Consider the following 57,671-nt stretch of genomic DNA (forward strand, 5'->3'; position numbering starts at 1 on the left):
GTGTCACTTTCGCTTTGGCAGCATTGTCTTGCCCGATTGCAGGATGAGTTACCTGCCACTGAATTTAGTATGTGGATACGTCCCTTGCAGGCAGAACTAAGCGATAATACGCTGGCGCTGTATGCACCTAATCGTTTTGTCTTAGATTGGGTGAGAGAAAAATACATTAATAATATCAACGCATTATTAGTGGATTTTTGTGGCTCAGAAGTCCCTTCTTTACGTTTTGAAGTGGGTAACAAACCCGCATCAGCACGTACTACGGAAAGTATTCCTAAAACCGTTGTACATCCAACAGTGAATACAGCACCAACACATAGTCAGCCCGTTCGCCCTAGTTGGGATAATCAACCGGCATCTCAACTGCCTGAACTTAATTATCGTTCTAATGTTAATCCTAAACATAAGTTTGATAACTTCGTTGAAGGTAAATCAAACCAGTTAGCAAGAGCGGCGGCAAGACAAGTTGCTGATAACCCTGGTGGAGCTTATAACCCACTCTTTTTATATGGTGGAACAGGGCTAGGTAAAACGCACTTGTTACACGCAGTGGGTAACAGCATTATGGAACGTAAAGCAAATGCAAAAGTCGTTTATATGCATTCTGAACGTTTCGTACAAGATATGGTAAAAGCATTACAAAATAACGCGATAGAAGACTTTAAACGCTATTACCGTTCTGTGGATGCGCTATTAATTGATGATATTCAATTTTTCGCTAATAAAGAGCGTTCACAAGAAGAATTTTTTCATACCTTCAACGCATTGTTAGAGGGTAATCAGCAAATTATTTTAACCTCAGACCGTTATCCTAAAGAGATTAATGGTGTTGAAGATAGATTAAAATCACGCTTTGGTTGGGGATTAACGGTTGCTATTGAGCCACCTGAACTTGAAACCCGAGTGGCGATTTTGATGAAAAAAGCGGATGAAAACCAAATTCAGTTACCTGACGAAGTGGCCTTTTTTATTGCTAAAAGACTTCGTTCTAACGTCCGCGAACTTGAAGGTGCATTAAACCGAGTAATTGCTAACGCAAACTTTACAGGTCGTGCGATTACTATCGACTTTGTCCGTGAAGCATTACGTGATTTGCTCGCCTTGCAGGAAAAATTAGTCACTATCGATAATATTCAAAAAACGGTTGCTGAATATTATAAAATTAAAGTCGCTGATTTACTGTCAAAGCGGAGATCGCGATCGGTTGCCCGTCCGAGGCAAATGGCAATGGCGCTGGCGAAGGAATTAACAAACCACAGCTTGCCTGAAATCGGGGATGCCTTTGGGGGTCGTGATCATACAACTGTACTTCATGCATGTCGAAAGATAGAGCAATTGCGTGAAGAAAGTCATGACATCAAAGAAGATTTTTCTAACTTAATCAGAACATTATCATCCTAGCGCTATGAAATTTATCATTGAACGTGAACAGCTTCTTAAGCCGCTACAACAAGTAAGTGGCCCTTTAGGTGGTCGTCCAACCTTACCTATTTTAGGTAACCTATTGCTTAAGGTAACGGAAAATACCTTATCACTCACTGGAACAGACCTTGAAATGGAGATGGTGGCAAGAGTTAATCTTAGCCAAGCTCATGAAATTGGCGCCACAACTGTTCCTGCGCGTAAGTTTTTTGATATTTGGCGTGGGCTACCAGAAGGTGCTGAAATTAGTGTTGAGCTCGACGGTGATCGTCTATTAGTGCGCTCAGGTCGTAGCCGTTTCTCCCTATCAACATTACCGGCATCTGATTTTCCTAATTTAGATGACTGGCAAAGTGAGGTTGAATTTACTTTGCCTCAAGCAACATTAAAACGTCTCATTGAGTCCACTCAATTTTCAATGGCGCATCAAGATGTACGTTATTACCTCAACGGTATGTTGTTTGAAACTGAAAATACAGAGTTACGCACAGTTGCAACAGATGGACACCGTTTAGCCGTGTGTTCAATGGACATTGGACAATCTTTACCAGGGCATTCTGTTATTGTTCCTCGTAAAGGTGTCATTGAGTTAATGCGTCTACTTGATGGTGCGGGTGAAAGTTCACTGCAACTGCAAATCGGTAGTAACAATATACGTGCACATGTGGGTGATTTTATTTTCACTTCAAAGTTGGTTGATGGTCGTTTCCCTGACTATCGTCGTGTATTACCGAAAAATCCAACCAAAACAGTGATTGCGGGTTGTGATATTCTTAAACAGGCATTTTCTCGTGCTGCCATTTTATCGAATGAAAAATTCCGTGGTGTGCGTATAAACCTGACCAACGGGCAATTGAAGATTACAGCAAACAACCCTGAGCAAGAAGAAGCAGAAGAGATTGTTGATGTTCAATATCAAGGTGAAGAAATGGAAATTGGCTTTAATGTCAGTTACCTCCTTGATGTACTTAATACATTGAAATGTGAAGAAGTTAAGCTTCTGCTAACAGATGCGGTTTCAAGTGTTCAAGTGGAGAATATGGCAAGTTCTGCTGCTGCTTATGTTGTTATGCCAATGCGTTTATAATAGTCATTAATATGATTTTATCCCGTTTATTGATCCGTCATTTTAGAAACATTGAACAAGCGGATCTGCCATTAGCGGATGGCTTTAATTTCCTTGTTGGACCTAACGGGAGTGGTAAAACAAGTATACTTGAAGCGATTTACACCTTGGGTCATGGGCGTGCATTTCGTAGTTCTCAAGCTAATCGCGTGATCCAGCATGATGAAAATGAATTTATTCTTCATGGGCGCTTAAGTGGGCTAAATGAAGAGAGTCGTGGCTATGCGATAGGATTAAGTAAAGATCGCGAAGGCAATAGTACTGTACGTATTGATGGCAGCGATGGTCATAAAATTGCAGAGTTAGCAAAGTTGTTACCCATGCAATTAATAACACCTGAAGGTTTTACACTACTGAATGGTGGCCCTAAATATCGTCGCGCTTTTATTGATTGGGGTTGTTTTCATAATGAACCTCGATTTTTTGCTGCATGGTCAGATTTAAAACGTGTATTAAAACAACGTAATGCAGCACTGAGGCAAGCTACGTCTTATCGACAACTGATGCCTTGGGATAAAGAACTTATCTTATTAACAGAACAGATAAGTGAATGGCGATCTCAATATACCGAAGATATCGCTAAAGATATTGAAGAAACGTGTCGCCTGTTTTTGCCTGAGTTTTCGTTGAAAGTGAGTTTCCAACGAGGGTGGGATAAAGAAACAGATTACGGCGAGTTGTTAGCACGTCAATTTGAACGTGATAAAATGTTAACATATACCTCACTTGGTGCTCATAAAGCAGATTTACGTATTAGAGCAAACGGCACACCAGTAGAAGATATGTTGTCACGAGGCCAGCTCAAGTTGTTGATGTGTGCTTTGAGACTGGCACAAGGTGAATATTTCACTCGTAAGAATGGGCAAAGATGCCTGTATCTGCTCGATGATTTTGCTTCTGAATTAGATGCAAGTCGGCGTCAGTTGTTAGCCGAGCGTCTAAAGTCTACGCAAGCTCAAGTGTTTGTCAGTGCGATAACACAAGGGCAAGTGAAAGATATGCTAGATGTAAATAGCAGGCTATTTAGCGTAGAACGTGGCAAAATAGAGGTTAAACCATAGGAATAAAGCGAGAAACGTTGATGTCGAATACATATGACTCCTCAAGTATCAAAGTATTAAAAGGGCTGGATGCGGTGCGTAAGCGCCCGGGGATGTATATCGGGGATACAGATGATGGAACCGGTCTGCATCACATGGTCTTCGAGGTGGTCGACAACGCAATCGACGAAGCCCTCGCGGGTTTCTGTGATGAGATAATTGTCACTATCCATTCAGATAACTCCGTCTCTGTTCGAGATGATGGTCGTGGAATTCCAACCGGCATTCACCCAGAAGAGGGTGTCTCAGCGGCAGAGGTTATTATGACCGTTCTGCATGCGGGGGGTAAATTCGATGATAACTCCTATAAAGTCTCTGGTGGACTTCATGGTGTAGGGGTTTCTGTTGTTAATGCGTTGTCTGAAAAACTTGAACTGACAATCCATCGTGATGGAAATATCCATCAACAAATTTATCGTCATGGTGTGCCTGATGATCGTTTAAAAGTGATTGGCGATACTGAAAAATCAGGGACATTTGTACGCTTCTGGCCAAGCCTTGAAACCTTTAAAGGCGAGACGGAATTCCAATATGACATTTTAGCGAAACGCCTTCGTGAATTGTCTTTCTTAAACTCAGGTGTTTCTATCCGTTTAATTGATAAACGTGATAACCGTGAAGATCATTTCCACTATGAAGGCGGTATTAAAGCATTCGTTGAATACTTAAGCCGTAATAAAACGCCAATTCACCAAAATGTATTCTATTTCTCAACTGAAAAAGATGGCATTGGTGTGGAAGTGGGCATGTTGTGGAATGATGGTTTCCAAGAGAATGTTTACTGCTTTACTAACAATATTCCACAACGTGATGGTGGTACACACTTAGTTGGTTTCCGTACTGCAATGACACGTACGTTAAACAACTATATGGATAAAGAAGGGTTTAATAAGAAATCGAAAATCAGTGCGACGGGTGATGATGCTCGTGAAGGTCTGATTGCGGTTATCTCTGTTAAAGTGCCTGATCCTAAATTCTCATCACAAACAAAAGATAAACTGGTTTCTTCAGAAGTGAAAACAGCAGTAGAGACGCTGATGAATGAGAAGCTGGTGGAATATCTGTTAGAAAATCCAAACGATGCGAAAATTGTTGTCGGTAAAATCATTGATGCGGCACGTGCTCGTGAAGCAGCGCGTAAAGCACGTGAGATGACACGTCGTAAAGGTGCATTAGATTTAGGTGGCTTACCGGGTAAGCTAGCGGACTGTTCTGAACGCGATCCTGCTTTCTCTGAACTGTATTTAGTGGAAGGGGACTCTGCGGGTGGCTCTGCAAAACAAGGGCGTAACCGTAAAACACAGGCTATTCTTCCGTTAAAAGGTAAAATCCTCAACGTTGAGAAAGCGCGTTTTGATAAAATGTTGGCTTCTCAAGAAGTCGCAACGTTAATCACTGCATTAGGTTGTGGCATCGGTCGTGATGAATATAACCCAGATAAACTGCGTTATCATAGCATTATCATCATGACGGATGCGGACGTCGATGGTTCTCACATTCGTACTCTGTTACTGACATTCTTCTATCGTCAAATGCCAGAAATCATCGAACGTGGCCATATCTTTATTGCTCAGCCGCCACTTTACAAAGTGAAGAAAGGTAAACAAGAGCAATACATTAAAGATGACGACGCAATGGACGAGTATCTGATGTCGATCGCGCTTGATGGTGCCGCCCTTTATGTGAGTGAACACGCACCTGCAATGCACGGTCAACAGCTTGAAAAACTGGTTGTTGATTACCATGCAGCGCACAAGATCATTCGTCGTATGGAGCGTATCTATCCACTTAGCATGTTAAACAGCTTGGTGTATCACTCAACGCTGACAGAAGATGCGTTATCTGATAAAGCTCAAGTTGAAGAGTGGATGAGTGGTTTGGTTAACCGCTTAAATGAAGCGGAAGATCAAGGCAGTACTTATAGCTACACCATTGCTCAAAACGATGAAAATCGTCTGTTTGAACCTGTGCTACGTATTCGTACCTATGGTGTGGATACAGACTACAAACTGGATTATGACTTTATCCACAGTAGCGAATATCAGCGCATTACGCATTTAGGTGACATTATTGGTAACCTAATTGAAGAGGGTGCGTTTATTGAGCGTGGAGAGCGTCGTCAGCCAATTTCAAGCTTTGAAGAAGCGCTTGAGTGGTTAAACAAAGAATCACGTCGTGGTCTTGCAGTACAGCGTTATAAAGGTCTTGGTGAAATGAACCCTGAGCAGTTATGGGAAACGACCATGAACCCAGATACACGTCGTATGATGCAAGTCACAGTAAAAGATGCAATTGCAACCGATGAATTATTTACCACCTTAATGGGTGATGCGGTTGAACCTCGTCGTGCCTTTATCGAAGAAAATGCGCTGAAAGCGGCAAATATTGATATCTAATTTAAATTAGATGAGATAAAAAAAGCGGCACTGTGAAAACGGCGCCGCTTTTTTGTTGGTATAACAATCACGCTTATCCGCGTTGTCCGATCAAACGGCACAGCATTTCTGTTACTAAATAACTTTTCTCAAATGAGCTAACAGGTAAGAACTCAAAGCGAGAATGGAAATTTAATGCGCCTGTAAAGTAGTTAGGTGTGAGCAAGCCTCGCGCTGAAAGTGCAGAGCCATCTGTACCTCCTCGCATTGGGATCACATTAGGTTGAATATCTAATCGTTTTAATGCTTCAAATATAAGTTCGATAGCGGTGCGATCTTCCCCAATTGAATCACTGATATTGCTATATACATCGATAATTTCATAATCGATTTGTGCACGAGGATGACGAGCGCGTATTAACTCAACAGATTGTGCAATGTATTGCTTACGGGCTTCATAACTTTTTTTATCAAAATCACGGATAGCCATTTTAATCACCGCATTATCAGGGTTGGCGATTAAATCAGTGACATAGAAATAACCTTCACGGTGTTCGGTGTGCTCGGGTGTATCAAAGCGGTCAAAGCAGCCAATAAAATCATGTGCGACACGAATTGGGTTTAATAATACGTTTTTCGCGGACATTGGGTGTGCAGTAACACCTTTTACAGACACATTAATGGATGCCGCATTAAAGGTTTCATACACGACTTCCCCTAATGCACAGCAATCAATGGTGTAAGCAAAATCAACGTTGAAGCGAGATAAATCCATCAGTTTAGAACCGCGCAATCCAATTTCTTCATCAGGTACAAACGCAACATAGATATCACCACAATCAAAATCAGCATGTTGAAGTTTATCCATTAACTCCATAACAACGGTGATCGCTGCTTTATTATCAGCACCTAATACGCTTGTACCATCACTGAAGATAATTTCTTCACCAATATAAGGCTCGGCTTCAGGGTGTTCTTGAGCTTTAAACCAGATATTCTTTTCTTTATTTAAGCAGAGATCTTTCCCTTCATAACGCAGTGTCTGAGGGTGAATATCAGGTGAAATACCGACATCAACCGTATCAAGGTGAGCAACAAACCCAACTTTAGGGGCATTGGGTTTAGTTCCTGGTCTCATTGCATATAAAATGGCATGTGAATCGATATAGATATCTTTTAATCCATAAGTTTCTAGCTCTTTAGCCAGTAACTTTGCTAATTCAAGTTGCCCTTGTGTGCTTGGCACCACAGAAGCAGATGCATCACTTTGGCTTTCAATTGCCAGATAACGGAAGAAACGCTGTTCTAACTTTTTACCTAGGGTGTTCATTATCATTTTGTTCCTAATACAGTTATTTTTATAAGCATAAGTTATGATGCGGGTTGCCATGTATATCCACTGTCAAAACCGAGAGGAATATCGAGTCCCCAGAAAATAAACAGTGTCGTCGTTAATACAATAAGCAAGCCAATAGTGAAAGGGATCATCATTGAGCACAGTGTACCGATACCCGCCCCTTTATAGTATTTTTGGCAATACATCAATATGAGTGGGTAGAATGGGAACATAGGTGTACTCACATTCATTGCAGAATCACTGACACGGAAGGCAGCTTGCGTTAATTCAGGTGAAATTCCGACAGCCATTAACATTGGCACTAATACGGGAGCAATAACCGCCCATTTTGATGTTGCTGAGGTGATCATGATATTTAAAATCGCAGTCAGCAAAATGACACCTAATACCGTCATGCCAGAAGGCATATTAAGCGTGCGCAGTAACTCTGCCCCAGATAATGCTAATAAAGTTCCTAAATTTGAGTGTTGAAAAGAGTAAAGGAACTGAGCCGCAAAAAAGGCAAAAACGATAAATGGGATCAGCGATTTAGTGATATTTTCCATTGCTTTGACAATATCTTTTGTGGAAGCAAAAGATTTGGTCATATAGCCATAGATTAAGCCGGGTACAGAGAAGAAGATAAACAGTAAAGGCACCACAATTTGCATAATAGGGGCTTTAGGGCTGGTTAAACTGCCTTCTGGTGAACGTAATGGTGACGTTTCTGGTAATAACAGTGCAAATAAACCAATTCCCATCAGCACAACTGCCCAACCTGCAAAACGGAATGCGCGTTTTTCTATTGGTGTGATTTCACCTAACTCCGCATCTTTGGTATCAATACCTGAAGAGACGGGGCAGTTTTTATTTAACCAAGGCTCTACAATTTTTTCAGTGATATACCAACAAGTTAAAATAACGCCAAACGTTCCGCCTACGCTAAAAAAGTAGTTACATAAAACGTTAACGCTATATCCTGGAGCCATAATTTGCGCTGCTTCTTGGGTAAAGCTTTGCATTATTGGGTCAATAATCGAAGGTGTATAACTTGCTGTAAATCCACCCGCTAAACCTGCAAATGAAGCGGCAATACCTGCTAAAGGATGACGACCACTTGCATAGAACATCATCGCTGAGACTGGCATAAGGATCACGTAAGCGGAGTCGGAAGCTAAGTGCGCAACAATACCAACAAAAACCACCGTTGGTGTTAGCATTTTAGGAGAAATAAGTGACAGCATTTTTTTTAAAGCCGTTTTAATAAAACCGCTGCTTTCGGCAATACCAATTCCTAATGTTGCAACAATCGTTATTCCAAGTGGAGGAAAGCTAATGAAATTTTTTACTGCACTTGTCACAAATAATATGATTTCTTCATATTGAAACATATTAATAACGGTGATTTTCTCTTTAGTTACTGGGTGGAAATAATCAAAATGTACAAAAGAGAGAAAAAAAGAAAATATCCAGCAGATCACTAAGGCGTAAACGAACAACATAGTAACATCAGGCATGATATTACCAATGCGCTCGACTCGGTTTAAAAAACCTTTTTTATTGGGTTGTGTTTGTGTTGTCATATTTATAATGCATCTTTTTATAAAAGTAATAAAAATCACCTTAAATAAATGGCAATGCAAAGTAAATTTATTTTTAAATAATAAGGCGTTACTGCGATCCTTATAAAAGAAAGAGAGAAGGAATAATATATTAGGAATTATTATATTTAGGTTTTTATCGTCATTACTTTTTAGTTATTAAAAAAGGCTTTATTTATTTTTACACTCTATTTTGAATAAAAATAGGTGAATTATGCTGAGTAATCGAACTGAATTCTTTAGCATTATTTTTGAAAATATTGTGGGAAATGTATTTTATACAGAGCGATAAAATTAAAAAATAAATAAAATATGAAAAATTAAAAAATAGTTTTATAAGAAAAGGAAAGGCGAATAAATAAGAAATAAAACTAATGAGTCTTGAGTATAAGAATATCAACCATTTCCATTTTTAAAAATGGTCGATATTCTAAATAATGAAGATTAACGCAGAATATTCAACATACGACGTAAAGGCTCGGCAGCACCCCATAACAGTTGGTCACCCACGGTAAAGGCTGAAATAAATTCCGGCCCCATATTCAGTTTACGAATACGACCTACTGGTGTGCTTAATGTACCTGTGACTGCCGCTGGTGTTAATTCACGCATAGTGAGCTCACGATCATTAGGAATGACTTTTACCCAATCATTATGGCTTGCAAGCAACTGTTCAATCTCAGCAACAGGTAAGTCTTTCTTCAGTTTTAAGGTGAATGCTTGGCTATGGCAACGTAACGCACCAATACGAACGCAAAGGCCATCAACAGGAATGATATTTGAGCCTGTATTGAGGATTTTGTTAGTTTCTGCTTGCCCTTTCCACTCTTCACGGCTTTGACCGTTTTCTAATTGTTTATCAATCCAAGGGATCAAGCTACCTGCTAGAGGAACACCAAATTGTTCGGTAGGCATCGTACCGCTGCGTGTAAAGTGAGTGACTTTACGTTCAATATCTAAGATTGCAGATGCTGGATTTTCTAGCTCTTTAACCACTTGATTATGTAAAGAGCCCATCTGTGACAGTAGCTCTCTCATATGGCGAGCACCCGCCCCAGAAGCCGCTTGATAAGTAGAGACGCTTGCCCATTCCACTAAATTGTTAGCAAACAGACCCCCTAAGGACATCAGCATTAAGCTCACGGTGCAGTTACCGCCGACAAAGGCTTTAATGCCTTTATTTAGACTGTCTTGAATATGCTGTCCATTAACAGGATCGAGAATAATAATGGCGTCATCATTCATACGCAGTGCTGATGCGGCATCAATCCAGTAACCTTGCCAGCCTGCTTGGCGCAGTTTTGGATAGATTTCATTGGTGTAGTCACCCCCTTGGCAACTAATGATAATATCGAGCGATGCTAAGGTATCAATGTCATAAGCATCTTGCAGAGTACTACGGTGATTACCGTAAGCGGGTGCTGCTTCACCTAATTGAGAGGTGGTGAAGAAAACAGGGTTTATCCCATCAAAATCACGTTCTTCAACCATTCTTTGCATTAAAACGGAGCCGACCATACCACGCCAGCCCACAAAACCAACATTTTTCATTGTAATTACCCTGTCTTTATCTGTAGGAATAGTGAGAGACCTCACACTAACCTGACAAAATATAGAGATAGGTGCAAGTGAATTTATTGATTAATTACCAAAGAATTAGAAGTGTTTCTTATAGTCTTCGTAGAGTTAACAAAAGAAAGCCACAGAACGAACAAATATCAATGAGTTGTTAAAAAAGAAAATACACTGAACATAAAAGTGTAAGAATATTCTGCTATATCTTATTTTCTTTTTTAGGATAAATAAAAATATATTCTTGTTTAAGAAAATAGAGTAAAAATAGAAAAATGTAAAATAGTGTAATATATAAGAAAAACGTATTTACTTAGAGATGACTTCACGCTTTATACTGAAAGTCACTATTCACTAGATGATGTATTTTCATAAATAAAAATAATGATGAATGTTCTTCATTTAATCTGAATTTTACTTTAATTAAAAGACACTGGGAGGCGAAGATGGATATATCTACATTCATTCCATTATCTACATACTACTCATATTTAAAACGGTTTGTGATCTCGCCAACCACGATGGGTACTATCGCGCCTTCATCTCGTTGGTTATGTTATGAAATGTTAGATAAACTCAATTGGCAGCAGGATCTTCAAGTTGCCGAGTTAGGGGCTGGCACAGGGGTGATTACTCAACAGATCTTAAAAAGAATGTCGGTAAATTCATCATTAGATGTTTTTGAAATAGAGCCCAGCTTTGCAACAGAGTTAGATAAAATTAATGATGATCGATTACAGGTTTATACTGCATCAGCAGAGAAATTAAATAGTCATTATAATATGATTATTTCAGGGTTACCTTTTTTATCTATTCCTAAAAAAACAGGTTTAAGAGTTTTAAAACGGGTACATAATGAGTTATTAAAAACGCAAGGTTGTTTTGTATTATTCCAATATACAACTCGATATGAAAAAACGTTATCTCGTTATTTTCATTTAGAAAAAAAATTAGTTATTCGGAATGTTCCCCCTGCTTGGGTTTATTATTGCACGCCAAAAAATAAAATAGGGTAAATGTAAATCTTACTCGACGTTTATATTGTAAATGACAACTAATAATAGATGTTATTTATTTAGATAATGTTTGAGCAAGCAAAATAATATTCTTTTCAATTTCAATAGGATCATGAGCAGCATATCCTAATAATACACCTTGTTTTGGATAAGTTTGAATGCAATAACGTGATAAAGGCTGTATGGCTAATCCAATTTCTCGTGATTTTTTCACAATATATTCTTCTGTATAGCCAGCTTGTAACCAGCAGACAATATGGATACCAGAATCTGTCGGTTCAACACTGAAAATATGAGATAGATGTGTTTTTATGGCATGAGTGAGTACTTGATAACGTTCATAGCAGGCTTTTCGTATTCGTCTAACATGGCGTGCATAATGCCCTTGAGAAATAAACAACGCTAATGTTGCTTGTTCTAAAAAACCAGAATGTGAATCGGTGTAATATTTGGCCGCTTTAAATGTATCAACTAAAGGTAAAGGAACCACTAAAAAGCCTAAACGAAATCCAGGATACATCATTTTTGAGAATGTACCGGCATAAATAACGCGCTGGTATTTATCTAAACCTTGTAGAGATTGAATAGGTTTAGAGTGATAGCGAAACTCGCTATTGTAGTCATCTTCGAAGATCCACACATTATTAGATGATGCCCACTCTAATAATGCAATACGGCGTGAAAGTGAGAGTGTATTCCCTAAAGGAAATTGGTGTGAAGGGGTGGTAAAAACAAGTTTTGTTTCAGGGCATTGCGCTATTCCTTGAGAAATATCCATTCCATCACTATCTGAATTTATTGGATGTGATTTTATCCCATAAGACGTAAAGATCCCTCGTGCACTATCATAACCAGGATCATCTAACCAAACGGTATCTCCTTCTTTTAATAATACTCTGGTAGTGAGGTTAATTGCTTGTTGTGTTCCATTTACAATAATGATTTGTTCAGGTTGGCAATATAGACCACGCGTTGATTGCATATAGTGGCATATCATCTCTTTTAATGGTGTATAGCCTGTTGGTGAATTAAATGTTGCGAGTGCTTTTTTGGATTGTCGCCAAACTCGCCCTAATAATCTTCCCCAAAGTTCATGTGGAAAAAGATCTACACACCCAACACCAACATGAAATATTGGATGACTATTGATATTAGGTTGTGATTGTTGCCAAAACGCTTGTGCTTTTTGCATATTGGGGTTTAGCGTTTTTCGTGGGCTTTCAATTGATGGTGAAGAAGGTGAATAGGGGGTTTTGAGCCATTTATCCGAAATAATAGCATCAGGAATTGTGCTTGCAACAAAAGTACCAGCACCACGTCGAGTAAATAAATAACCTTCATCGATTAAACGTTCAAATCCGGCAATAACAGAATTACGGGAGATCGACATCATTTCGGCTAAGGTACGGCTGGAGGGGAGACGACTGCCTGATGTTAAGCGCCCATCTAAAATCGCTTTTCTAATTGCGTGATACACCTGAGAACCAATAGGTCCTTCTTCTAAAACAAGGTTAGGAAAATAAGCTGTTTTTTTCTGTTTCATAAAGTGGATCCTATAAAAACACAAAAAGTGTACCTTATTGAGAACCAAAATTAAACGTACCATGACTACGGTTAAGGCCAGGTAATGCCTTTTTAGAGGAAATATAAAAGTAGAAGGAAGTGAAGAGATGAGCACAACACCAATCACTGTTTCAATTCAGTTTGTTGAACAAGCGCATTATGCTCAATGGTTGCCACATTGGTTAAGTTATCAAGCATTTTATCAAGTTGAATTATCAGAAGAAATTACATTAAAAACGTGGGCACGCTTTTTTGATGAAAAAGAGCCTATTTATTGTGCCGTCGCGATGGAGGGCGAAAAGGTATTGGGTTTTGTTCATTATCTTTTTCATCGCTCAACATGGGCTGAAAGTGATTTTTGTTATTTAGAGGATTTGTTCGTTTCACCTGATACTCGTGGCCGTCATGTAGGTAAACAATTAATAGAGTTTGTGAATCAACAAGCTAAACAGCATGATTGTGCTCGTTTATATTGGCATACGCAGGAAACCAATTTACGTGGTCAGCGCTTATATAACTGGGTGGCAGAAAAACCAGGTGTGATTGAATACCGTATGGCGCTATAAAAGAACGTTGAACAGATAGGGTATAAAAGAGAGGGCAAGATTTACTCTCTCTTTTTTGAGTTAGGGTTATTTATTCGATGTAATTTGGGTTAATTAAACGCTTGTTGGCAATAAAACTCATTGCCAACTTTTTTTGCTTCTTCACAAGCTTGTTTCATTAATTCGTCCGCTTTTTGTTTATTGGGTTCAATAATATGATATTGACCAGAGAACATGAAAGAAGCCATTGCTTGAGCAAATCCTTCAAAAGTCATTTCGTTCGCTTTTGCAAACCACATATTGGCTTTTTCAGTATCTACGGGGATATTTCCCACTCCGCTATAAAGAACACCTAACCAAATTGGCGCGTAAACAAGTTCGGGTTGATGAGTCGCTGCGGCTTCTTCTAATAATGCAATTGCTTTTTTATGATCTGTTTCACCAGATAAAGGTGCTATCAGCGCTGTTGCTAAACTTATTTTTCCTCTTGCGCTTCCTTTATTTTCTGCGATTGTTGCTAATTTTCTCGCTTCAACATAATGATTTTTAAAATAAGGATCCGTAGTGACTGCTCCCCGCCGTAAACGGCGAGGCTTCCCACTTCTCAGACCGCAACCCTCTGTACGACGGATTTACGCGGGTCTCCATGGGCTGAAACGACGCGTCCCGCCGCGTGTAATTCCAATATGCCCTTGTGTCGGATATTGATTGCCGCATTGATATCTCGGTCATGTTCAACTCCACATTTAGGGCATTGCCAGATACGCTTATGTAGTGGCATTTCTGACATTTTATGACCGCAGCAATGACAGGTTTTCGAACTGGCAAACCATTGATCCAGTTTTACCAGATGGACGCCTTTTTCTGCGGCTTTATATTCCAGCTTTGTGATAAAACCATGCCAGCCTGCATCACCGATAGCGCGAGCCAGACAGTGGTTTTTCATCATATTCGCCGATTTCAGTGTCTCTACAATTACCGCTTGGTTTTCGTCAACAATTGCACGAGAGAGTTTGTGTTGAAAATCAGCACGGGCATTGGCTACCCGTTCGTGTACACCTGCAAGCTGTATTCGGGCTTTACGGCGATTAGCACTCCCCAGTGTGATACTTTTCAGCGCCCCCGTCATTTCACGATGTAAACGCGCTTCAATCGGTGCGATTTTCGGGATTTTTATCGCGCCATCAATGACTTTGATCCCGACACAATGATAGCTAGATTGTCTGCCATGCTTACTTTTAAACGTGGGAAAACGGGCTTTTAGTTTCGGATTAAAAAAGTTGGAGAAAGCCACGTCAAGGTTAATCACCGCCTGCTGCAATGCAATAGAATCATATTCTTTAAGCCACCCATATCTGCGGGATTTTTTCGCCACGGCAAGCAGCGGTTTAAGGTCTTTACGCCGTGCCGCTGGTAAGCGTCTTTCTTGATGTGCAGCGCTTTGTTGTACGCAAAACGAACCGCACCGAACTGAGCGTTGAGATATTCAGCCTGTTCTGGTGTTGGGTAGATGCGTACTTTTGTTGCTCTTAACATCATCAGCGCTCATTGATATAATGTTTTTATTTTAACATGTTATGGCAATATATCAATTGAGTAATCATAATGATTTACTGGCGGAATTCCTCAGAAAGCGGCACAGTGTCAGTAAACTGGTCGTGCATCTGATCTTTACGACAAAGTATCGACGTAAGCTATTTGACGGACAGATGATCGCTCAACTGCGTGATGCATTTGACTCCGCTGCGGCAAAACTTGAATGCGAAATTATTGAGATGGACGGAGAGCCTGACCATGTGCATCTGCTGGTTGCTTACCCGCCAAAACTGGCGGTCAGTGTGATGGTCAACAATCTGAAATCAGTATCGTCGCGCCTGCTGCGCCAGCAAAACACACATTTACGGACACAAAGTAAAACGGGACTTTTGTGGTCAAGGTCGTACTTTGTCTGTAGCTCCGGAGGGGCAACGATTGAAACACTCAGAGCCTACGTTCAGAGCCAGTCAACGCCTGATTGATCTTTAAAGCCCTGCGGGCTTTTCGCCTTATATCCCCACCCGCACTGGGCGAGGGTTTACGACGTTTTTCGCTAATAAAGGTCGAAATATATTTAATAAATGTCATTTAGAGTACCGAGTGTAATGATTTTGAAAATCTTACCAATAATAATGGTATAAAAGCAGTTTATTTTTTCGACTTAATCAAATAAATAGCAGTATTGGGAGAGCAATATGGCGATTGACCTTAGCAATCTTGTCACTGAAAGTAGAAATCATAACAGTGAAAATATAGACACACTTTCAACATTAGAGATGCTAAAAGTTATTAATAATGAAGATAAAAAAGTGCCATTAGCTGTCGAGAAAGTGTTACCTGAAATTGCTCAATTAGTTGATAAAGTTGCCATTGCTTTTTCTTTAGGTGGTCGTCTTATTTATTGCGGAGCCGGTACTTCGGGACGATTAGGGATTTTAGATGCCAGTGAATGCCCTCCAACTTATGGCACACCTCATGACATGGTGATTGGTTTAATTGCGGGGGGGCATAAAGCCATTTTACAAGCTGTCGAAAATGCAGAAGATAATATTCAATTAGGTGAACAAGATTTACGCCAACTTAATTTTAATGAGAAAGATATTTTAGTGGGTATTGCGGCAAGTGGTAGAACACCGTATGTAGTCGGTGCTTTACAGTATGCAAAATCATTAGGTGCAACAACAGGGGCGATCAGCTGTAATCCAGAAAGTTCGATTGCTAAACTTGCTGATATTGCCATTACACCGATTGTGGGTGCTGAAGTTATTACCGGTTCATCACGTATGAAAGCCGGCACGGCGCAAAAACTTATTCTTAATATGATCACGACAGGTGCGATGATCAAAATGGGTAAGGTGTTTGGTAACTTAATGGTGGATGTTGAAGCGACCAACGCTAAGCTTGTAGAGCGTCAAATTCGTATCGTTATGCAAGCCACTGAGTGTGAAAGATCTGTCGCTGAAGCGTCATTGTCACAATGTCAGCGTCACTGTAAAACGGCGATTTTGATGATTTTAGCGGGGGTAGATGCACTTCAAGCCGCCCAGATGCTTAATCAAAATAAAGGATTTATTAGAAAGGCGTTGGGTGAGTGATTAAATCGTTTTGGTTTTCTCACATTATTTAATGTACATTTTAGCTGTGCAAATTTTAATCTGCAAAATAAAATGAGAAGCCTTTTATAACAAAAAAGCCAGCAAATACAAGGTATCGACTGGCTTAATGATGGGCTGTAAACCGCTAAGAAATCTTACTCAATATTTTGGATCTGTTCACGCATTTGTTCAATTAAAACTTTTAATTCAATGGCTGAATTGGTGACTTCAGTATTAATTGATTTTGATGCTAATGTGTTGGATTCGCGGTTAAATTCTTGCATCATAAAATCAAGACGGCGACCTACGGCTTCTTTTTTAACGAGAATTTTGCGTGTTTCTTTAACGTGAGCTTCTAATCTATCCAGCTCTTCAGCAACGTCTAAGCGTTGTGCTAACATCACTAACTCTTGTTCTAAACGATTATTATCGATTTGAACCTGTGCTTCTTCTAATTTGCTGGTTAAGCGTTCACGTTGCCATTGTAAAATTTCTGGCATTTGTGCTCTTACTTTAACCACTTCTGTGCTAACCGCATCTAAACGTTGTTCAATAAGCGTTTTGAGGGCTTGCCCTTCTGTTTCACGGCTTGCAATAAAGGCGTCGATCGCCAGATCTAATTCAGCTAAAAGTTCTGTACCAATCGCATCTAGATCTTGTTCTTGTGCTGAAATAACACCCGGCCAACGTAAAATATCAAATGGGCTAATTGTGCCTTCATGACTGTGGCTTTTTACCCAATTGGCAGAAACAATCAGTTGTTTTGCGAGATTTTCATCAAGATTAAGTTCACCTTGAAAGCGAGCATTAAGATCAAAACGTAAGTTACATTCAATTTTACCGCGTGTTAAGCGATTACGTAGACGTTCACGAATAACAGGCTCTAAACTACGTAATTGCTCAGGTAAACGAATATAAGTTTCAAGGTAGCGTTGGTTCACGGAACGCAGTTCCCATGCGGCGCTACCCCAGTCTTTTTTAATATCTCGGCGAGCAAATGCGGTCATGCTTCGGATCATAATAGGGTCTCAATAGTGTAAAAGATGATACGATTATAACCCTAGGCATCGATACAGGATAGGCATAAGCCATTTTAGGTCGTATAATGCGCCCCCAATATGTCAGAGAAAGCGGAGATAACACCATGCGTCCAGCAGACAGACAAGCAGACCAAGTACGTCCTATTACCATTACTCGTCATTATACAAAACACGCTGAGGGTTCTGTATTAGTCGAATTTGGTGATACTAAAGTCTTGTGTAACGCCACTGTAGAAGAGGGTGTACCCCGTTTTCTTAAAGGACAAGGGCAAGGTTGGGTGACCGCGGAATACGGTATGCTTCCTCGCGCAACAAATAGTCGTAATGCACGTGAAGCGGCTCGTGGTAAACAAACGGGTCGTACTATGGAAATTCAGCGCTTAATTGCACGCTCATTACGTGCCGCTGTTGATTTAAAAGCATTAGGTGAATTTACCATCACAGTTGATTGTGATGTTATTCAAGCCGATGGGGGTACGCGTACGGCCTCTATTTCTGGTGCTTGCGTCGCATTAGTTGATGCTTTAAATAAAATGGTTGAAGAAGGTAAGCTGAAAAAAAGCCCTCTTAAATCAATGGTCGCTGCTGTATCTGTGGGGATTGTTGATGGTGAACCATTATGCGACCTTGAATATGTTGAAGATTCTGCTGCAGAAACAGATATGAATGTGGTGATGATTGATGATGGTCGTATGATCGAAGTTCAAGGTACCGCAGAGGGCGCACCCTTTAGCCATGAAGAATTACTTGCTTTACTCGCCCTTGCAAAAGGGGGATTAGAGAAAATATTTGAAGCGCAAAAAGAGGCGCTTAAGCAATAAATTTTATTTTTAAGGCGACTGAGAAGTCGCCTTTTTTATGCCTAAAATTTGTCATCAAGTAACGTAGAGAGGAGAAAGAAATGAAAGCCTACCAACGCCGCTTTATCGAACTAGCATTAGCAAAAAATGTCCTGAAATTTGGTGAGTTTACACTGAAATCAGGAAGGGTGAGTCCTTACTTTTTTAATGCCGGTTTATTTAATACAGGGCGTGATTTGGCTTTATTGGGGCAGTTCTATGCGCAAACATTATTAGATAATAATGTCTCTTGTGATGTGTTGTTTGGACCCGCTTATAAAGGGATACCGATTGCAACCACAACGGCAGTCGCATTGGTTGAACATCATGATATCGATATTCCTTACTGTTTTAATCGTAAAGAGGCAAAAGATCATGGTGAAGGAGGAACATTAGTAGGAAGTCCATTGAAAGGTAATGTTGTGATTGTTGACGATGTCATTACAGCAGGTACTGCAATTCGTGAATCAATGGAAATTATCAAACAGCATGATGCAACGCTTTCTGCGGTGTTATTAAGTTTAGATAGACAAGAGAAAGGACGCGAAGAACTTTCTGCAATACAAGAGTTAAAACGTGACTATCAATGCCAAGTGCATTCGATTATTACTTTGGATGATTTAATTAGCTATCTAAGTGAGAGCGAGACTCTGTCTGCGCATTTACCTGCGGTTAAAGCTTATCGTGAGCGCTATGGTGTGAATTAATAAAGTTAATACGCGATAAACGAGTGGGTCAATTATAGATAAAAAAAAGCCCTCGCCCAATGATGGGCGGGGTGAGTAGTACAATGAATCTTCTGCGATAATTATCACAGATATTGAAATATAAAAAGGACGTTTACAGCAGGGGCAAAGCGAGTTGCTAATGCCACAATATAGGAATTGCACGAATGCCATTCCTGATAAATACATTGAGGTAACTCTGTACCAGAGGACGCATGTTAACACAAATAAGAAAAAAACGGCATATCTGTCAATTTCAAATTGTTGAGTTAAATCACGAGTCCATCATTTCATTGTAATTGTGCCAAAATTAATGGCCAGCGGGCTTCAAACTCCTGAGTGGGTTGATAGCGAAATTCTGTGCGTACAAAGCGCGCTAGCATACCTTCACAAAAAGCGAGTAGTTGTGAAGCAAGTAACGCTTCATCATGCAAGAAAGCACTACCTTCACGAATTTTACGCTCTTTAATGACTTGCCGTAATTGAACCTCAATACGTTCATAAAGTTGGTTTATTCGCCCTTGCAATCTGTCTTGTTCAAACATTAATGCATGACCAGTCAAAATACGAGATAGCCCCGGGTTTTTTTCAGCAAAACCGAGGATCAAGATAAGAATTAAGCGAATTCTTGCAACAGCGTCTTTTTCGTCTTTTAAAATCAAATTAATACGGGAGACTAAGCTATCTTCGATAAACTCAATTAAGCTATCAAACATTTTGGTTTTACTTGGAAAATGTCGATAGAGTGCGGCTTCAGATACACCCACAGTGGCAGCAAGCTTCGCCGTTGTGATGCGCTGACTACCGTCACTTGATTCCAACATTTGGGCAAGTGACTGTAAGATTTCATCCCGTCTATTTCTTTTCTTTTTGGTTTCTTTTTCTTCTGCCATGACTGATAAGGCCCCTGCTAAAAGCAAAACAAATCAGTAAACCTTTGCACTAAGATTTTTTAGTGCAAAGGGAGTGATATCGTCATTGATATAATTAATGCAAGACGTATTTATTATTGGCGGCCGGAGTGACCAAAGCCACCGCTACCACGTTCCGTTGCGGTAAAATCATCAACAATATTAAATTCAGCTTGAACTACTGGTACGATAATCATTTGAGCAATACGTTCACCCGGTTCGATGGTGAATGCGGTTTGACCACGATTCCAAACGGACACCATCAGTTGTCCTTGGTAGTCAGAATCAATCAGTCCGACTAAGTTACCCAATACAACACCGTGTTTATGACCTAAACCTGAACGAGGAAGCACCATTGCTGCTAATCCTTCATCGGCAATATGTACAGCAAGACCTGTAGGTAATAATTCGGTTTGCCCAGGTTCAAGAACCAATGGTGCATCAAGGCAAGCGCGTAAATCTAAACCAGCAGAGCCTGTTGTGGCATAAGCAGGAAGTGGATATTCTTGACCAATACGTGCATCAAGGATTTTAACATCAATTTTTTTCATCATAATGTTTGGCTATCTCGTCAAGTAGGCGATGGCTAAGTTGTGCTTTACTACTGTGTGGTAAGCGCGTTTCTCCATTAGCCCAAATAAGGTATAATGCATTGTTGTCACTATTAAAGCCTTGATTTTCTAATGAAACATCATTGGCACAGATTAAATCGAGCTGCTTTTGTTCTCGTTTTTTGCGAGCATATTCTTCCACATTCTGGGTTTCGGCTGCAAATCCAACAACAAAAGGACGGTGTTCAACCATTTTTCCAACACTCGCGACAATGTCGGGGTTTTTTACCATAGTGATGGTGACTTCATCACCTTGTTTTTTTATTTTTTCAGCCGCGATAAGTTTAGCGCGGTAATCAGCAACAGCCGCACAACCAATAAAAATATCTTGTGAAGGTGCGATTAGCATCACTTGTTCATACATTTCTTGTGCACTTTCAACGTCAATACGTTTAACACAAGCGGGTGTCGGTAATGTGACAGGTCCTGTGATAAGGGTGACATCAGCGCCACGTAATGCGGCTGCTTGTGCAATCGCAAACCCCATTTTCCCTGAGCTATGATTACTGATAAAACGCACGGGATCTAAAGCTTCACGAGTCGGTCCTGCGGTTATCGTGATTTTCTTACCAGCAAAATCTTGAGGTTGTAAAGCAAGTTGTTTTTCCGTTAATGAGACGAGTGCGAGAGGATCTAACATTCGCCCTGGTCCTACATCACCACAAGCTTGACTACCCGAATCAGGCCCCCAAATTAAACAGCCACGTTGTTCTAATGCTGATAAATTTTCTTGTGTAATTGTGGCTCTGTACATTTGCTGATTCATTGCTGGCGCAATAGCGACAGGTGCACTACTCGCTAAACAGAGGGTGGTAAGTAAATCATTTGCCATACCCACTCGTAAACGTGCAATAAGATCGGCAGTTGCAGGTGCAAGTAGAATTAAATCAGCCCATTTACCTAATTCAATATGCCCCATAGCGGCTTCTGCGGCTGGATCAAGTAAATCATCAGCAACAGGAAAACCAGAAACGGCTTGTAGTGACAGCGGCGTCACAAATGCATGGGCCGCGGGTGTCATTACAACTCGCACAATCGCACCTTTATCACGTAAACGGCGTACAAGTTCTGGTGCTTTATAGGCCGCAATACCACCACTGATACCAAGAATAATCTTTTTGTCGTGAAGTGTAGTCATGATGAAATGCCTAAGTACATAAATAATTGTCCGTAATTTTACCACAAGGTCATCGTGAATTCGGAATTCTATGTAACTTTATGTTTTATATGTTAAATTTTTGCGATTACTCTCGCATAAATTTGATATGTGTCTTTTTTATACAAGATGTGCAGTTTATAGTAATTTAGCTGTATAAAACAACAGTTGTTTTATGATTGGCATTTTATGATGACTAATGCTTCACCTAAAGCCCAATATTTATGTGAATAAATAAAATAGATCATGAATACCATTACCTTGACTTATTAAGGAGTCCACGGATGGAAAATCAATCGGTTAGTGAACTTTTACCTCGAGAAAAATTATTACTTTATGGCGTGGGATCACTCACTGATATTGAGTTATTAGCGCTCTTTTTACGGACCGGTACTTATGAAAAATCGGTATTAGAATTAGCAGCTTTTCTACTTAAAGAGTGTGGTTCTCTTTATCACGTTCTTAATGCAGATTATGAAACATTAGGGCGTTTTAAAGGCATTGGTGTGGGAAAATTTACCCAGTTACAAGCTATCAATGAAATGGCACAGCGTTTTTCCACAACACAATTTATGTATAAAAATGTCCTTTCTTCTTCTGAAGAGACAAAGTATTACTTACAAAAATTACTTCATTGGCGAGACCGGGAAGTGTTTGTAGTTCTTTTTCTGGATAATCAAAATCAATTGATTGCATTTGAAGAGATGTTTAAAGGAACAATTAACCGAGTTGAAGTGCATCCGAGAGAAATTGTCCGCCAATCAATAAAAAAGAATGCAACATCCATCATTCTTGCTCATAATCACCCTTCTGGTGTTTGCGAACCAAGTCTTGCAGATAAAGAAATCACAGAAAAAATTTTTACTGCTTGCCAATTAGTGGGGGTAAATGTACTCGATCACCTTGTGATAGGGCATGATGATTGTGTTTCGTTTGCTGAACGAGGGTGGTTGTAGCGAATATTTTTGTAATTATTGTCAATCTTTATTTGTACGGGTCTTGAGCGTTGAGGCCATTGGGCGTATACTACGCCACCTTTGAGGATCTTGGGTTTGGCGAGAAGAGCCTATCTCAGCAAGTTTTTTCTGAGGTGTTTACACAGTTTTTCAATCGTTAAAAGTTGCTGAGATGGGCTCCAAAGCCTGACGAGGCGGTCAAACCTGATATTAAAGCTCGAGCTGATTAGATTTTTGGAGAATAGACATGTCCCGAGTCTGCCAAGTTACCGGCAAGCGTCCTGTGAGTGGAAACAACCGCTCTCACGCATTAAACGCGACTAAACGCCGTTTTCTGCCAAACCTGCACTCTCACCGTTTCTGGGTTGAGTCTGAGAAACGTTTCGTAACTCTGCGCGTATCTGCTAAAGGTATGCGTGTGATTGATAAGAAAGGCATCGAATCTGTATTAGCAGATTTACGTGCCCGTGGTGAGAAGTTCTAGGAGCTGAAAAATGGCTAAAGGTATTCGCGAGAAAATTAAACTCGTTTCTTCTGCTGGTACAGGTCACTTCTATACCACTACGAAGAACAAACGCACTATGCCAGAAAAACTGGAAATGAAAAAATTCGATCCAGTTGTTCGTCAACATGTGCTTTATAAAGAAGCTAAAATTAAATAATTTTAGTTTTCTTAAAAAACCCGACCTTAGTGTCGGGTTTTTTGTTATCTGAAGCTCGCTAAGTATAACAAAGTAAAGCTATTGTGATCTTCGTTGGCTCTTTAGTTATACTATGGCTCTTTTAAATCATCAGATAAATGGATTGCGGATGAGTAAGTCAGTATTATCAATATTACATACAGAATCATCTTGTGGGTGGGGTGGTCAGGAAATTCGTATACTGACGGAATCTCAAGGTATGATCCGCAGAGGGCACCGAGTAGCATTAGTGTGCTGTCCTACATCCAAAATAGCTAAGGCTGCGCCTGATTATGGTATTGAGGTTTTTACATTACCGATTGAGAAAAAACGCGCATCAGCATTAAAAGCATTTCGTCAATGGCTGAAATTACATCGTCACCAATTTGATGTGATCAATACTCATAGTTCAACGGATGCATGGTTAGTTGCCGCTTCTTGTGCCACATTACGCCATTCCCCTGTGGTTGTTCGAACGCGTCATGTTTCTACGGATGTTTCTCGTTCATTACCAACACGGTGGCTTTATCTTTCATCCAGTGCCCATGTTGTCACAACGGGTGAAAAATTACGACAGACTCTCCATCAGCATAATAAATTTCCATTAGAAAAAATGACATCAGTGCCTACTGGAATTGATTTGCAACGTTTTTTTCCACAAAACAAAGCACAAGCTAGGGAAAAAATAGGAATACCGAATAAACCAACGTTAGGTATTGTGGCGACTATGCGAGTGTGGAAAGGATATAAATATTTAGTAGAAGCATGGAAATCATTGCATCAGCAGTTTCCTGATTGGCAATTAATTTTTGTTGGTGATGGACCTCAACGTAAAAATTTAGAGCCGATGGTCAAAGAGGCAGGATTATCACAAAGTATCTTCTTTCTTGGTAATCGTAATGACGTGCCTGACTGTTTAAATGCAATGGATCTCTTTACGCTACCGTCTTTTGGTAATGAAGGGGTACCGCAAGGGATTATGCAAGCAATGGCCTGTGGTTTACCCGTTGTTTCTACAACCGTGGGAGCGATTAGTGAAGCGGTTATTGATGGTAAAACCGGATTTACATTAGCACCGCAAGTACAAGAATTATTAACCAGTCACTTAGCTAAATTAATGCGCTCAGATGAATTGCGTGAACAGATGGGAAAAGCGGCGCTTGAACATGCTGTTTCACGATTTGGTTTAGATAATATGTTAGATAAGATGGAAAGGATCTTTATTCAGGCAATCAACGGTAAAAATAAATCAGTATGATTAATGTTGATAATAAAGTCGTGAAACTATTATCTCTTATCAATGGGGTTTATTCATCTTATTGATGAATATTTGTAATACTTTTTAGTGTATAGTCTAAGAAGTAAATGTATCATTTAAGCCAAATAAAAAGCATATGGATCCAAAAAATATATTGGTTATAGCGGTAGCGCGTTTTGGTGATACATTACTTATCACTCCCGTTATTCATGCCTTAAAACAGCGCTGGCCCAATGCTCATATTCATGTATTTGCACATAAGCGTAGCGCATGCATTCTTGAGCATAACCCTGATATTGAGGGTATTAGACATTTTTCTAAAAGAAGTGCTGTTTGGTCAGGTTGGTTACCCCATAAGCCTTATGATTTGGCTTTGGTATACGGTAATGATCGTGAATTGGTGAGTTATGCTCGCCGCCAATCTCATCATACGGTTGCTTTTGCTGATATGTCTCAGCAGCAAGGCAATGTGACTTGGATTGCGCGTCCTAAGTCGCCGATGGTGGCACAAAAAGAGCGTGCCTTATTAATTAATGCATTAGGGATTTATCCGAGTTGTTGGCAATTACGTTACTTTGTCAGTGATGAAGAAGCGACTTTTGCACAACAATTTTTAAACGATAATTCATTAATTAATAAGAATATTATTGGTTTTCAACTGCAAAGTTTTCCCGCTAAGGCCTATCGAGATTGGCCCGTGGAAAATTTTCTGCAATTAGCAAAACAGATTATTACCCATGACGCGAGTACGTACTTTTTGCTATTAGGTAGTAAAGAAAGTGAACAATTATCCATTGATTTAGCTAAAAAAATCGGTGAAGACCATTGTTTAGCCTTAGCAGGTCGAGTTTCAATGCGACAAAATGCGGCAATTATGGCGAATTTATCGCTTTATGTTGGGGTAGATACAGGACCTACACATTTAGCAGGGGCTTTAGATATTCCAATGGTGGCGTTATATCATAGCTATCACCCAGGGCGCTATTTAGCCCCATTACAACATTCTTGTTGTCAGGTTATCCAACATCCAACGTCGTTGGAAAATGCCCGCCGTGAAGATAATATGGCTGAAATATCAGTCGAAGAAGTGTGGAATGCAGTGCGTAATATCATTGATGGAATAAAGGTGAAAAAGTAATTCATGAAGATCGGTATAATTGATGTCACAATCACCATGTCTTATGGCGGGATCCAAACAGCCGTTTGGGAACTGGCTAAGCAATTACATGATGCTGGGCATGAAGTTCATCTTTATGGTGGCAATGGCGATATTCGACACAATCTGGCAGGACGCCAAATACAGGTACACACTTACCCCTATACCCCAAGAGATAAAGTGATTGATCTGGGGGGACGTTTTCGCCGTATTGTTGAGCGCTATACTTTTGCACGACACGCTAAAAAAGAGGTTATCAGCCAACATTTTGATTGGATTATTTTAACGAAGCCTTTCGATTTTTTTTGGCCTTCTATGATGCCTAAATCATCCTCAACGCGTTTTTGCTATATGAGTGGGGGCACCAGTTTTTTCAAAGGCGATCGCCAATTAGGTAAGAAAATTTCAGCATGGGTTGCATGTAGTCACTTTAATGCTTGGCAAATTCAACATCATTTTAAGCAATTTCCTCGTGTAATTTATAATGGCGTAGATATTGAAAAATTTAAACCGATGCACACCGCATTGCGAGAGCAATTAGGTATAAATACATCGACTTTTTTACTCTCATTTGCTGGGCGATTAGTCGGTTGGAAAGGGTTAAGTGTTGCAATCGATGCCATAGAACAGTTAAAAGGTGAAGATGTTAAGCTCTTGATTATTGGTGCAGGTGATGATCTTGAGCGATTAAAAAAGAAAGCGATTTCTAAAGGTGTTGCAGAGCAAGTTATTTTTCATCAACCTGTTGATCATAATATGTTACCTGAGTTTTATGCCGCCAGTGATGCAGGTATTTTCCCAAGTACAGGCGATGAAGCCTTCGGTATTACGATTGCAGAAGCAATGTCATGCGCAAAACCAGTAATTGCCAGTCATATCGGCGGTATTCCTGAAGTTGTCGGTAATGAAGGGACTGCGGGATTATTAGTCGCCCCAGGCAATGCAGATGAAATTGTGATGGCAATTAATCATCTCCGTCAATTACCTGATAGAGGAAAAGCAATGGGTGAGAATGCACGTATCCGTATAGAAACACGTTATACTTGGCAACATTCTGCACAACGTTTATTACAGGCATTAAAATTATAATGATGAAAATTGCTTATATAGATCCTTATCCCGTACCCGATTATCGAGTCGCATCCTTGCAGGTTGTTCAAATGATTGATGCAATGGCTCGTAATGGTTGTTTGGTACATATGGTATCTCCAGTTTCATTAATCACGGCAGATACTTTTTTGGGACGGGATATAGATAAGAATGTTTCTTTTACTGGACTGAAAAATATACGAAAAAAATGGTTTTTCCCATTTAATAGCCAGAAAATATTTAATCATCAGGTCTCTACATGGTTAAGAAAAAATCCTGTTGATGCCATATTTACCCGTAATTTAAAAATGGCGCACTATTTATTACGTAAACACCCACAAATTCCTTGTTTTTTTGAAGGGCATGAAGTTTTTTCTCAGTCTTTTCGTGAATCTCATGATCTACAGAACCCTAAAAATCAACGAAAACTGGCTAAATTATTAAAAATAGAAGCCATGGTTTATCAGCAGTGTGCTGCTGTTTTTGTAAAAACACCATTAATAAAAGAAGACATTATTAATATCTACCATATTGAAACTCCGATTTATGTTACGCCTAATGGTGTTGATTTATTAGCCGCGCAAGCACAAGAAAAAGTAGGTGACTTGATAAGACGTCAAGATGAAACGCGAGTATTGTATTTAGGTAGTCTTCATCCATGGAAAGGGCTTCCTACTATTATTCATGCTTTACCTTTATTAAAGTCAGTTCGCCTTTATGTTGCCGGTGGTAAACCAGAGCAAATTGCTGTTTTAGAAAATCTCGCTAATAAATTAAGTGTCTCTGATCGCATTTGTTTTATGGGATATATTGAACCAGTGAAGCGTTTTGAAGTGATTGCTAACGCCGATATTTGTGTTCTACCACTTACAGATAGCAGTATGGGGGGGCGTTATACTTCACCGTTAAAGCTATTTGAATATATGGCGATGAAAAAACCTATTGTGATTTCAGATTTGCCTTCAATTCGTAGTGTTATTGATGATGATTTAGTGGAATTTGCGACGAGTGGCAATGCGGCTAGTTTTGCGAAGGCGATTGAACATATCATTGATAACCCCAACACTGCTAAAGTGAAAACAAATAAGGCACTTTCGTTTATTATTGAAAGATTCAATTGGGATAAATGCGCGAAAGAGACATTGACTCTTATTCAAACAACACTAAAAAATGCTCGCCGTCATTAATACTCGGTTTCTATTGCCCGTTTACTCATTAGAAATGGTAAACAGGCTAATAGTTTTTTAAGTCATAGAGATGGCTATTAAATATTTCTATTATTATCCATATCTACTGTTGTTGATAGATTATTTAATAGCGAATAACGCAATGCCAACATTAACCCCACCAAAATACCCACTTGATTAATATAGGCATTTTCAAAGAGTCCTCGTAGTACATAGACTCCTAAAAATGACATTAATAGCACTAAAGCCGCTTGGCGAATAATCCCTTGGTTTTTTCTTATTAGCTGAATGCCTTGCGCGATTATTGAAGCGCAGAAATAGAGAATACCAATCAATCCTAAAATCCCCCCTGCAAACCAAAAAGCTAAAAAGACATTGTGGGGTCCAATAGACTTTTTAAATATCCATTTTGGATGTTCTTTAACTCGCTCATTATAGACATTATGGTAAAGCTGATTGCCATAACCATAGCCTTTTATCGGTTGTTCTAAAATCAGATCTAACGCTGAGCCTTGGGTACCGTTATCAAAACGTAATCCACTATTAGTTTGAGTTAATTTATGTTGAAGTAATTTACTGATAACAGGATTTGTTGGTAAATTTGTCGCACCAATAAATAATAGAGTGCAGGTTAACGCACTTATTATTATCAGTAACCATTGGCGATTAATAACGAAGATAAGTAGCGTGCTAACCGCTAATGCCACCCATGCACCGCGTGCTAAGGTGCCTAACATGATAAAAATAAATGCTAAACTCACAACCGTTAATAATAGCCAATTAATAATGGTGTTTTGTTTTTTTAAAGCCCATAAAGTGAATATAATGGGGAAGAAAAATAGAAGAGCATAGGATATTTCACGATGTAATCGCTGACTTTTTATTGTAAAAGGCCAAATATTTTTCTGATACTCCAAATAATACTGCACCAACTCTTTAGCCATAATTACCAATAACCCAATCGCAAAAGCCACCATTACCATTTTGGCAATATCGGTCGGTTTTTCTTTATATAATACGATTGGAAAGGTCACAGCAAAGAGCAGTAAGCCATTTAAAATGGGTTTATTAATTTCTTTTATACTGATACTGGGTTCGACAGAAATTAGGATGGAATAACCAATAGTCAGCAATAAAAACAGCAACGAGAAAGCCAGATTATTTTTAAAGATTTTGCAGATAGTCTTAAAATCACGTACCAGATACCACAGTGCGGTTGCACCAATTAATCCCATCACAATATTTTTATAGCGGGTGATATCCGGTAAATAGATCAATATAATGTAAAGCCCAATAATGGATAAATTCCACAGGGATTTTTTACTATAGTCTTTAAACACCATCATAATAATCTGCTATCGTCCTTTATACTTTTAGGGATGTCGATCATACAATAAAAATATGTTTATCGCTGTATCTCTTATCTGATATTAATGGAGCCATCTGTGCCTGAATTACCGGAAGTTGAAACCAGTCGTCGAGGTATTGAGCCTCATCTTGTCGGCAATGTATTGCACTATGCCATTGTGCGTAACAGTAAACTACGTTGGCCTGTTTCAGAAAAAATAAAAACCTTACTGGATGAGCCTATTTTAAGCGTAAAACGGCGTGCTAAATATTTGCTAGTCGAGCTTAATACAGGATGGATCATTATCCATTTAGGGATGTCAGGAAGTGTACGCATATTATTAGAGGAACAACCTGAAGAAAAGCATGATCATATCGATTTGGTTTTTCGTGATGGCAAGGTACTGCGTTATACCGATCCTCGACGCTTTGGTGCTTGGCTATGGTGCGAAGATTTAGCCACAAGCTCGGTATTAGCCCATTTAGGGCCAGAGCCGCTTTCGGATGAATTTAATGCTGAATATCTCTATCAACAATCGAAAAATAAAAAAACAGCCATAAAACCATGGCTAATGGATAATAAATTAGTGGTGGGTGTCGGTAATATTTATGCTAACGAAGCGCTATTTTCATCGGGGATTATGCCAGATAGAAAAGCCAGCAGTTTAACGCAAGAAGAGTGTGAGGTTCTGGTAACGGCGATTAAGCGAGTCTTAACCCGCTCCATTGAGCAAGGGGGAACAACACTTAAAGATTTTCTGCAGTCTGATGGTAAACCGGGTTATTTTGCGCAAGAGCTATTTGTTTATGGTCGTAAAGATAAACCTTGTTTGATTTGTGGACATGCTATTGAAAGTATCAAACAAGGGCAACGTAGCACATTTTTCTGCCGACATTGCCAACATGGTGAAACTGAGCGCTAAATTTTACCCAGTTTTTTTAGCATGGCGGTGGTGACGACTTCAGGTAAAAAGGTTGAGACATCACCATCATGGCGTGCTACATCTTTAATTAAAGATGAAGAGACAAATGAAAGATTTTGAGATGGCAATAAAAATACACTATCAAGATCGGGTGCAAAATGTCGATTCATATTGGCGAGTTGCCATTCATATTCAAAGTCAGAAACGCTGCGGACACCACGAATTAAAATGGTTGCTTGTTGTTGCTTAGCAAAATTCGCCATTAGTTCACTAAACCCCACCACTTCAACATTGGATAAATGGCTTGTGACTTCTTTTGCTAAATTAACGCGCTCTTCTAAAGTAAACATCGGGTTTTTACGAGCACTATCGGCAATTGCTAATAAAACGGTATCAAACATACCAGCCGCACGCGTTAAAATATCAATATGACCATAAGTGATAGGATCAAAGGTTCCGGGGTAGATAGCTTTATTTTTCATGATTGATCGTCTTTTGGCTGAGTTCCCATAAAGAAGCATATTTATTAAAGGTATACTGTGCGTTAACAAATGCCAGTATTAATCCCTGTTTTCCATCTAAAAACCCCATTCTTAACAACCATGTCTTAAAAAAAGCGCCTACGGTATGGCTTAAAATTGAGCCGAAACTGACTTTTTTACCTTGTTGATGGCGTTCTTTTGCCCATTCGGTAGCATATTTTAGCTGTTTTTGCTGAAACGCCATAAGATCGCGGCAAGTAAGATGCAGAAGATCACCTTGTAAGGTTTTAACGGTCGCGCCTTGGGTTTCTAATGATTCATGAACTAAATTGTCGTTATATTGGTAATGTTCACGAGCATATAAACGGGTCACTTTATCGGGATACCAACCGCTGTGTTTCATAAACCGCCCCATAAATAAATTACGGCGAGCGCAGTTATAAACAACATGTTGCTCTTCAGGCTGTTGTAATACAGTTTGAATGCTCGTTTTTAGTTCAGGTGTGACACGCTCATCACTATCAATCATAAAAATATAATCGCCAGTGGCATATTGTTGCGCCAGTTGACGTTGTTTACCAAAACCTGGCCACTCACTGTTGACAAAGACTTTCGCCCCTCTCTCTGTCGCAATACGACACGTATCATCTTGGCTACCTGAATCTAACACAATGATTTCATCAGCCCATTGTACAGAGTCTAAGCACTCGCCAATGACATCAGCGACATTTTTACTGATCATCACCACAGAAAGGCGCTGACTTTGGCTCATTAGTGACTCCGAGGGGGAAGATAAGGTGAAAGTAAGGTAAGTAAACGCAGTAATGCCCCTTGATTCTCATGAAGCACTTCAACAGCGTGGCGACCATAGTAACGACGATAATCTTCATCATTAAGTAGTGAGGCAATAGCTGTTGCCATGGATCCACTGTCTGTTACAGTAATTAACCCTTCTGCTTGATCAAGTTTGGCACAGATATTTTTAAAATTAAAAGTATGGGGCCCCATAATCACAGGGATAGCGTGAGCGGCGGCTTCTAACGGATTATGACCTCCACGCTCAACCAAACTCCCCCCAACAAAGGCTAAATCTGCAATACCATAGAGCAACATCAGCTCCCCCATCGTATCGCCAATAACCACTTGGGTTTGTGTATCAGGTACAGCATCCGTGCTTCGTAAGGTATATTTTAATCCTGCTTCGCGTGTTAACTGTTCCGCTTTAGGAAAACGCTCTGGGTGGCGAGGCACTAAAATGAGCAAAAGCTGCGGAAACTGGGTCAGTAGCTTTTTATGTGTCTCTAAAATAATGGTTTCTTCACCTTCATGGGTGCTCGTTGCTATCCAAACTGGGCGATGAGCAGCCCATTGGCGACGTAACGCAACGGCTCTAGCGGCTAATTCTGGAGTGACAGAGATATCAAATTTTAAGCTACCCGTGACATGTAAATGCGAACGTTTGAGCCCTAACTCGATAAAACGTTCACCATCTTCCTGATTTTGAGCGGCAATTAAGGTGATTTTTTGGAGCATCGTTTTGACAAAACTGCCTAATTTCTGATAACCCGCCGCAGAGCGTTCAGATAAACGGGCATTAGCGATAATCAACGGGATTTTTCGTTGATGCAGTTTTGAAATTAGATTAGGCCATAACTCCGTTTCCATAATGATCACCAGTTTCGGGTCAACTGTATTAAGAAAACGATTAACTGACCCCGGTAAATCATAAGGAAGATAGACATGATACACATCATCACCAAATGCAGAACGAACTCGCTCTGAGCCAGTTGGTGTCATGGTAGTGACCGTAATAGGTAAATCAGGATAGTGATGACGTAGAGCGCGAACAAGTGGTACTGCGGCGAGTGTTTCACCGACAGAAACGGAATGTAACAATATCCCTTGAGGCACGACTTTGCCTTTGCAAAAGCCATAGCGTTCTCCCCACCGTTTACGGTAGGCGGGTGCTTTACGGCTACGTAATAAAAGACGTAACCAAATTAGAGGTTGAATAAGGTAAAGAAGTACCTGATATAAACGCAACAACATGCTATCAAATTCACTTATCTAAACGAACGCTTATAGTATCACACTGTGTGGGATAAAGTGTGTAAAACAAGTAAGCACGGATTAAGGAATTAAAGCGATATACTGCTTTAAAATATGGTTTAGTTCAAATTTTGCATAGGATGACGGCAATATTTGAGGTGGTGAATAATATGCAAGACGAAGTTTTTCTGCGAGAGCGTTGCTATCCATGGTAGAGAGGTAATCAGAAAGTTCGTCTGTCATAATTTCGCTGACTCCACCCGGGCATCGAGTACTGACAATAGGTGTTCCGCAAATTAAAGCTTCAATTAACACCGTAGGAAGTCCTTCACTATCAGAACTTAATGCGACGACTTTCGCATCTTTAATCGCAGGGAGCGGATTAGAGATAAAGCCAGCGAGTACAACCTTTTGTGTTAGGTTGAGTTGTGCTATTTGTGCTTCTAATTTTTGTTTAATTGCAGGCATTCCTTCACCTAAAAGGATTAATTGGCAAGGTAAATCTGCTTTAGCAAAGGCTTCAATTAATCGGTCTTGTCTTTTTACTTCATGTAGTCGACCTACATGTAAAATATACTCTTGTTGAGTAAATGGATTCGGAAGGGTGGCTTTTTGTTGTATTTCTTCAATATTAAAAGGGTTATAGATAGTTTTTAATTGACGAGCATGAATACCAATTGCATTGATTAAATCATCTTTAACTGCATTAGAGACACAAACGAGATTTTTATCTTTGTAAACCCGTTGAATTTTGGTTTTTTTCAACCAATATGAAAATCCTGATTTATTGCCAAGATAAGATTGAGAGTAAATGCCATGAATACAGTACCAAACATTACATTTTTTTAGTTGTTTGGCGCGACAAACAATACGGTCTGTTTTATGTAAGTTTGAAAGAACAAGTGCTGGACGCCCTTTTTTAGCAAAAAGTTGTGTCAGTACATTATCAAGTGATTTTGCTCTGCGCGAGATTTCTGTCAATTTCCTGAAAATACCACGATAGTTATCATGATCAACAATATAATCAATAAAATCAGGTAGTTCATACGCTAATTTATTATGTAAGGATAGTAATGTGACTTGATATCCCGCTTGATGAAAGCCATTAGCTAACCTGAGCGTGACATTTTCAGCACCACCACCGGGTAATCCATCAATAATAAAAAGTATATGTTGTTGACTCACAAGGCTAATATCCGTTTATAAAGTGAAATAAGCTCGCCTGACAATCGTTGTGGTGTATAAGGGAGGATAGTCTCTCTTGCCACTTGTGACATTTCTGTCCACGCTGTATTTTTTGGGATCTGTACAATTGCATTAGTTAACGCTGAAATATCTAATGCATCACAAACAAATCCATTTTTACCATTTTGAATAAATTCTGCACCACCACAGGTTGTTGAGGTGATCACAGGTAAACCGCACGATAATGCCTCAAGAATAACATTAGGGAAAGGATCGTAAAGAGTAGGAAGAAGCAATGCATCCGCCATTTGATAAAAATCGAGCGTTTTTTTCTGCATACCTAAAAAGAAAATACGCTGTTTACAACTTAATTGTGTCGCGAGTTGTTCGTATTTTTGCTGATTTTTATCATTTCCAACAACTAACAATATCGCTGGTGTCTTTGCGATTGCTGAAATAGCAGCCGCTAACCCTTTACGTTCAAAACCTGATCCTACATAAATAAAGCAAGGCACATCTTGTGGAATATTATATTGCGTCTTTAATCTTTGTTTTTGAGAATTTGTCGCAGGTACGAAAACATTATGGTCAATTGCATTGTAAATGACAGTTATTTTATCGGCAGGGACACCAAAATCCTCAATAATCTCGTTTTTTACCATCTGTGAATTACAGATAACCTGTTTTAATGCCGGATCAGCATACATCTCTTTTTCTGCATTCATAACATAGCGATGGTATCTATCATAAAATAACCAACGACCTTTCCACTTCGGTAAAATTCGTTGGCGTTGTAATAACCATCGGCGATGTACACCATCACCCGCACGAAAAATATCACAACCAGCGATACGTTCATGACTCTGGACAATATCAAAATGATGTTCTTGCCAATATGCTCTAGCGGCTCTAGCGAAACCAGATTCTCGGCTAATTCGGCCTAATTTTCGAGGGTTACATAAATGAATATGCCAATCAGGGTGAGTTTCACCTTGCCATTCTCGCGTGATCACATTGAGTTCAAGATCATCGTGTGATAACGCATCTAATGCGCGGGCAATAAAGCGTTCTGCTCCACCATCAGGGCGATATTTTTGTCGAACAATGGCGAGTCGTAATGGGTGATTCATTAAGATAAATGCCTTATAGCTGTGTTGTAAACTACCTCAACAGGAATAGCAGAAAGATAACGTTGTTGGGTATCTGTTTTTATATGATCTGGGTGTGGAATATCGCCATAATTACCCGCCCATATTGTTTCACCTACCGCTTGCCAAGGGTGCCAATGTTCAAGTTTAGATGAGCCAAAAAGAGCTACTAAAGGCGTTTTGAATGCCGCAGCCATATGCATTGCGACAGAATCAACACCGATAAAAAGTCCTGCATTATCAATTAATACCGCAAGTTGAGATAAAGAGGTTTGCCCTGCTAAAACCGTTATCGCTTCTTTGTTTGGGCATTGTGCCAAAATTGTTTCTATCATCTCTAATTCTTTCGCTTCTGGGCCTGAAGTTAAAACCACGGAATAATGGCTTTGCTGAAGCGATGTAATTAAATTTGCCATTTTATCTTCATCCCAGCATTTGAAAAACCAGCGAGATGTTGGTTGTATCACGATATAGTTTTTAGGGAGATGATGTTTTTCAATCGTTTCAGTTAACCACTGTTTATCGGCTTCGCTATAAGCCATCATAACATCCGAAAGAAGAGGAATATTAAGTGGAGCAAGGATACTCAGATTTTGTTCAACCGTATGGAGTTGCCCATGATCAGCGGTAGAGACAATCATGTTATGACATTTTTGCCAAAACTGACTGTTTTTACGCTTTTCAAACTCAAAACCTAAACGAACCTGTGCTTTAGTGATTAAAGCAAAAATGGCCGCTTTCCATTGGTCGGCTAAATTTACCACGAGATCATAGTGTTGCTTTTGTAATGTTCGACCCAGTTGCCACTCTTTCTTGATACGAGTGAATTTACCTTGGTATTTCCAATTGCGATCCAGATAATAAATATTATTTATTAATGGATTATGCTCAAGCATAGGCAGTGTTTCTTTGTATAATAAAACATCAATCGTTGCATTAGGATAAGCTGATTTTAATGAGTGTATAACGGGTGTCGTTAATAACATATCTCCATGATGTTGGAGCTTTATAACCAGTATTCTATTAAATGATTGATTTATATTAGTCATAATTACTTTAGCTTGAGTGAGATATCTTGATTGTAAACAAAACAACTAAATGCATCCACAAAACCTAATCTATATTGATTGAATTGATGTTTTCTACTGCATACCATAGTATTAAATATAAATCAGTTAGCCTATTATCCATTAATTGGCAGGGTATGCATGAAAAAACCAGCATTTATTATCACATTAGATACCGAAGGCGATAATCTTTGGGAAAATGAGTGTAACCAAATTACCACTCAAAATACGCATTTTCTTCCCCGTTTTCAGCAACTTTGCGAACGTTTTCATTTTAAACCTGTTTGGCTAACAAATTACGAAATGGTGATGGATGAAGCGTATATCGAGTTTGCTCGCGATGTGATTGCCCGTAATACGGGTGAAATTGGTATGCACTTACATGCATGGAATAGCCCGCCACTCACGCCTTTAACCGATGATGATTTACGTTATCAGCCTTATTTAATTGAATACCCTAAAGCGCAAATGCGAGAGAAAATCGCATTAATGACCCACCTGCTAGAAGAGAAACTGCAAACTAAAATGTTAAGCCATCGTGCAGGTCGCTGGGCATTTAATGAGATTTATGCACAACTTCTGGTTGAATTTGGTTATCAAGTTGATTGCTCTGTCACACCTAAAGTGGATTGGCGTTTTACTAAAGGCGACCCCGCACAAGTGGGTGGTACTAATTACACTGATTTTCCAAGCCACGCTTATTTTATGGATCTCGATGATATCAGTAAAACAGGAAATTCAACGTTGCTAGAAGTGCCAATGAGTATTCAATATAAGCACTCGCCTTTAATGAATAAAGTGAAGCAGGGTTACGATAAATTAAGAGGCAAGCAACGAGCACCATCGGTTAATTGGTTACGCCCTAAAGGTGGTAATGCCCAACAGATGATTGAAGTTGCTGAAAAATCGTTAGCACAGGATCATGACCATATTGAGTTTATGTTGCATTCATCTGAATTTATGCCGGGTGGTAGTCCAACATTCCGAACTGAACAGGAAATCGAAGGGCTTTATGAAGATTTAGAAACATTATTTAGTTTCTTGTCAGATAAAGTACAAGGCATGACGTTAGCTGAGTATTATCAAAGTAAGGTGCAGGCAAAATAAGATGAAGTTAAAGAAATTAAAATGGGTGCATAACTTCCTAAATATGTATAACCCACTTTTTGGTAAGATGAAAAAAACAGAGACATTTTCATCGGACCTTCAATTTAACAGTATTCTTATTTTTTCTACGACAGCGCTGGGCGATTTTATGTTTAATACTCCCGCGATAAGAGCGATCCGAGCGCACTACCCTAATGCACATATTACATTGGTTTCCAGTGAGAAAAATAGGTTATTAGTTGAAAACTATGATCAAATAGATAGCGTAGTTTATTGGGATAATAAGATAAAAAATTTACTTCCCATTGCTTTACAGGCAAAAAAATACAAGCCTGAATTAGCGATAATTCTCCATTCTCATCTCCCTTATGATGTGTTATTTGCTGTGATGGCGGGCTGTCAGTATATTTTACGTAATACGTTTCACGTTATTCCTACATGGTTTCAAAAATGGATTGTTGCCGATCATCAGCCTTCGAATTGCCATGTTATTCAAAGCAAACTTAATATTATTCGCTATTTAGGGATAGATAGCACGGATACAAGGATGGAGCTTCCTTGTGATATAAAGCAATTAATTAAAAGTGAAAATGCTATTGTGGGCTTTCAGATGGGGGCATCAACGCAAGAGCGTAGATGGCCGGTTAAATACTTTGTTGAATTAGCGCAGAAGCTTATTGATAGTAAACCCACAATACAAATTAAATTAATAGGCTCTCCGAGAGAACTAGAATTACCTGAAGCCTTTTTTTCATTGTTACCAGAAAAATATCATAACAATATTGAAAACCTAATAGGTAAAACCTCATTACCTGATCTATTAAGCCAAATAAAAATAATGGATGTATTAGTCACAGGTGATACAGGACCTCTGCATTTAGCGATTACATTACAGCGCCCAACAGTGAGTTTATTTGCAACAGCCGATCCTAAATGGACGGGACCTTATCAAGATCTTCATTTACATACTATTATCAATAAGAAGCCGAGCCCAAATGAGGGCATTCAGGCATCAATGGATCTTATTACCGTTGATGAAGTTTTTGATGCCGTCAATCAAACCCTAAAAAACGAATAACCTTTTAGGGTTTAATTAGACTAAATATTGAGTGTCTTGATAATTTGTTGTGGGCTTATTTCTCTAATATCCCCACCTTCTGCTTTTATCGCCGTTTGGGCTTTACCGTAACCACCGATTAAACCGGGATCGGTAGGGCCAAACAAGGTGATATTCGGTTTATCTAATGCGGCAGTTAGATGGCTTAATCCGGTATCGACAGAGACGACACTTCTTGCCCCCGCAATCACTTGAGCAACATCCGCGAGTGACATTTTGGGCAAGACATCGACATAGTCAAAATCTGCGGCTAAACGCATAGCCCGTTGATACTCATGCTCTGCACCCCAAGGCAATTTAATACGTAATCCTGAATCAGCAAGTAGGGCGATTAATTCTCGCCAATAGGATTCTGGCCAATGTTTCTCATCACGTGTTGTTGCATGCAAGAATACTAAATAAGGGCGTTCATCAAAGGCGGGAAGAGCGAGAAAATGCGATGCTATCCCATAATCACCTTGAGATGGTGGAATGGGATAATTTAAGCTTAAGGCAAATAGTTGGCGAATACGTTCAACCGCATGCATTTTTTTACTGACATCGTGGCGAATATCGTAAAAGAAACTGGCTAAAGGCTCACGAGCACTTTGACGAGAATAGCCATGTTTAGTGCCTTTGGCATATCGAGTGACTAAAAAGGCGCTTTTCAGTAAACCTTGTGCATCAATCACGGCATCGTAATGATGCGCTTGTATAGTGCGACGAAATTGCGTACGTTCAGCACGAATAGGCGCACTAAACCAATTTTTACGCCAACGGCGTATTGCCACAGGAATAACCGTATCAACAGCTTGATGCCAGCTTGGAATTTGTGCAAAACCTTCTTCAACAGCCCAATCAAAACGGATCTCAGGGTACGCGTTTATAGCATCGGTTAATGCAGGTAACGTATGTAACACATCCCCCATGGAAGAGGTTTTAACAATTAATACCCGTTTCACGCTGATGGCTCCATTGACAGCAAATGTTCAAGCTCGGTAAACACCTTCTCGGGCTGAATATCAATTAAGCTTTGGTGATAGCCTTGTTCAGCATCCCCTTTACGCACTTTGTGATAACCCGTAATTAAACGGATCACACGCGCTTTATGGGATAACGGTGGCGTAAAATCAGGGCTACTTGGGCCGTAAAGGGCGACTAATGGGCGTTCCAACGCAGCAGCTACATGCATTAGACCAGAGTCATTACTGACGACAGCTTTACAAGATGCAATGAGGTTGACGGCTTGTTCAAGGCTGGTTTCGCCAGCAAGATTAAAACAGGCTTCACGCGCATCAGATGTTAGGGCTTGTTTTATCTCTTCGCCAGCCTCTTTGTCTTTTTGAGAGCCAAAAAGGAAAATCTGATAGCCTTGTTCAGCAATTAATTTCTGCGCTAAAGCAGCATAATGATAATGAGGCCAACGCTTAGCAGGACCAAATTCAGCGCCAGGGCAAAAACCAATTGCAGGGCGTTGGGTCGATAATGAAAATTGGCTCAATGTGGTAGAGATATCGCGTTCTGTAACGGATAACTTAGGCCAAAGCAGAGGTTGAGGTAAATCTGTCGCCTTTTGTACTTTTTGCTTGTCATAAGCTAGCGCGACATAGCGTTCAACCATCAAAGGAAATGCAGCTTTATCTAAAGGTCGCAAATCATTTAATAGACCATAACGCATCTCTCCGCGCCAACCTGTGCGTTTAGGAATATCTGCAAAGAAAGGGACTAATGCAGATTTAAACGAGTTAGGTAATACATAAGCATGCGTGTAACCATTATCTCTTAACTGTTTTCCTAAACGGCGACGTTCACCAATGGCTAATGCACCATGACCTAACGGCATAGGAATGGCATTATCTACTTCTGGCATCTTGTCTAATAATGGACGGCACCAAGCAGGTGCCATCACATCAATAGTTGCCGCAGGATGTAATGCTTTCAATGTACGATAAAGGCTTTGAGACATCATCATGTCCCCGACCCATGAAGGCCCTACCACAAAGATTTTCATAAACAGCGATTACTTACCTTGATTTAACCATTGCATATAAAGCTCTACGCCTTCAGCAACTGTTTTAAAAGGTGCGGTATAACCCGCTTTACGTAAATTCGTCAGATCAGCTTGAGTAAAGGCTTGGTAACGACCTTTTAATTTCTCTGGAAACTCAATATGTTCGATAGAGAGATCTTTATCTTTATGATGGGCAATAACGGCATCAGCAACAGCTTGGAATGACTCAGCGCGACCGGTACCACAGTTAAAAATACCGGATACATTATTGCGCCAGAACCATAAATTAACCGCAGCAACATCACCCACATAAATAAAGTCGCGTTGGAAGGTTTCGCTACCTTCAAATAATTTTGGATTTTGGCCTGCATTGACTTGGTTATTTAAATGGAATGCAACACTTGCCATGCCGCCTTTATGTCCTTCACGAGGGCCATAAACATTAAAATAACGGAAGCCACAAATCATCGATTCAGCTTCAGGTAAAATCTGACGTACATATTCATCGAATAAGAATTTTGAATAACCATAGACATTTAACGGTGCTTCGTATTTTCTCTCTTCAATAAAGTTATCTGTACGACCACCATAAGTAGCAGCAGAAGAGGCGTATAAGAAAGGAATTTGACGATCTAAACAGTAGTGGAGTAGCTCTTTAGAATATTGATAGTTGTTATCCATCATATATTTGCCATCCCACTCAGTGGTAGATGAGCAAGCGCCTTCATGGAAAACCGCATCAATATCGCCAAAATCATCACCAGCTACAATGCTAGCAATAAAATCTTCTTTATCCATGTAATCGGTAATATTCAGATCGACCAAATTCACGAACTTGGTGCCATCTTTAAGGTTATCAACAACCAATATATCGGTATAACCTTCATCATTTAATGCTTTAACAATATTGCTGCCGATAAAACCTGCACCGCCCGTGACGATAATCATGTGGCTACCCCTTCATATAAAAATCTAAAAATTAGCTCTAGGTCTATAATAACACTGAACAGCATTAACGGTAGTCTTCATCACAGAATAACAGGCTGAAAAACGCTAAAAACAGAGTGTGTATTAGTGATCTTAGTTACATAAATAACATTATTTATTTACATTTGTCGTTTTTAATAGGACAAAGGAATAGAATAAGAAACAATAACGACTACATTATAATCAAAAATGTATGTTACGTCTTTTCGCCCTGCGGTCTTAGGAGAAAGTATGTCCACCCACTCTTTCTATCAACAAATTAATCAACAACTCGAACAAACTCGTCAAGATGGCCTCTTTAAAAATGAGCGCATTATCACTTCTTCACAAAGTGCGGATATCGCGGTTGCTGATGGAAGCCATGTGATTAACTTCTGTGCTAATAACTATCTCGGTTTAGCCAATCATCCCAAACTGATTGAAGCGGCAAAAGCAGGAATGGATAGCCACGGTTTTGGTATGGCGTCGGTTCGTTTTATTTGTGGTACTCAAGATTCACATAAAACATTAGAAAATAAAATTGCAGAATTTTTAGGTATGGAAGATGCCATTTTGTATTCATCTTGCTTTGATGCGAATGGTGGATTATTTGAAACATTAATGGGACCTGAAGATGCGATTATTTCTGATGCCTTAAACCATGCTTCTATTATTGATGGTGTGCGTTTATGTAAAGCAAAACGTTATCGCTACGCGAATAACGATATGGCAGAACTGCGCACGCAACTTGAAAAAGCGAAAGCTGATAATGCTCGCCACATTATGATCGCCACTGACGGTGTATTTTCAATGGATGGTGTGATTGCCGACCTAAAATCTATCTGTGATTTAGCGGATGAATTTGGTGCTTTAGTGATGGTCGATGATTCGCATGCTGTGGGGTTTGTTGGTGCTCAAGGCCGGGGAACTCATGAGTATTGTGATGTGATGGGTAGAGTTGACATTATCACGGGCACTTTAGGTAAAGCATTAGGTGGTGCATCAGGTGGTTATACCGCAGCACGTAAAGAAGTGGTTGAATGGTTACGTCAACGTTCTCGTCCTTATTTATTCTCTAACTCGTTAGCACCTGCGATTGTCTCGGCCTCTATTGCGGTCTTAGATATGCTCAAATCAGGTGATGAGATCCGTGCTCGTTTATGGCGCAATGCTTCACTTTTCCGTGAAAAAATGAGTGCGGCGGGTTTTACATTGGCGGGCGCAGATCATGCCATTATTCCAGTCATGTTAGGAGAGGCTAAATTAGCCCAAGAGTTTGCAGCACGCTTACTTGATGAAGGGATTTATGTGACAGGATTTTTCTATCCTGTTGTACCGCAAGGACAAGCACGTATTCGTACCCAAATGTCGGCAGCACACACGACTGAGCAAATTGAGCGTGCAGTGGCGGCATTTATCAAAATTGGCAAAGAACTTAATGTGATTGCATAAGGTTACTCTATGAAAGCACTGTCAAAATTAAAAGCACAAGAAGGTATCTGGATGACTGATGTTCCAGTACCTGAGCTTGGTCATAACGATGTGATGATCAAAATTCGCAAAACAGCAATTTGTGGCACTGATGTTCATATTTATAACTGGGATGAGTGGTCACAAAAAACGATCCCTGTTCCTATGGTTGTCGGTCATGAATATATCGGTGAAATTGTTGCAATAGGGCAGGAAGTGAAAGGCTTTAATATTGGTGATCGTGTCTCGGGTGAAGGGCATATCACTTGCGGTCATTGTCGCAATTGCCGTGGTGGTCGTACACATTTATGTCGTAATACCATTGGTGTGGGTGTAAATCGCCCAGGCTGTTTTGCTGAATATCTGGTTATCCCTGCCTTTAATGCATTTAAAATCCCAGATAATATTTCTGATGAATTAGCCGCTATTTTTGATCCCTTTGGTAATGCTGTTCATACCGCATTATCTTTTGATTTAGTGGGTGAAGATGTGCTGGTTTCTGGCGCGGGTCCTATTGGGATCATGGCGGCTGCAATTTGTAAGCATGTTGGCGCTCGTCATGTGGTGATCACCGATGTTAATGAATATCGGCTTGATCTTGCAAGAAAAATGGGTGTTACCCGAGCCGTAAATGTCAGCAAAGAAAACTTAATCGATGTGATGAAAGAATTGGGTATGACAGAAGGCTTTGATGTTGGTCTAGAAATGTCAGGTGCGCCACCTGCGTTTCGTACCATGCTTAATACCATGAACCATGGTGGTCGTATTGCGCTGTTGGGTATTCCTCCTTCGGATATGGCTATTGATTGGGGACAAGTTATCTTTAAAGGACTGTTTATTAAAGGTATCTACGGTCGTGAGATGTTCGAAACATGGTACAAAATGGCGGCACTTATCCAATCGGGCCTTGATCTCTCGCCGATTATTACGCATCAATTTCCTATTGATGAATTCCAAAAAGGCTTTGATATCATGCGCTCAGGTCAATCAGGTAAAGTCATTTTAGATTGGCAGTAATATGCGGTAATTAAGCGAAAAAAGAGCCTTAATAGGCTCTTTTTTATTGCGTTATTTTTCAACTTCACCGATTTCTTCGTTCGGAGTAGGTGTATTCGGTATTTTCTTTTTTTCTGATGCGCTAAATCCACGTGATAATGTATTAATTAGTGTACTTTTTTTCATCGAGATAATTGCTTCTTGCGCGGGTTTTAACCAAGACGCAGGTTTTGGCGCTTTGGGTTGTTCTGTGGGTGGGATAACTTTAGGTGGTTCTGGTTGTATCGGTTTTTCTGTTTGTGGCTTTAATAGTGTACTCGGTGCAACCAGTTGAATATCAGCGGGTAATAAAGGTAACTGTTGTTGTAATGCGCTAACCGTTGAAGGATGAGGATGTCCGATAGCAATAGCGGAGCCGTTTTTTCGCGCTAAAGCTATCGCGCGATTAAGCTGTTGTCTGGTTTCGGCTTCTGTTTGTACGTTATCGAGAAAAACATGGCGACGTAAAGAGGGAACACCCGCCGCTTTTGCTGCAATGGCTGCTTGTGTATTACCAATGGTTACGCTATCTAAAAAATAGAGATTTGAGTGATTCAGCGCTTTAATGACTCTATCCATTGCTTGCCTATCGGATGTCATCGCACTGCCCATATGGTTATTCATACCGACAGCGTAAGGAACATTACTGATAGCATGCTGAATAATTCGATTAATTTCAGCCTGATCCATGGAAGGTTTGAGGGTATCACGCTCTAGTGGTTGTTTGCTAATGGGAGCCATTGGCATATGGATCAAAATTTCACGCCCTTGTGTATGTGCTTTAGTCGCCATTTCTTTACCATGAGGAGAATCAGGCAAAATGGCGATAGATACTGCTGTAGGAAGTTGTAAAACTTGGTTATCTTCTTTTTTCCGATAACCAAAATCATCAATTACAATGGCTAATTTTGCTGCAAACGCAGGCGTACTCACAACCAGACTTAGCAACATTAGACTAAGTAAAAAAGAGTGCTTGCGTTGTAATGTGCCAAGTAATTTCAAACCTACCTCCCAAGCCAAGGAACAGGGTTCACTGCTTTTCCTTGACGTCTGATTTCAAAATAGAGTGCTGAACGCTCTTGTCCACCACTGTTACCGACTAAAGCAATAGGTTGGCCTGCTTTAACTTGTTGACCCACATTCACTAAAGCACTTTGGTTATAACCATAAAGGCTCATATCACCTTTACCATGTTCAACCACAACCACTAAACCATAACCTTGAAGCCAATCGGCTAATAACACTCGCCCATCAGCAATAGCTTTTACTTCCGTACCTTGTGCCGCAGGTATTACAATACCTTTCCAACGTAATTCACCAGAGCCAGAAATAGATTCACCAAAACGGTGTAATAAAGTACCTCTGATTGGCCAAATCGCTTGTCCCGCAGGTTTACCTAAACCACCTGTACGTGACATCAATGACTGCTCTTCGGCGGTGGGTTTATAGGTTGAACCGCGCTGTTGGGCTTCCCGCTGTTTAGCTGCAATACGTGCCGCCTCTCGGGCTTCACGTTCTGCACGAGCTTTGGCTTCACGCTCTGCTTGAGCAATTTTATTTCTTAATTGCGCTTCGTTAGCTCGCATTGTCGCTAAGTTTTTCTGATCTGCTTTTAAGGTTGATTCAAGTTGAGTCAGTGTTTTTTGTCTAGCGGCTAATGCATTATCCAGCTTTTGTTTTTCTTGCTGTTGTTTGGTTAAGACTTGCTTTTGTTCGTTCTGTTTTGCTTGTTGCGCTGCTTTTTCGGCTTCAAGTTCTTTTGAGGTTTGCGCCAGCTCTGTCATTGTTTCTTTGCGAGCATCATTAATATAGCTGTAATAGGCTAAGATACGCTCTTCACGCTGACCTTCTTCACCACGAAATAAAAGCTCTATGCCTTGATGTTTACCTTGGCGATAAGCTGCATCCATTTGGCGAGCTAATAATTCTTGTTGAGACTGATACTGTTTTTGTAAGCGTGCAATATTTGCGGTAATGGTTTTTATCTCTTTACCCAATGTTTGTAAGCGGTTTTGGGTTTCATGCACAGAGCGACTCGCATTTGAAATTTGAGTTTCTTGCGTTTTTAACTGATTAAGAAGGGCTGTACGTTGTTTTTGTTGTTCTTGAACCTGTTTCTCTTTTTCTGCGATCGTGGTTTGTAGATCTTTTAGCTGATTGCGGTTATCCGTTAATGTGTTAGCAAAAACAGGGGACGCAGAAAAGAGAGCGGTGCTAATAAGCAACGTGATTAACGGTAAAGAAAATACACGATAAGACGGATGTGTTTTTTTTTGAAGATCCATTTTCTCTGCCATCTGACCCACGTACCTTTCATAACAGTTTGTAAGATTATTTCATGCCATAAAACAACTGACCAGCTAACATGAAATAAAGCCGAAATTTCAGATAATACCTAACAGGTAATCTATTCAATTAATAAGAGATTATAAAGCAATAATCATAGGAGAGAGGAAAAAAGCGGTTTTCTGTGTGACAGCGCAATAGAATATCACGCTGTCCACAAGAGAGATTATTCGACGATAGTACCCCAAAGGTCATATTCGTCTGCATGTTCAATAAGAACGCGGACGATTTGTCCCGGTTCTACATCAAATTGCTCATTGAGGTAAACCGCACCATCAATTTCAGGTGCATCAGCCATACTACGGCCAATCGCCCCCTCTTCATCCACTTCATCAATCATAACAAGCAACACTTTGCCGATTTTCTCTTGCAGGCGTTCCGTCGAAATTTGTTGCTGTAATTGCATAAAGCGGTGATAACGCTCTTCTTTCACGTCTTCAGGTACTTGATCCGCCAGTTCATTTGCTTTCGCCCCGTCAACAGGGCTGTATTTAAAGCAGCCTACGCGATCTAAACGTGCTTCCGTGAGGAAATCCAATAACATTTGGAAGTCTTCTTCTGTTTCGCCCGGAAAACCAACAATAAAGGTAGAACGTAAAGTTAATTCGGGGCAAATTTCTCGCCAGCGTTTTACGCGCTCTAAAGTACGTTCAACAGAGCCTGGACGTTTCATCAGTTTTAAAATTTTAGGGCTAGCATGCTGAAGCGGAATATCCAAATAAGGCAAAATTTTACCTTCTGCCATTAAAGGAATGACATCATCAACATGTGGATAAGGGTAAACATAATGTAAGCGAACCCAAATCCCTAATTTTGCCAGTTGTTCACATAAACTGACCATACTCGTTTTGACTGGCATTCCATCCCAAAAGCCGGTTTGATGTTTAGTATCAACACCGTAAGCCGAAGTATCTTGAGAGATAACCAGTAACTCTTTTACACCTGCATTAACTAATCTCTTGGCTTCACCTAATACTTCACCGATTGGACGACTATCTAGATCACCGCGCATTGATGGGATGATGCAGAATGTACAACGGTGATTACAGCCTTCAGAGATTTTTAAATATGCGTAATGGCGAGGCGTTAATTTTACACCCTGCTCAGGAACCAGGCTGAGAAAAGGATTGTGATCAGGTTTTGGCACATAGTGGTGAATATGAGATAACACTTGCTCATAACTATGAGGCCTTGTGATTTCGAGTACTTTAGGGTGCACTTCACGAATTTGGTTTTCTTTTGCACCTAAACAGCCAGTGACAATGACTTTACCGTTTTCATCGAGTGCTTCACCAATCGCTTCTAGCGATTCTTGTACTGCGCTGTCAATAAATCCACAGGTATTAACGATGACTAAATCAGCATCATTATAGGTAGGAACAACTTGATAACCTTCTGTACGCAGTTCGGTTAGGATACGTTCAGAGTCCACTAAATTTTTAGGACAACCTAATGAAACGAATCCAATTTTAGGCACTTGATTTGTTTGCGACATGCTCGTGTTCTCAATACTTTTAAATAAATAACAGATAGTTGTTGTATCTCAGACAGGTATAAATCTTACGTAAGATGGGCGATTTTATACGTAAGTAGCCACTATTAGGGATGCTGATTTATTAATAGCTTTCCTGAAGAGGGATCCTGTAGAGTAAAAAGGTAACGCCTTTTCATTCATCATTTTTTACGGAACCGGCGCTAATGGTACATAAATCCGTCAATAAAAAAAATGATTGTTGAGAAACTTTCCGCAAAAATAGAAAGAGAAAAGCAGGAATAGGCTGTAATTGCGTCATGACAAAGGTATACTTTGGCTCTTTGATACTATTTTTAACCAACGAGAGTGATTGCATCCTATGCTGCAAGAAGTAATGCAATTTTTCAACCGGCACACCCTGTTAAGCTTTATCTGGATCGCGTTGCTGGTGGCGGTCATTGTATTGACCTTTAAAGGACTTTTTTCTAAGACGAAAAATATTTCCCGTACAGAAGCGATTTCTTTGATAAATAAAGAGAATGCGGTGTGTGTTGATATCCGTAGCCGTGATGAATTCCGTAAAGGACACATCATTGATTCTATCAATTTAACGCCTTCTGAAATCAAAAATAATAATATTGCTGAGCTGGAGAAATATAAATCACAGCCAGTTATTGTTGTATCACCATCAGGTATTGAAGGTGCAAAACCTGCAGAAAGCCTAATTAAACTCGGTTTTGAAAAAGTCTTTATTTTAAAAGATGGTCTTTCAGGCTGGAGTGGTGAGAATTTACCACTGGCTAAAGGTAAAAAGTAACGAGCGGGCAGATTGAGTTCTATACTTACTGCTATTCAATTAATAAGGATATAAAAAGGTAAGATTATTATGTCAGAACAGCAAAACCAAGAGATGACTTTTCAAATTCAACGTATCTATACAAAAGATATCTCTTTTGAAGCGCCTAATGCCCCACAAGTTTTCCAAAAAGAGTGGCAACCTGAAGTTAAATTAGATCTGGATACTTCTTCTAATACTTTAGCTGAAAACGTGTATGAAGTTATTCTGCGCGTTACGGTAACTGCAACCATGGATAACGAAACGGCATTCCTGTGTGAAGTGCAACAAGCCGGTATCTTTACCGTTGAAGGTATTGAAGGCACTCAATTAGCACATTGCTTAGGTGCATATTGCCCTAACGTTCTGTTCCCTTATGCTCGTGAATGTATCACTAACTTAGTCAGCCGTGGTACTTTCCCACAACTGAACCTAGCACCCGTTAACTTTGACGCGTTGTTTATGAACTATTTACAACAGCAACAAACTGATGCGGCTAATGAAGGGGCTGAAGAAGCTTAATGAACGCTTCTATGACAGTTATCGGTGCCGGTTCATACGGCACCGCTTTAGCGATTACTTTAGCGCGCAATGGTCATGATGTTGTGCTTTGGGGGCATGATCCTCAGCATGTTGCAGCATTAGAACAAGCACGCTGTAATCAGGCATTTCTGCCCGATGTTTCCTTTCCTGATAGTTTATACATGGAAGCTTCTTTGCAAAAAGCGATAGAAGCCAGCCGTAATATTCTGGTTGTGATCCCAAGCCATGTTTTTGGTGATGTATTACAACAGATCAAACCCTTTTTACGTCAGGATGCACGTGTTGTTTGGGCGACAAAAGGACTTGAGGCTCATACTGGTCGCTTGTTGCAAGATGTAGCGCGTGAAGTATTAGGTAATGAAATCCCGCTCGCAGTGTTATCAGGTCCTACTTTTGCTAAAGAGCTTGCAGCCGGTCTACCTACTGCGATTTCTGTGGCATCAACGGATAATACGTTCTCTGAAGAGCTTCAACAGCTTTTCCATTGTGGAAAAAGTTTCCGAGTTTATAAAAATCCTGATTTTATCGGTGTGCAATTAGGTGGCGCGGTAAAAAACGTGATTGCTATTGGTGCGGGTATGTCTGATGGTATGGGCTTTGGTGCCAATGCGCGTACAGCGCTGATCACCCGTGGTCTTGCTGAAATGAGCCGTTTAGGTAAAGCATTAGGTGCAGATGCTGCAACCTTTATGGGAATGGCGGGTTTGGGGGATTTAGTTTTAACCTGTACCGATAACCAATCTCGTAATCGTCGATTTGGTATGATGCTAGGTCAAGGTTTGGATGTTGATACGGCGCAAGAGAAAATCGGGCAGGTCGTTGAAGGTTATCGTAACACTAAAGAAGTGCGTGCATTAGCTGAACAGGTGGGTGTTGAAATGCCTATCACCGAACAGATCTACCAGATTTTATATCAGCATAAAGATGCCAAAGAAGCGGCATTATCTTTATTAGGTCGTGCAACGAAAGATGAGATAGACAGCAATCTGTTCTAAGTCTATTTTAGGTAGTTAGTTAGTTATTTATTTCTGTTTTAAACATAAGAAGCCTAAGTATTTACTTAGGCTTCAATGTAAAAAGAATGAGAGTGAGTATGTCGCTAGAAGAACTAAAAAGAGTCTGGGATCATATTAAAAATGAAGCAAGATGTTTGGCAGATTGCGAGCCAATTTTGGCGAGTTTCTTCCATGCGACATTACTCAAGCATGAAAACTTAGGCAGCGCCTTAAGTTATATGTTGGCGAATAAGCTAGCAACTCAAACTATGCCTGCAATTGCTGTGCGTGAGATTGTTGAAGAAGCCTATCGCAGTGATCATTCTATGATTGAATCGGCGGCTTATGATATTTCAGCTGTCCGTTTACGCGACCCCGCGGTTGATAAATACTCCACACCCCTGCTTTATCTAAAAGGTTTCCATGCCTTACAAGCTTATCGCATAGCGCATTGGTTATGGGGGCAAGATCGTAAAGCACTTGCTGTTTATCTGCAAAACCAGATTTCTGTGACTTTTGGGGTTGATATTCATCCAGCGGCACGCATTGGTCACGGTATTATGCTCGATCACGCAACAGGTATTGTGATTGGTGAAACGGCTATCGTAGAGAACGATGTTTCTATTTTACAATCTGTCACCTTAGGGGGAACCGGTAAAACGTGCGGTGATCGCCATCCTAAAGTGCGCGAAGGTGTAATGATTGGTGCAGGCGCTAAAATACTCGGTAATATTGAGATTGGTCGCGGTGCCAAAATTGGCGCGGGATCCGTGGTATTACATGAAGTACCGGCACATACTACGGTTGCGGGAGTACCGGCTCGCATTGTCGGTAAGCCGACCAGTGACAAGCCTTCACTCGATATGGATCAACACTTTAATGGTGTAGTACCGGGTTTTGAGTGTGGTGATGGCATTTAATGGCATTAACCAAAGTGACACTTTCTGAACTTAAGGTTTGTTTACACGCTGAATATATTGGCGATAACAAGCCTTTTAGTTGGATAAGACTTTTTCACCGCGTTTTTTTCTGCCAACGCTCACGTTATCTGTTTTGGTGGCGTGTCGCTCAATTCTTTTATTTCTCTAAAAACCGGTTTCTTAAAAAATTAGGTATTCGTATTGGTGCTAAAAATAATCGTAAATATTGCAACGATATCTCACTAAGAACGCGTATAGGAAAAGGTCTTTCATTACCACATCCCATAGGGATCGTACTGACTAATTACTGTCAGCTAGGAGAGAATGTAACGTTAATGCAAGGTGTGACTATCGGAGTAAAAGAAAAGGATGGCAAAGCGGATATTCGAGTTGGCAATCATGTTTATATTGGTTGTAACTCATCGATTATCGGTGGAGAGATAGAGATTGGTGATAATGCGGTAATTGGTGCTCATGCATTAGTCTTAAAGGATGTGGGAGAAGGGTGTCGGTATATTACAAAAGTCGTTGCTGAAATCAGGCAACCATCAGAGCAATAAATTAAGTTTTTAGCTATTTGAAATTGAAAAAGCGCTGATCATTATTTGTGATCAGCGCTTTTTGCATTTCAGTCTTTTAGTAATGCACCAGGATAACCTAATTGACGCCATGCTTCAAAAACCACAACGGCAACTGTATTTGACAGATTCATACTACGGCTATCAGCCAGCATTGGGACTCTGATTTTCTGCTGTGTTGGCATATTATCCAATACATAGGGTGGCAACCCACGCGTTTCAGGCCCAAACAGGAGATAATCGCCATCTTGATAGCTGACATTGCTATGTGCAGGTGTGCCTTTTGTCGTTAACGCAAATACACGGGCACCTGTCGGCGATTGTGCATTATCGGGGTTTAAACCTTCACTTTCTAAAAAAGCATAGTAATCGTGATGCTGTTTAATATCAGCAAACTCACGGTAATCAAGCCCTGCGCGACGTAGACGTTTATCATCCCAAGTAAAACCCAATGGTTGGATCAAATGGAGATGAAAGCCTGTGTTAGCACACAGGCGGATAATATTACCCGTATTCGGTGGAATTTCGGGTTCAAATAAGACGATATTGAGCATATAAAATCGGTTTAATCGTTACCAAAGAGGTCACGAGTATAAACTTTTTCTTCAACATCGTTTAGTGCTGATGACATTCTATTAGTAATAATGACATCAGACATCGCTTTAAACTCATTTAAATCACGCACTAATTTTGAGTTAAAGAAGGTGTCTTCTTTCATTTCTGGCTCATAAATCACTACTTCGATTCCTTTGGCTTTAATGCGTTTCATAATGCCTTGGATAGAAGAAGAACGGAAATTATCAGAGCCAGATTTCATAATTAAACGATAAACACCGACGATTTTGGGTGATTTAGCAATAATAGAGTCTGCAATAAAGTCTTTACGTGTGCGGTTAGCTTCAACGATGGCACTAATAATATTATTAGGAACAGAGTCGTAGTTGGCTAAGAGCTGCTTAGTATCTTTTGGTAAGCAGTAACCACCATAACCGAATGATGGATTGTTATAGTGATTACCAATACGCGGATCTAAGCAGACACCTTCGATAATTTGTCTTGAATTCAGTCCGTAAGATTCGGCATAGCTATCTAGCTCATTAAAGTAAGCAACACGCAGTGCTAAATAAGTATTAGCAAATAATTTAATCGCTTCGGCTTCTGTGGAATCAGTAAAAAGCACATCAATATCTTTCTTTAATGCACCTTGTTGTAAAAGGTCAGCAAATTTTTGTGCCCTTTCTGATTGTTCACCAATCACAATGCGAGAAGGGTATAAGTTATCGTAAAGTGCACGACCTTCACGTAAGAATTCAGGAGAGAAAATAATATTATCCGTATTATATTTTTCTCTCATTTCTTTGGTAAAACCAACAGGGATGGTTGATTTAATAATCATTGTCGTGGTTGGATTATATTCTAAAACATCACGGATCACAGACTCTACTGAGGAGGTGTTGAAATAGTTTGTTTTAGGATCGTAATCGGTTGGTGTGGCAATGATAACAAATTCGGCATCTTTATAAGCGAATTCTTTATCTAATGTTGCCGTAAAGTCGAGCTCTTTGGTTGCTAAAAACTCTTCAATTTCTTTATCTGTAATTGGAGAGATTTTTTTATTCAGTAATTCAACTTTTTCTTTATTGATATCTAACGCAACCACTTTGTTGTGTTGGGAAAGCAGTATTCCGTTAGATAGACCGACATAGCCGGTACCGGAGATGGTGATTTTCATTTTTTATCCTAACATTATAAAATTTCGTTTAATGTATTTATATACTTATTAATAATAATTTTTCATTAAATTTAGATTAAGTTTTCTTTTAATTATTTTTACCCATTTCTAATTTATCGTCATAGAATAGTTTTATAAATCCATCAATAGTATCAACTAAATTTTATACTGGCTTGGATTGGTATAAATATCCATTAATACAATTTTCAAGAGTAGTCGTAATTATAGTTGTCCCATTTTGGGGTAATGGATAATTTGAATCATTGAATCAGCCCAAGGGAATGAATTATTTATTTGTATTATTTATAGCTAATTAATGGATTCATATCTATTTTTTAATCAATTATAATAATTGATTAAAGTGATTCTCTTCTGAAAGAGAATTAAGTATTACAGAGATATCTCATAGAGCTAAATTATTAATCAAAGAATGTCACTTTGTGACTAACTTTCTAACAAAAGAATTATAAATAATTTTTACAAGTTTAATGGGTAAAAATCGAAATACAAAGCGCATAAAAGGAAAGAAACTAAATGATTTTTTCCAGAGCATAATATTCCAGTATACTTTAAATTCGTTAAAAGCCTTGACAGAAGATCGTCTGTCATATGCACCATCCATTCTTACTTTAACTAACACTTGCTCAATATTTCCACATGTTGCACCATTTTTTAAAGCTTGAAACCAGAGAGCAATATCTTCATTTAAAGGATAATCAACAGGGTAGAAACCTATTTTAGCTAATGATGTGCGCCGAAAGCAAATTGTTACATGAGCGAATGGTGATGCTTTATAAATAACTTTAAAAATTTCTTCATGCGTCAATGGATAACAACGGGTTGCTACTATGTTATTTGAAGAAGCTATAAATTCCTGTATAGAACCTCCGGAAATGTCTATAATTGGATTGTTTTCCATATATTCAATTTGATATTGAAGCCTATTGGGTAATGATAGGTCATCTGCATCCATGCGGAAAACATATTTTTCATCTTCTAAAATAGAAATTAGTTTGTTAAGTCCTTTAGCTAAGCCTACAGGATTTTTTGAATGAATTGATTTATATATAAATCCAGAGCTTTCAATAAATTCCATCATATTTTTACTAACATGACCATCAATGTGTAAATAGACTTTAATTCTATCTTGTTGAATGGATTTTTGATTAAATGTTATGGATTTGATAGCACTAACAAAATCCTCATATTTATCATTTTTATATACAGCAATAATAACAGCAATACTAAACATAATTAACTCTTTTTAATAATACTAAAAATTAATGGTGAAGTGATCCTATAAGATAGCATATATATTGCAGTATATAATACACCTCCATATATATTAAAAAAGTACAAACCAAGAGTTAAAATGAAGTAATATAGGACTCTGAATAGATTACGATTTAGAAAAATACCTTTTTGAAAAAAGGTTAGTTTAAACCTTATCTCTCCACTCCTTTCAATCAAATTAATTAGTGGGAAAATAAGAATACTAAACATAAAACATTCGTATCCCAAATTAAAAACCAGGGAAAAGGATGAAAATCTAAATAAAACCAATAAAAAGTGTATTGGAAGATTAGCAATAGATCTTATATGATTATAAAGAACAAATGTTATTAATAAACCCACATATGAAATTACTAAATAATGAATTGATATTTTTTCGTTTAAAGATAACAAGATCCCGATGGTCAAAGAAATCAATACTCTAACACTATATATTAATAATTTTTTTTTATTGTAATAGTGCATTTCTGATTTAGAAAGTCTTAATGTGGGATTATTTTCCTTCTTTATGGTTTCACAGTCATTATTAATATATCCAATCTCATAGAGATTATATATTCCTATTATGAAAAGAAACAAAAAAGCTAATTCATTCAGTGAGACGATCCCATTAGAAAAAGCAAGAATAAAGATAGGTATTATATAGATAAAAAACCAAGAAACGGTTTTTATTAGAGTTCTTAGTCTTGAGTGATAAAAATAAAAAAAAGGGATAAAGAAAAAATTCATAATTATTGTCTCAAATCTATACTGTTTTTTAAGTTGAACTGTTCCCAAAATAATTTTGATTTGTTATTAAGTATTACAGGAATATATTCATCTAAATAGGGAATGCATTTAGAATCTCCAAAATTATCGGATATCATTACTAAGTGTTTGTTTTTATATTTGTTTTTTATTATTTTGTTTTTAACATCGAGTAGATCTAAATATATTCCTGTAGTATATTTCCCATTTAAAATATTTAATTTTGATGAAAAAGAGTTATCATAAGATAAATAATGACATATTGCTGTAACCACTGGTTCAATCGATGCTGAAAGAAGAATAATTTGATATCCTTGAGTTTTATATTTATTAACAACATCGAGTACTTTTTGATTATAATCTATATTTTCTGCAAACTCTTTTGCATCTGACATTACTGAAGATATATTTCTATTTTTTAATGTAGAAATATATAAATTTCTTAAAATATCTTTTTTAAACAATTTGAAAATAATTTTGTTGATAATCTTTACCAATATCATACGCCTTATTTTTTTTAAGAAGTTATTTTTTATGTAGTACTGTTCTAAGAATAAAATTGTAGTGTTATGGGGAACTATAGTATGACAAACGTCAACAAACAATATTTTATCCAAAAGTCAACCTCATGACTTGTATACATCAATTATAAATTACTCTAAATCAAATACTCTTGAAGTATTTTGATAAAGAAACTAGGTATATTAATACAATAACTTGTGTTGTATCAAATATGTATGGATTTGTTATTGCATAAAAAACATACATGCAATAAATCAAAATTATAAATTTATTCTTACAAATATATAAAAATAAGTAGGCGTGTAAAACTATAAGAGATAAAAAACCTAAAAAGCCAATTTGATAGAGAATATAAAGTGATTGAAGTTCATAGTAAATAAATTTTCTATAATCTCTCACTGCTGTTATTATATTTAACTTGCTACCTAAGCCTTGTCCAAATAAAATATCATAATAACTTTCAGCTAAGCCAATCATTAATGCATTAGCTTGATCAAATCTTGTACCTAGAGAACTTGATTCACCTCCAATTAACTTCAATAATACATTGCTATATACAACATCAATTATAAATGGAAAAGATATTAATATTAGCAGAAATATAAAAAAATTCTGGATTGATAATTTTATTCTAGCTTTAGATTTAATAATTTCTATTAAAGGTATATAAAGAAAAATGGCAATAAGAAACATTAAATTAGAAGCAATGATACAAGCAAAAAAATATAATATTACAAATAAAAATTTACCATTTTCCACTCTAAACTTAAAATAAGATACCATAAAGGCAAAAGGTATTAGAGCGTTACCAATAATTTGAATCCTATAAAAATATCCTGAGTATGTATATACATCACCTAAATTATGTGAAAGAAAAAATTGCCTAATAATAGTGTAATCTTTACCAGAAAAAAATAATATTAAATAAATTTCAAAGGTAATTAAAAATATGGCTTGAATAGATAATGCTAAATTAAATGCAGTTGTAAGATTTACTTTGTAAAAAGGTAGTAAAAGTACAAAGTTGATCAGGAATAATATTATCAAAAAACGAGGTAATGAATTGATATCATTGCTATTTAATAAGGAAAAGGCGAGTGATAATGATATATATATAAGTAGTAAAATTAGTCTGTGATCAAATTTGATTTGATTACTATAAAGGATTAAAAAAATGAAAATAAAACCGAATAATGTAATGGATAATGCTGATGGAATATATAAAGAAAGAGGAAACTGACGGGTAAGAACAAAACAAAGAAAAAAGAAAAGAATAGTTATTAAACTTTGCTTTTTTATTTTTAAAGTATTATTTTCCATCTATCTTACCTGTTTTACCAAATACACCATCCCTTAATGCTAAGCAAACGTTACCTAGTCGCTTAATTCTTCCTTTAAAAAATAT

Annotated in this window: 56 protein-coding genes and 1 pseudogene (1 of these 57 running past the window's edge); 27 read left to right on the top strand and 30 right to left on the bottom strand. The window is 38.9% G+C overall.

Going from position 1 to position 57,671, the window contains the following annotated elements; all coding sequences use genetic code 11:
• Genes dnaA through gyrB form a run of 4 tightly spaced genes read left to right on the top strand, consistent with a single transcriptional unit; the run spans position 1 to position 6,044 of the window.
• Positions 1 to 1,401 (top strand): chromosomal replication initiator protein DnaA, encoded by a 1,401-nt coding sequence (gene dnaA / locus SB028_RS00005; protein ID WP_069367355.1) that lies wholly within the window; start codon positions 1 to 3, stop codon positions 1,399 to 1,401.
• A 4-nt stretch (positions 1,402 to 1,405) separates the two neighbouring features.
• A complete protein-coding gene (dnaN, locus tag SB028_RS00010) occupies positions 1,406 to 2,509 on the top strand; it encodes a DNA polymerase III subunit beta (RefSeq protein ID WP_069367354.1) in 1,104 nt (367 codons plus the stop codon).
• An 11-nt stretch (positions 2,510 to 2,520) separates the two neighbouring features.
• Positions 2,521 to 3,609: a DNA replication/repair protein RecF gene (gene recF, locus SB028_RS00015; RefSeq protein ID WP_069367353.1), complete on the top strand. Its 1,089-nt coding sequence runs from the start codon at positions 2,521 to 2,523 to the stop codon at positions 3,607 to 3,609.
• Between the two features lie 20 nt (positions 3,610 to 3,629).
• Positions 3,630 to 6,044, top strand: coding sequence for a DNA topoisomerase (ATP-hydrolyzing) subunit B (gene gyrB / locus SB028_RS00020; RefSeq protein ID WP_069367352.1), 2,415 nt, complete (start codon positions 3,630 to 3,632; stop codon positions 6,042 to 6,044).
• A gap of 73 nt (positions 6,045 to 6,117) precedes the next feature.
• Here the strand turns inward: gyrB and pepT are convergent, their stop codons facing one another.
• The 3 genes from pepT to asd form a co-directional block, all read right to left on the bottom strand.
• Positions 6,118 to 7,356, bottom strand: coding sequence for a peptidase T (gene pepT / locus SB028_RS00025; RefSeq protein ID WP_171729902.1), 1,239 nt, complete (start codon positions 7,354 to 7,356; stop codon positions 6,118 to 6,120).
• Between the two features lie 38 nt (positions 7,357 to 7,394).
• Positions 7,395 to 8,942 carry an AbgT family transporter gene (locus tag SB028_RS00030; RefSeq protein WP_069367350.1) on the bottom strand — a complete coding sequence of 516 codons (1,548 nt, stop codon included), beginning with the start codon at positions 8,940 to 8,942 and terminating at the stop codon, positions 7,395 to 7,397.
• A gap of 462 nt (positions 8,943 to 9,404) precedes the next feature.
• Positions 9,405 to 10,511 (bottom strand): aspartate-semialdehyde dehydrogenase, encoded by a 1,107-nt coding sequence (gene asd / locus SB028_RS00035; protein ID WP_069367349.1) that lies wholly within the window; start codon positions 10,509 to 10,511, stop codon positions 9,405 to 9,407.
• Between the two features lie 467 nt (positions 10,512 to 10,978).
• On the opposite strand from asd, the gene SB028_RS00040 reads away from it, so the two are divergent.
• On the top strand, positions 10,979 to 11,548 hold the full coding sequence (locus SB028_RS00040; RefSeq protein ID WP_069367348.1) for a class I SAM-dependent methyltransferase: 570 nt from the start codon (positions 10,979 to 10,981) through the stop codon (positions 11,546 to 11,548).
• Between the two features lie 55 nt (positions 11,549 to 11,603).
• On the opposite strand, the gene SB028_RS00045 is transcribed toward SB028_RS00040, so the two are convergent.
• A complete protein-coding gene (locus SB028_RS00045) occupies positions 11,604 to 13,091 on the bottom strand; it encodes a PLP-dependent aminotransferase family protein (protein WP_069367347.1) in 1,488 nt (495 codons plus the stop codon).
• A 127-nt stretch (positions 13,092 to 13,218) separates the two neighbouring features.
• Here SB028_RS00045 and SB028_RS00050 point away from each other — a divergent pair, with 127 nt between their 5' ends.
• Positions 13,219 to 13,677 carry a GNAT family N-acetyltransferase gene (locus tag SB028_RS00050; protein WP_069367346.1) on the top strand — a complete coding sequence of 153 codons (459 nt, stop codon included), beginning with the start codon at positions 13,219 to 13,221 and terminating at the stop codon, positions 13,675 to 13,677.
• Positions 13,678 to 13,766: 89 nt separating this feature from the next.
• On the opposite strand, the gene SB028_RS00055 is transcribed toward SB028_RS00050, so the two are convergent.
• The 3 genes and pseudogenes from SB028_RS00055 to SB028_RS00065 all read right to left on the bottom strand — a co-directional run.
• Positions 13,767 to 13,991, bottom strand: coding sequence for a hypothetical protein (locus SB028_RS00055; protein ID WP_248620822.1), 225 nt, complete (start codon positions 13,989 to 13,991; stop codon positions 13,767 to 13,769).
• 269 nt (positions 13,992 to 14,260) lie between these two features.
• Entirely contained in the window at positions 14,261 to 14,785 is a 525-nt protein-coding gene (locus SB028_RS00060) for an RNA-guided endonuclease TnpB family protein (protein WP_318860151.1), read from the bottom strand.
• Positions 14,786 to 14,878: 93 nt separating this feature from the next.
• Positions 14,879 to 15,192 (bottom strand): annotated as a pseudogene (locus SB028_RS00065) (helix-turn-helix domain-containing protein); the annotation flags it as partial.
• 56 nt (positions 15,193 to 15,248) lie between these two features.
• Here SB028_RS00065 and tnpA point away from each other — a divergent pair.
• Positions 15,249 to 15,674 carry an IS200/IS605 family transposase gene (gene tnpA / locus SB028_RS00070; RefSeq protein ID WP_318859716.1) on the top strand — a complete coding sequence of 142 codons (426 nt, stop codon included), beginning with the start codon at positions 15,249 to 15,251 and terminating at the stop codon, positions 15,672 to 15,674.
• 213 nt (positions 15,675 to 15,887) lie between these two features.
• Positions 15,888 to 16,787 (top strand): N-acetylmuramic acid 6-phosphate etherase, encoded by a 900-nt coding sequence (gene murQ / locus SB028_RS00075; protein WP_069366913.1) that lies wholly within the window; start codon positions 15,888 to 15,890, stop codon positions 16,785 to 16,787.
• A 155-nt stretch (positions 16,788 to 16,942) separates the two neighbouring features.
• On the opposite strand, the gene SB028_RS00080 is transcribed toward murQ, so the two are convergent.
• Positions 16,943 to 17,806, bottom strand: coding sequence for a YicC/YloC family endoribonuclease (locus tag SB028_RS00080; RefSeq protein WP_069366896.1), 864 nt, complete (start codon positions 17,804 to 17,806; stop codon positions 16,943 to 16,945).
• 125 nt (positions 17,807 to 17,931) lie between these two features.
• Here SB028_RS00080 and rph point away from each other — a divergent pair, with 125 nt between their 5' ends.
• A complete protein-coding gene (rph, locus tag SB028_RS00085; protein ID WP_069366895.1) occupies positions 17,932 to 18,648 on the top strand; it encodes a ribonuclease PH in 717 nt (238 codons plus the stop codon).
• An 80-nt stretch (positions 18,649 to 18,728) separates the two neighbouring features.
• Positions 18,729 to 19,373 (top strand): orotate phosphoribosyltransferase, encoded by a 645-nt coding sequence (gene pyrE, locus SB028_RS00090; protein WP_069366894.1) that lies wholly within the window; start codon positions 18,729 to 18,731, stop codon positions 19,371 to 19,373.
• 308 nt (positions 19,374 to 19,681) lie between these two features.
• On the opposite strand, the gene slmA is transcribed toward pyrE, so the two are convergent.
• The 3 genes from slmA to coaBC form a co-directional block, all read right to left on the bottom strand.
• Entirely contained in the window at positions 19,682 to 20,284 is a 603-nt protein-coding gene (slmA, locus tag SB028_RS00095) for a nucleoid occlusion factor SlmA (protein WP_023583381.1), read from the bottom strand.
• Between the two features lie 113 nt (positions 20,285 to 20,397).
• On the bottom strand, positions 20,398 to 20,856 hold the full coding sequence (dut, locus tag SB028_RS00100; protein WP_069366893.1) for a dUTP diphosphatase: 459 nt from the start codon (positions 20,854 to 20,856) through the stop codon (positions 20,398 to 20,400).
• Positions 20,840 to 22,051 carry a bifunctional phosphopantothenoylcysteine decarboxylase/phosphopantothenate--cysteine ligase CoaBC gene (coaBC, locus tag SB028_RS00105; RefSeq protein WP_069366892.1) on the bottom strand — a complete coding sequence of 404 codons (1,212 nt, stop codon included), beginning with the start codon at positions 22,049 to 22,051 and terminating at the stop codon, positions 20,840 to 20,842. The genes dut and coaBC overlap by 17 nt, the downstream gene beginning before the upstream one ends.
• 302 nt (positions 22,052 to 22,353) lie before the next feature.
• Here coaBC and radC point away from each other — a divergent pair, with 302 nt between their 5' ends.
• The 7 genes from radC to SB028_RS00140 all read left to right on the top strand — a co-directional run bounded on the left by radC (position 22,354) and on the right by SB028_RS00140 (position 28,395).
• Positions 22,354 to 23,025 carry a RadC family protein gene (radC, locus tag SB028_RS00110; RefSeq protein ID WP_069366891.1) on the top strand — a complete coding sequence of 224 codons (672 nt, stop codon included), beginning with the start codon at positions 22,354 to 22,356 and terminating at the stop codon, positions 23,023 to 23,025.
• Positions 23,026 to 23,272: 247 nt separating this feature from the next.
• A complete protein-coding gene (rpmB, locus tag SB028_RS00115) occupies positions 23,273 to 23,509 on the top strand; it encodes a 50S ribosomal protein L28 (protein WP_036914542.1) in 237 nt (78 codons plus the stop codon).
• Between the two features lie 10 nt (positions 23,510 to 23,519).
• A complete protein-coding gene (gene rpmG, locus SB028_RS00120) occupies positions 23,520 to 23,687 on the top strand; it encodes a 50S ribosomal protein L33 (RefSeq protein ID WP_006534250.1) in 168 nt (55 codons plus the stop codon).
• 148 nt (positions 23,688 to 23,835) lie between these two features.
• Positions 23,836 to 24,963 (top strand): glycosyltransferase family 4 protein, encoded by a 1,128-nt coding sequence (locus SB028_RS00125; protein ID WP_069730318.1) that lies wholly within the window; start codon positions 23,836 to 23,838, stop codon positions 24,961 to 24,963.
• Positions 24,964 to 25,099: 136 nt separating this feature from the next.
• Complete coding sequence (locus SB028_RS00130) at positions 25,100 to 26,101, top strand: glycosyltransferase family 9 protein (RefSeq protein ID WP_069366890.1); 1,002 nt, start codon at positions 25,100 to 25,102, stop codon at positions 26,099 to 26,101.
• Positions 26,102 to 26,104: 3 nt separating this feature from the next.
• A complete protein-coding gene (locus SB028_RS00135; RefSeq protein ID WP_069366889.1) occupies positions 26,105 to 27,208 on the top strand; it encodes a glycosyltransferase family 4 protein in 1,104 nt (367 codons plus the stop codon).
• The gene (locus SB028_RS00140; protein WP_286139180.1) at positions 27,208 to 28,395 is read left to right on the top strand and encodes a glycosyltransferase family 4 protein; all 1,188 of its coding nucleotides are present in this window, start codon (positions 27,208 to 27,210) and stop codon (positions 28,393 to 28,395) included. Before SB028_RS00135 ends, SB028_RS00140 begins: the two co-directional genes overlap by 1 nt.
• Before the next feature lie 77 nt (positions 28,396 to 28,472).
• On the opposite strand, the gene rfaL is transcribed toward SB028_RS00140, so the two are convergent.
• On the bottom strand, positions 28,473 to 29,741 hold the full coding sequence (gene rfaL, locus SB028_RS00145) for an O-antigen ligase RfaL (protein WP_069366888.1): 1,269 nt from the start codon (positions 29,739 to 29,741) through the stop codon (positions 28,473 to 28,475).
• A 99-nt stretch (positions 29,742 to 29,840) separates the two neighbouring features.
• Between rfaL and mutM the strand changes: the two genes are divergently transcribed.
• Positions 29,841 to 30,665: a bifunctional DNA-formamidopyrimidine glycosylase/DNA-(apurinic or apyrimidinic site) lyase gene (gene mutM, locus SB028_RS00150; RefSeq protein WP_069366887.1), complete on the top strand. Its 825-nt coding sequence runs from the start codon at positions 29,841 to 29,843 to the stop codon at positions 30,663 to 30,665.
• Here the strand turns inward: mutM and coaD are convergent.
• The 6 genes from coaD to rfaQ all read right to left on the bottom strand — a co-directional run bounded on the left by coaD (position 30,662) and on the right by rfaQ (position 36,578).
• Positions 30,662 to 31,147: a pantetheine-phosphate adenylyltransferase gene (coaD, locus tag SB028_RS00155; protein WP_069366886.1), complete on the bottom strand. Its 486-nt coding sequence runs from the start codon at positions 31,145 to 31,147 to the stop codon at positions 30,662 to 30,664. The two genes, mutM and coaD, sit on opposite strands and share 4 nt — an antisense overlap.
• On the bottom strand, positions 31,137 to 31,919 hold the full coding sequence (locus tag SB028_RS00160; protein WP_069366885.1) for a glycosyltransferase family 2 protein: 783 nt from the start codon (positions 31,917 to 31,919) through the stop codon (positions 31,137 to 31,139). Before SB028_RS00160 ends, coaD begins: the two co-directional genes overlap by 11 nt.
• Complete coding sequence (gene waaA / locus SB028_RS00165; RefSeq protein ID WP_069366884.1) at positions 31,919 to 33,196, bottom strand: lipid IV(A) 3-deoxy-D-manno-octulosonic acid transferase; 1,278 nt, start codon at positions 33,194 to 33,196, stop codon at positions 31,919 to 31,921. Before waaA ends, SB028_RS00160 begins: the two co-directional genes overlap by 1 nt.
• An 81-nt stretch (positions 33,197 to 33,277) precedes the next feature.
• Positions 33,278 to 34,381, bottom strand: coding sequence for a glycosyltransferase (locus tag SB028_RS00170; protein ID WP_069366883.1), 1,104 nt, complete (start codon positions 34,379 to 34,381; stop codon positions 33,278 to 33,280).
• Complete coding sequence (locus tag SB028_RS00175) at positions 34,378 to 35,511, bottom strand: glycosyltransferase family 4 protein (RefSeq protein WP_069366882.1); 1,134 nt, start codon at positions 35,509 to 35,511, stop codon at positions 34,378 to 34,380. Before SB028_RS00175 ends, SB028_RS00170 begins: the two co-directional genes overlap by 4 nt.
• On the bottom strand, positions 35,511 to 36,578 hold the full coding sequence (rfaQ, locus tag SB028_RS00180) for a putative lipopolysaccharide heptosyltransferase III (protein WP_069366881.1): 1,068 nt from the start codon (positions 36,576 to 36,578) through the stop codon (positions 35,511 to 35,513). Before rfaQ ends, SB028_RS00175 begins: the two co-directional genes overlap by 1 nt.
• A gap of 159 nt (positions 36,579 to 36,737) precedes the next feature.
• Between rfaQ and SB028_RS00185 the strand changes: the two genes are divergently transcribed.
• Both SB028_RS00185 and SB028_RS00190 read left to right on the top strand, forming a co-directional pair.
• Positions 36,738 to 37,703 carry a polysaccharide deacetylase family protein gene (locus tag SB028_RS00185; protein ID WP_069366880.1) on the top strand — a complete coding sequence of 322 codons (966 nt, stop codon included), beginning with the start codon at positions 36,738 to 36,740 and terminating at the stop codon, positions 37,701 to 37,703.
• 1 nt (position 37,704) lies between these two features.
• The gene (locus SB028_RS00190; RefSeq protein ID WP_069366879.1) at positions 37,705 to 38,781 is read left to right on the top strand and encodes a glycosyltransferase family 9 protein; all 1,077 of its coding nucleotides are present in this window, start codon (positions 37,705 to 37,707) and stop codon (positions 38,779 to 38,781) included.
• A gap of 20 nt (positions 38,782 to 38,801) precedes the next feature.
• Here the strand turns inward: SB028_RS00190 and rfaC are convergent, their stop codons facing one another.
• Genes rfaC through rfaD form a run of 3 tightly spaced genes read right to left on the bottom strand, consistent with a single transcriptional unit; the run spans position 38,802 to position 41,758 of the window.
• A complete protein-coding gene (gene rfaC / locus SB028_RS00195) occupies positions 38,802 to 39,761 on the bottom strand; it encodes a lipopolysaccharide heptosyltransferase RfaC (RefSeq protein ID WP_069366878.1) in 960 nt (319 codons plus the stop codon).
• On the bottom strand, positions 39,758 to 40,810 hold the full coding sequence (rfaF, locus tag SB028_RS00200) for an ADP-heptose--LPS heptosyltransferase RfaF (RefSeq protein ID WP_069366877.1): 1,053 nt from the start codon (positions 40,808 to 40,810) through the stop codon (positions 39,758 to 39,760). Before rfaF ends, rfaC begins: the two co-directional genes overlap by 4 nt.
• A 9-nt stretch (positions 40,811 to 40,819) precedes the next feature.
• Entirely contained in the window at positions 40,820 to 41,758 is a 939-nt protein-coding gene (gene rfaD / locus SB028_RS00205; RefSeq protein ID WP_069366876.1) for an ADP-glyceromanno-heptose 6-epimerase, read from the bottom strand.
• A gap of 270 nt (positions 41,759 to 42,028) precedes the next feature.
• Between rfaD and SB028_RS00210 the strand changes: the two genes are divergently transcribed.
• The gene (locus SB028_RS00210) at positions 42,029 to 43,228 is read left to right on the top strand and encodes a glycine C-acetyltransferase (protein ID WP_069366875.1); all 1,200 of its coding nucleotides are present in this window, start codon (positions 42,029 to 42,031) and stop codon (positions 43,226 to 43,228) included.
• A gap of 9 nt (positions 43,229 to 43,237) precedes the next feature.
• Positions 43,238 to 44,263, top strand: a complete 1,026-nt coding sequence (tdh, locus tag SB028_RS00215) for an L-threonine 3-dehydrogenase (protein WP_069366874.1) — start codon at positions 43,238 to 43,240, stop codon at positions 44,261 to 44,263.
• Positions 44,264 to 44,314: 51 nt separating this feature from the next.
• Here tdh and SB028_RS00220 read toward each other — a convergent pair whose 3' ends face one another.
• The 3 genes from SB028_RS00220 to rimO all read right to left on the bottom strand — a co-directional run bounded on the left by SB028_RS00220 (position 44,315) and on the right by rimO (position 48,122).
• Complete coding sequence (locus SB028_RS00220; protein WP_069366873.1) at positions 44,315 to 45,283, bottom strand: divergent polysaccharide deacetylase family protein; 969 nt, start codon at positions 45,281 to 45,283, stop codon at positions 44,315 to 44,317.
• Positions 45,284 to 45,285: 2 nt separating this feature from the next.
• Positions 45,286 to 46,578 (bottom strand): murein hydrolase activator EnvC, encoded by a 1,293-nt coding sequence (envC, locus tag SB028_RS00225; RefSeq protein ID WP_069366917.1) that lies wholly within the window; start codon positions 46,576 to 46,578, stop codon positions 45,286 to 45,288.
• A gap of 215 nt (positions 46,579 to 46,793) precedes the next feature.
• Positions 46,794 to 48,122 carry a 30S ribosomal protein S12 methylthiotransferase RimO gene (gene rimO / locus SB028_RS00230; RefSeq protein ID WP_318859717.1) on the bottom strand — a complete coding sequence of 443 codons (1,329 nt, stop codon included), beginning with the start codon at positions 48,120 to 48,122 and terminating at the stop codon, positions 46,794 to 46,796.
• Between the two features lie 358 nt (positions 48,123 to 48,480).
• Between rimO and SB028_RS00235 the strand changes: the two genes are divergently transcribed.
• From SB028_RS00235 to SB028_RS00255, 5 genes are all read left to right on the top strand, one after another.
• Complete coding sequence (locus SB028_RS00235; RefSeq protein ID WP_069366871.1) at positions 48,481 to 48,918, top strand: rhodanese-like domain-containing protein; 438 nt, start codon at positions 48,481 to 48,483, stop codon at positions 48,916 to 48,918.
• A gap of 69 nt (positions 48,919 to 48,987) precedes the next feature.
• Positions 48,988 to 49,458, top strand: coding sequence for a protein-export chaperone SecB (gene secB, locus SB028_RS00240; protein ID WP_006534205.1), 471 nt, complete (start codon positions 48,988 to 48,990; stop codon positions 49,456 to 49,458).
• Positions 49,458 to 50,474 (top strand): NAD(P)H-dependent glycerol-3-phosphate dehydrogenase, encoded by a 1,017-nt coding sequence (gene gpsA / locus SB028_RS00245; protein ID WP_069366870.1) that lies wholly within the window; start codon positions 49,458 to 49,460, stop codon positions 50,472 to 50,474. The genes secB and gpsA overlap by 1 nt, the downstream gene beginning before the upstream one ends.
• A 98-nt stretch (positions 50,475 to 50,572) precedes the next feature.
• Positions 50,573 to 51,394 carry a serine O-acetyltransferase gene (cysE, locus tag SB028_RS00250; protein ID WP_069366869.1) on the top strand — a complete coding sequence of 274 codons (822 nt, stop codon included), beginning with the start codon at positions 50,573 to 50,575 and terminating at the stop codon, positions 51,392 to 51,394.
• Positions 51,394 to 51,954: a serine acetyltransferase gene (locus tag SB028_RS00255; RefSeq protein ID WP_069366868.1), complete on the top strand. Its 561-nt coding sequence runs from the start codon at positions 51,394 to 51,396 to the stop codon at positions 51,952 to 51,954. Before cysE ends, SB028_RS00255 begins: the two co-directional genes overlap by 1 nt.
• 68 nt (positions 51,955 to 52,022) lie before the next feature.
• On the opposite strand, the gene trmL is transcribed toward SB028_RS00255, so the two are convergent.
• From trmL to SB028_RS00285, 6 genes are all read right to left on the bottom strand, one after another.
• Positions 52,023 to 52,526 carry a tRNA (uridine(34)/cytosine(34)/5-carboxymethylaminomethyluridine(34)-2'-O)-methyltransferase TrmL gene (trmL, locus tag SB028_RS00260; protein WP_069366867.1) on the bottom strand — a complete coding sequence of 168 codons (504 nt, stop codon included), beginning with the start codon at positions 52,524 to 52,526 and terminating at the stop codon, positions 52,023 to 52,025.
• Between the two features lie 11 nt (positions 52,527 to 52,537).
• A complete protein-coding gene (locus tag SB028_RS00265) occupies positions 52,538 to 53,704 on the bottom strand; it encodes a nucleotide sugar dehydrogenase (RefSeq protein ID WP_069366866.1) in 1,167 nt (388 codons plus the stop codon).
• A gap of 433 nt (positions 53,705 to 54,137) precedes the next feature.
• Positions 54,138 to 54,956 (bottom strand): glycosyltransferase, encoded by an 819-nt coding sequence (locus SB028_RS00270; protein ID WP_077885043.1) that lies wholly within the window; start codon positions 54,954 to 54,956, stop codon positions 54,138 to 54,140.
• A 772-nt stretch (positions 54,957 to 55,728) separates the two neighbouring features.
• Positions 55,729 to 56,361 carry a haloacid dehalogenase-like hydrolase gene (locus tag SB028_RS00275; protein WP_069366864.1) on the bottom strand — a complete coding sequence of 211 codons (633 nt, stop codon included), beginning with the start codon at positions 56,359 to 56,361 and terminating at the stop codon, positions 55,729 to 55,731.
• A gap of 46 nt (positions 56,362 to 56,407) precedes the next feature.
• Positions 56,408 to 57,586: a hypothetical protein gene (locus tag SB028_RS00280; protein ID WP_069366863.1), complete on the bottom strand. Its 1,179-nt coding sequence runs from the start codon at positions 57,584 to 57,586 to the stop codon at positions 56,408 to 56,410.
• On the bottom strand, positions 57,576 to 57,671 hold the final stretch of the coding sequence (locus tag SB028_RS00285; protein ID WP_049199827.1) for a glycosyltransferase family 2 protein. The gene runs 756 nt beyond the window's last position; 96 of the gene's 852 nt are visible here — the last part of the coding sequence; the start codon falls outside the window, past its right edge; the stop codon is at positions 57,576 to 57,578. Before SB028_RS00285 ends, SB028_RS00280 begins: the two co-directional genes overlap by 11 nt.

It is taken from the genome of Proteus vulgaris, from assembly GCF_033708015.1.
Classification (GTDB): domain Bacteria; phylum Pseudomonadota; class Gammaproteobacteria; order Enterobacterales; family Enterobacteriaceae; genus Proteus.

Excerpts from the sequence above, each read along its gene's own strand:
- SB028_RS00130 (WP_069366890.1), top strand. The coding sequence starts at position 25,100 with ATGGATCCAAAAAATATATTGGTTATAGCGGTAGCGCGTTTTGGTGAT.
- murQ (WP_069366913.1), top strand. The coding sequence starts at position 15,888 with ATGGCGATTGACCTTAGCAATCTTGTCACTGAAAGTAGAAATCATAAC.
- recF (WP_069367353.1), top strand. The coding sequence starts at position 2,521 with ATGATTTTATCCCGTTTATTGATCCGTCATTTTAGAAACATTGAACAA.
- rfaL (WP_069366888.1), bottom strand. The coding sequence starts at position 29,741 with ATGATGGTGTTTAAAGACTATAGTAAAAAATCCCTGTGGAATTTATCC.
- asd (WP_069367349.1), bottom strand. The coding sequence starts at position 10,511 with ATGAAAAATGTTGGTTTTGTGGGCTGGCGTGGTATGGTCGGCTCCGTT.
- rfaD (WP_069366876.1), bottom strand. The coding sequence starts at position 41,758 with ATGATTATCGTCACGGGCGGTGCAGGTTTTATCGGCAGCAATATTGTT.
- SB028_RS00255 (WP_069366868.1), top strand. The coding sequence starts at position 51,394 with ATGGCATTAACCAAAGTGACACTTTCTGAACTTAAGGTTTGTTTACAC.
- SB028_RS00045 (WP_069367347.1), bottom strand. The coding sequence starts at position 13,091 with ATGAAACAGAAAAAAACAGCTTATTTTCCTAACCTTGTTTTAGAAGAA.
- SB028_RS00040 (WP_069367348.1), top strand. The coding sequence starts at position 10,979 with ATGGATATATCTACATTCATTCCATTATCTACATACTACTCATATTTA.
- rfaF (WP_069366877.1), bottom strand. The coding sequence starts at position 40,810 with ATGAAAATCTTTGTGGTAGGGCCTTCATGGGTCGGGGACATGATGATG.
- gpsA (WP_069366870.1), top strand. The coding sequence starts at position 49,458 with ATGAACGCTTCTATGACAGTTATCGGTGCCGGTTCATACGGCACCGCT.
- pyrE (WP_069366894.1), top strand. The coding sequence starts at position 18,729 with ATGAAAGCCTACCAACGCCGCTTTATCGAACTAGCATTAGCAAAAAAT.
- SB028_RS00210 (WP_069366875.1), top strand. The coding sequence starts at position 42,029 with ATGTCCACCCACTCTTTCTATCAACAAATTAATCAACAACTCGAACAA.
- slmA (WP_023583381.1), bottom strand. The coding sequence starts at position 20,284 with ATGGCAGAAGAAAAAGAAACCAAAAAGAAAAGAAATAGACGGGATGAA.
- SB028_RS00280 (WP_069366863.1), bottom strand. The coding sequence starts at position 57,586 with ATGGAAAATAATACTTTAAAAATAAAAAAGCAAAGTTTAATAACTATT.
- secB (WP_006534205.1), top strand. The coding sequence starts at position 48,988 with ATGTCAGAACAGCAAAACCAAGAGATGACTTTTCAAATTCAACGTATC.
- coaBC (WP_069366892.1), bottom strand. The coding sequence starts at position 22,051 with ATGACTACACTTCACGACAAAAAGATTATTCTTGGTATCAGTGGTGGT.
- radC (WP_069366891.1), top strand. The coding sequence starts at position 22,354 with ATGGAAAATCAATCGGTTAGTGAACTTTTACCTCGAGAAAAATTATTA.
- tdh (WP_069366874.1), top strand. The coding sequence starts at position 43,238 with ATGAAAGCACTGTCAAAATTAAAAGCACAAGAAGGTATCTGGATGACT.
- SB028_RS00135 (WP_069366889.1), top strand. The coding sequence starts at position 26,105 with ATGAAGATCGGTATAATTGATGTCACAATCACCATGTCTTATGGCGGG.
- trmL (WP_069366867.1), bottom strand. The coding sequence starts at position 52,526 with ATGCTCAATATCGTCTTATTTGAACCCGAAATTCCACCGAATACGGGT.
- SB028_RS00185 (WP_069366880.1), top strand. The coding sequence starts at position 36,738 with ATGAAAAAACCAGCATTTATTATCACATTAGATACCGAAGGCGATAAT.
- SB028_RS00050 (WP_069367346.1), top strand. The coding sequence starts at position 13,219 with ATGAGCACAACACCAATCACTGTTTCAATTCAGTTTGTTGAACAAGCG.
- rpmB (WP_036914542.1), top strand. The coding sequence starts at position 23,273 with ATGTCCCGAGTCTGCCAAGTTACCGGCAAGCGTCCTGTGAGTGGAAAC.
- waaA (WP_069366884.1), bottom strand. The coding sequence starts at position 33,196 with ATGTTGTTGCGTTTATATCAGGTACTTCTTTACCTTATTCAACCTCTA.
- SB028_RS00140 (WP_286139180.1), top strand. The coding sequence starts at position 27,208 with ATGATGAAAATTGCTTATATAGATCCTTATCCCGTACCCGATTATCGA.
- cysE (WP_069366869.1), top strand. The coding sequence starts at position 50,573 with ATGTCGCTAGAAGAACTAAAAAGAGTCTGGGATCATATTAAAAATGAA.
- SB028_RS00060 (WP_318860151.1), bottom strand. The coding sequence starts at position 14,785 with ATGACGGGGGCGCTGAAAAGTATCACACTGGGGAGTGCTAATCGCCGT.
- SB028_RS00080 (WP_069366896.1), bottom strand. The coding sequence starts at position 17,806 with ATGATCCGAAGCATGACCGCATTTGCTCGCCGAGATATTAAAAAAGAC.
- SB028_RS00160 (WP_069366885.1), bottom strand. The coding sequence starts at position 31,919 with ATGAGCCAAAGTCAGCGCCTTTCTGTGGTGATGATCAGTAAAAATGTC.
- rph (WP_069366895.1), top strand. The coding sequence starts at position 17,932 with ATGCGTCCAGCAGACAGACAAGCAGACCAAGTACGTCCTATTACCATT.
- SB028_RS00270 (WP_077885043.1), bottom strand. The coding sequence starts at position 54,956 with ATGTTTAGTATTGCTGTTATTATTGCTGTATATAAAAATGATAAATAT.
- coaD (WP_069366886.1), bottom strand. The coding sequence starts at position 31,147 with ATGAAAAATAAAGCTATCTACCCCGGAACCTTTGATCCTATCACTTAT.
- SB028_RS00030 (WP_069367350.1), bottom strand. The coding sequence starts at position 8,942 with ATGACAACACAAACACAACCCAATAAAAAAGGTTTTTTAAACCGAGTC.
- dut (WP_069366893.1), bottom strand. The coding sequence starts at position 20,856 with ATGATGAAAAAAATTGATGTTAAAATCCTTGATGCACGTATTGGTCAA.
- dnaN (WP_069367354.1), top strand. The coding sequence starts at position 1,406 with ATGAAATTTATCATTGAACGTGAACAGCTTCTTAAGCCGCTACAACAA.
- rfaQ (WP_069366881.1), bottom strand. The coding sequence starts at position 36,578 with ATGACTAATATAAATCAATCATTTAATAGAATACTGGTTATAAAGCTC.
- rpmG (WP_006534250.1), top strand. The coding sequence starts at position 23,520 with ATGGCTAAAGGTATTCGCGAGAAAATTAAACTCGTTTCTTCTGCTGGT.
- SB028_RS00265 (WP_069366866.1), bottom strand. The coding sequence starts at position 53,704 with ATGAAAATCACCATCTCCGGTACCGGCTATGTCGGTCTATCTAACGGA.
- envC (WP_069366917.1), bottom strand. The coding sequence starts at position 46,578 with ATGGCAGAGAAAATGGATCTTCAAAAAAAAACACATCCGTCTTATCGT.
- SB028_RS00235 (WP_069366871.1), top strand. The coding sequence starts at position 48,481 with ATGCTGCAAGAAGTAATGCAATTTTTCAACCGGCACACCCTGTTAAGC.
- SB028_RS00175 (WP_069366882.1), bottom strand. The coding sequence starts at position 35,511 with ATGAATCACCCATTACGACTCGCCATTGTTCGACAAAAATATCGCCCT.
- rimO (WP_318859717.1), bottom strand. The coding sequence starts at position 48,122 with ATGTCGCAAACAAATCAAGTGCCTAAAATTGGATTCGTTTCATTAGGT.
- gyrB (WP_069367352.1), top strand. The coding sequence starts at position 3,630 with ATGTCGAATACATATGACTCCTCAAGTATCAAAGTATTAAAAGGGCTG.
- SB028_RS00125 (WP_069730318.1), top strand. The coding sequence starts at position 23,836 with ATGAGTAAGTCAGTATTATCAATATTACATACAGAATCATCTTGTGGG.
- SB028_RS00190 (WP_069366879.1), top strand. The coding sequence starts at position 37,705 with ATGAAGTTAAAGAAATTAAAATGGGTGCATAACTTCCTAAATATGTAT.